52 protein-coding genes, 1 tRNA gene and 1 riboswitch (2 of these 54 running past the window's edge) are annotated in these 56,894 nt (G+C 60.8%); of the genes, 25 read left to right on the top strand and 28 right to left on the bottom strand.

Translation table 11 applies throughout. From position 1 onward, the window contains the following. Both K3J57_RS12725 and dld read left to right on the top strand, forming a co-directional pair. Nucleotides 1-1,946: the 3' portion of a TRAP transporter large permease subunit gene (locus K3J57_RS12725; protein WP_311196484.1), read on the top strand. Its footprint begins 145 nt before the window's first position; only the last 1,946 of its 2,091 coding nucleotides appear in the window; the start codon falls outside the window, past its left edge; the stop codon is at nt 1,944-1,946. A gap of 14 nt (nt 1,947-1,960) precedes the next feature. After that, nucleotides 1,961-3,643 (top strand): D-lactate dehydrogenase, encoded by a 1,683-nt coding sequence (gene dld / locus K3J57_RS12720; RefSeq protein ID WP_259796191.1) that lies wholly within the window; start codon nt 1,961-1,963, stop codon nt 3,641-3,643. An 89-nt stretch (nt 3,644-3,732) separates the two neighbouring features. Here the strand turns inward: dld and K3J57_RS12715 are convergent, their stop codons facing one another. The 4 genes from K3J57_RS12715 to K3J57_RS12700 all read right to left on the bottom strand — a co-directional run bounded on the left by K3J57_RS12715 (nt 3,733) and on the right by K3J57_RS12700 (nt 7,417). Next, nucleotides 3,733-5,019, bottom strand: coding sequence for a uracil-xanthine permease family protein (locus K3J57_RS12715; protein ID WP_055192789.1), 1,287 nt, complete (start codon nt 5,017-5,019; stop codon nt 3,733-3,735). A gap of 178 nt (nt 5,020-5,197) precedes the next feature. Then, nucleotides 5,198-5,683, bottom strand: coding sequence for a flavodoxin family protein (locus K3J57_RS12710; protein ID WP_259796189.1), 486 nt, complete (start codon nt 5,681-5,683; stop codon nt 5,198-5,200). A 43-nt stretch (nt 5,684-5,726) separates the two neighbouring features. Beyond that, entirely contained in the window at nt 5,727-6,080 is a 354-nt protein-coding gene (locus K3J57_RS12705) for an antibiotic biosynthesis monooxygenase family protein (RefSeq protein WP_259796187.1), read from the bottom strand. A 191-nt stretch (nt 6,081-6,271) separates the two neighbouring features. After that, nucleotides 6,272-7,417: an acyl-CoA dehydrogenase family protein gene (locus K3J57_RS12700; protein ID WP_259796184.1), complete on the bottom strand. Its 1,146-nt coding sequence runs from the start codon at nt 7,415-7,417 to the stop codon at nt 6,272-6,274. A 160-nt stretch (nt 7,418-7,577) separates the two neighbouring features. Between K3J57_RS12700 and K3J57_RS16055 the strand changes: the two genes are divergently transcribed. Beyond that, on the top strand, nt 7,578-8,585 hold the full coding sequence (locus tag K3J57_RS16055; RefSeq protein ID WP_311196483.1) for an AraC family transcriptional regulator: 1,008 nt from the start codon (nt 7,578-7,580) through the stop codon (nt 8,583-8,585). Nucleotides 8,586-8,651: 66 nt separating this feature from the next. Here K3J57_RS16055 and K3J57_RS12685 read toward each other — a convergent pair. The 6 genes from K3J57_RS12685 to leuC form a co-directional block, all read right to left on the bottom strand. After that, a tRNA-Pro gene (locus K3J57_RS12685) sits at nt 8,652-8,728 on the bottom strand. Between the two features lie 166 nt (nt 8,729-8,894). Beyond that, a complete protein-coding gene (gene leuB, locus K3J57_RS12680) occupies nt 8,895-9,998 on the bottom strand; it encodes a 3-isopropylmalate dehydrogenase (RefSeq protein WP_259796181.1) in 1,104 nt (367 codons plus the stop codon). A gap of 104 nt (nt 9,999-10,102) precedes the next feature. Continuing rightward, nucleotides 10,103-11,155 carry an endonuclease/exonuclease/phosphatase family protein gene (locus K3J57_RS12675; protein WP_259796179.1) on the bottom strand — a complete coding sequence of 351 codons (1,053 nt, stop codon included), beginning with the start codon at nt 11,153-11,155 and terminating at the stop codon, nt 10,103-10,105. Next, nucleotides 11,140-11,976, bottom strand: a complete 837-nt coding sequence (locus K3J57_RS12670) for a hypothetical protein (protein ID WP_173486778.1) — start codon at nt 11,974-11,976, stop codon at nt 11,140-11,142. The genes K3J57_RS12675 and K3J57_RS12670 overlap by 16 nt, the downstream gene beginning before the upstream one ends. A 267-nt stretch (nt 11,977-12,243) precedes the next feature. Further along, the gene (gene leuD / locus K3J57_RS12665) at nt 12,244-12,849 is read right to left on the bottom strand and encodes a 3-isopropylmalate dehydratase small subunit (protein WP_259796176.1); all 606 of its coding nucleotides are present in this window, start codon (nt 12,847-12,849) and stop codon (nt 12,244-12,246) included. 12 nt (nt 12,850-12,861) lie between these two features. Continuing rightward, nucleotides 12,862-14,271 (bottom strand): 3-isopropylmalate dehydratase large subunit, encoded by a 1,410-nt coding sequence (leuC, locus tag K3J57_RS12660; RefSeq protein WP_259775982.1) that lies wholly within the window; start codon nt 14,269-14,271, stop codon nt 12,862-12,864. A 311-nt stretch (nt 14,272-14,582) separates the two neighbouring features. Here leuC and K3J57_RS12655 point away from each other — a divergent pair, with 311 nt between their 5' ends. Continuing rightward, complete coding sequence (locus K3J57_RS12655) at nt 14,583-16,091, top strand: mechanosensitive ion channel family protein (protein ID WP_375542808.1); 1,509 nt, start codon at nt 14,583-14,585, stop codon at nt 16,089-16,091. On the opposite strand, the gene K3J57_RS12650 is transcribed toward K3J57_RS12655, so the two are convergent. Then, entirely contained in the window at nt 16,045-17,208 is a 1,164-nt protein-coding gene (locus K3J57_RS12650; protein ID WP_259796173.1) for a hypothetical protein, read from the bottom strand. The two genes, K3J57_RS12655 and K3J57_RS12650, sit on opposite strands and share 47 nt — an antisense overlap. Nucleotides 17,209-17,483: 275 nt before the next feature. Here K3J57_RS12650 and rsfS point away from each other — a divergent pair, with 275 nt between their 5' ends. The 10 genes from rsfS to K3J57_RS12600 all read left to right on the top strand — a co-directional run bounded on the left by rsfS (nt 17,484) and on the right by K3J57_RS12600 (nt 27,191). Continuing rightward, nucleotides 17,484-17,882 carry a ribosome silencing factor gene (rsfS, locus tag K3J57_RS12645; protein WP_074963626.1) on the top strand — a complete coding sequence of 133 codons (399 nt, stop codon included), beginning with the start codon at nt 17,484-17,486 and terminating at the stop codon, nt 17,880-17,882. A gap of 17 nt (nt 17,883-17,899) precedes the next feature. Then, nucleotides 17,900-18,370 (top strand): 23S rRNA (pseudouridine(1915)-N(3))-methyltransferase RlmH, encoded by a 471-nt coding sequence (rlmH, locus tag K3J57_RS12640; protein ID WP_055192779.1) that lies wholly within the window; start codon nt 17,900-17,902, stop codon nt 18,368-18,370. Between the two features lie 27 nt (nt 18,371-18,397). Then, nucleotides 18,398-19,660: a HEAT repeat domain-containing protein gene (locus tag K3J57_RS12635; protein WP_259796170.1), complete on the top strand. Its 1,263-nt coding sequence runs from the start codon at nt 18,398-18,400 to the stop codon at nt 19,658-19,660. A gap of 78 nt (nt 19,661-19,738) precedes the next feature. Beyond that, nucleotides 19,739-21,262 (top strand): 2,3-bisphosphoglycerate-independent phosphoglycerate mutase, encoded by a 1,524-nt coding sequence (gene gpmI, locus K3J57_RS12630; protein WP_259796167.1) that lies wholly within the window; start codon nt 19,739-19,741, stop codon nt 21,260-21,262. Nucleotides 21,263-21,275: 13 nt separating this feature from the next. After that, on the top strand, nt 21,276-22,451 hold the full coding sequence (locus K3J57_RS12625) for a murein hydrolase activator EnvC family protein (RefSeq protein ID WP_259797785.1): 1,176 nt from the start codon (nt 21,276-21,278) through the stop codon (nt 22,449-22,451). A gap of 6 nt (nt 22,452-22,457) precedes the next feature. After that, the gene (locus K3J57_RS12620) at nt 22,458-23,813 is read left to right on the top strand and encodes a S41 family peptidase (protein WP_259775977.1); all 1,356 of its coding nucleotides are present in this window, start codon (nt 22,458-22,460) and stop codon (nt 23,811-23,813) included. 121 nt (nt 23,814-23,934) lie between these two features. Continuing rightward, nucleotides 23,935-24,429 carry an RNA pyrophosphohydrolase gene (locus tag K3J57_RS12615; RefSeq protein ID WP_259792191.1) on the top strand — a complete coding sequence of 165 codons (495 nt, stop codon included), beginning with the start codon at nt 23,935-23,937 and terminating at the stop codon, nt 24,427-24,429. A 16-nt stretch (nt 24,430-24,445) separates the two neighbouring features. Continuing rightward, nucleotides 24,446-24,937 (top strand): hypothetical protein, encoded by a 492-nt coding sequence (locus K3J57_RS12610; RefSeq protein ID WP_259796165.1) that lies wholly within the window; start codon nt 24,446-24,448, stop codon nt 24,935-24,937. Between the two features lie 372 nt (nt 24,938-25,309). Next, on the top strand, nt 25,310-26,002 hold the full coding sequence (gene rpe, locus K3J57_RS12605; RefSeq protein ID WP_259787067.1) for a ribulose-phosphate 3-epimerase: 693 nt from the start codon (nt 25,310-25,312) through the stop codon (nt 26,000-26,002). Between the two features lie 244 nt (nt 26,003-26,246). Beyond that, nucleotides 26,247-27,191 (top strand): MBL fold metallo-hydrolase, encoded by a 945-nt coding sequence (locus tag K3J57_RS12600; RefSeq protein WP_259794943.1) that lies wholly within the window; start codon nt 26,247-26,249, stop codon nt 27,189-27,191. A gap of 145 nt (nt 27,192-27,336) precedes the next feature. On the opposite strand, the gene K3J57_RS12595 is transcribed toward K3J57_RS12600, so the two are convergent. From K3J57_RS12595 to dapE, 3 genes are all read right to left on the bottom strand, one after another. Further along, nucleotides 27,337-28,479: a lytic murein transglycosylase gene (locus K3J57_RS12595; protein ID WP_259792187.1), complete on the bottom strand. Its 1,143-nt coding sequence runs from the start codon at nt 28,477-28,479 to the stop codon at nt 27,337-27,339. 69 nt (nt 28,480-28,548) lie between these two features. Beyond that, nucleotides 28,549-30,798: a ribonuclease R gene (gene rnr / locus K3J57_RS12590; RefSeq protein WP_259796162.1), complete on the bottom strand. Its 2,250-nt coding sequence runs from the start codon at nt 30,796-30,798 to the stop codon at nt 28,549-28,551. 357 nt (nt 30,799-31,155) lie between these two features. After that, entirely contained in the window at nt 31,156-32,310 is a 1,155-nt protein-coding gene (dapE, locus tag K3J57_RS12585; RefSeq protein ID WP_259792184.1) for a succinyl-diaminopimelate desuccinylase, read from the bottom strand. A gap of 296 nt (nt 32,311-32,606) precedes the next feature. Here dapE and K3J57_RS12580 point away from each other — a divergent pair, with 296 nt between their 5' ends. From K3J57_RS12580 to K3J57_RS12570, 3 genes are all read left to right on the top strand, one after another. Beyond that, nucleotides 32,607-34,193 carry a choice-of-anchor L domain-containing protein gene (locus K3J57_RS12580; RefSeq protein ID WP_259796160.1) on the top strand — a complete coding sequence of 529 codons (1,587 nt, stop codon included), beginning with the start codon at nt 32,607-32,609 and terminating at the stop codon, nt 34,191-34,193. Nucleotides 34,194-34,204: 11 nt separating this feature from the next. Beyond that, the gene (locus tag K3J57_RS12575) at nt 34,205-35,431 is read left to right on the top strand and encodes a Hint domain-containing protein (RefSeq protein ID WP_259796157.1); all 1,227 of its coding nucleotides are present in this window, start codon (nt 34,205-34,207) and stop codon (nt 35,429-35,431) included. 78 nt (nt 35,432-35,509) lie between these two features. After that, entirely contained in the window at nt 35,510-36,106 is a 597-nt protein-coding gene (locus K3J57_RS12570; protein ID WP_259778265.1) for a hypothetical protein, read from the top strand. A gap of 440 nt (nt 36,107-36,546) precedes the next feature. Here K3J57_RS12570 and K3J57_RS12565 read toward each other — a convergent pair whose 3' ends face one another. Next, nucleotides 36,547-37,191, bottom strand: a complete 645-nt coding sequence (locus tag K3J57_RS12565) for an HAD hydrolase-like protein (RefSeq protein WP_259796155.1) — start codon at nt 37,189-37,191, stop codon at nt 36,547-36,549. Next, on the bottom strand, nt 37,188-37,565 hold the full coding sequence (locus tag K3J57_RS12560) for a DUF8846 family protein (protein WP_055192878.1): 378 nt from the start codon (nt 37,563-37,565) through the stop codon (nt 37,188-37,190). The genes K3J57_RS12565 and K3J57_RS12560 overlap by 4 nt, the downstream gene beginning before the upstream one ends. A 187-nt stretch (nt 37,566-37,752) precedes the next feature. On the opposite strand from K3J57_RS12560, the gene K3J57_RS12555 reads away from it, so the two are divergent. After that, a complete protein-coding gene (locus tag K3J57_RS12555; RefSeq protein WP_259796153.1) occupies nt 37,753-38,835 on the top strand; it encodes a transporter substrate-binding domain-containing protein in 1,083 nt (360 codons plus the stop codon). Nucleotides 38,836-39,038: 203 nt separating this feature from the next. Here the strand turns inward: K3J57_RS12555 and K3J57_RS12550 are convergent, their stop codons facing one another. The 4 genes from K3J57_RS12550 to K3J57_RS12535 all read right to left on the bottom strand — a co-directional run bounded on the left by K3J57_RS12550 (nt 39,039) and on the right by K3J57_RS12535 (nt 41,804). Continuing rightward, on the bottom strand, nt 39,039-39,290 hold the full coding sequence (locus K3J57_RS12550; protein WP_259773284.1) for a hypothetical protein: 252 nt from the start codon (nt 39,288-39,290) through the stop codon (nt 39,039-39,041). A 17-nt stretch (nt 39,291-39,307) separates the two neighbouring features. Beyond that, nucleotides 39,308-40,135: a 2,3,4,5-tetrahydropyridine-2,6-dicarboxylate N-succinyltransferase gene (gene dapD, locus K3J57_RS12545; RefSeq protein WP_259796152.1), complete on the bottom strand. Its 828-nt coding sequence runs from the start codon at nt 40,133-40,135 to the stop codon at nt 39,308-39,310. 140 nt (nt 40,136-40,275) lie between these two features. Beyond that, the gene (locus K3J57_RS12540) at nt 40,276-41,196 is read right to left on the bottom strand and encodes a threonine/serine dehydratase (protein WP_259796149.1); all 921 of its coding nucleotides are present in this window, start codon (nt 41,194-41,196) and stop codon (nt 40,276-40,278) included. Nucleotides 41,197-41,204: 8 nt separating this feature from the next. Further along, on the bottom strand, nt 41,205-41,804 hold the full coding sequence (locus tag K3J57_RS12535; RefSeq protein WP_259792171.1) for a GntR family transcriptional regulator: 600 nt from the start codon (nt 41,802-41,804) through the stop codon (nt 41,205-41,207). Between the two features lie 184 nt (nt 41,805-41,988). Here K3J57_RS12535 and K3J57_RS12530 point away from each other — a divergent pair, with 184 nt between their 5' ends. Continuing rightward, on the top strand, nt 41,989-42,843 hold the full coding sequence (locus K3J57_RS12530; protein WP_173486756.1) for an LOG family protein: 855 nt from the start codon (nt 41,989-41,991) through the stop codon (nt 42,841-42,843). 193 nt (nt 42,844-43,036) lie between these two features. Here the strand turns inward: K3J57_RS12530 and K3J57_RS12525 are convergent, their stop codons facing one another. From K3J57_RS12525 to K3J57_RS12515, 3 genes are all read right to left on the bottom strand, one after another. Then, nucleotides 43,037-43,246 (bottom strand): hypothetical protein, encoded by a 210-nt coding sequence (locus tag K3J57_RS12525; RefSeq protein WP_259796147.1) that lies wholly within the window; start codon nt 43,244-43,246, stop codon nt 43,037-43,039. A gap of 312 nt (nt 43,247-43,558) precedes the next feature. Further along, the gene (gene rlmN, locus K3J57_RS12520) at nt 43,559-44,815 is read right to left on the bottom strand and encodes a dual-specificity RNA methyltransferase RlmN (RefSeq protein ID WP_259792170.1); all 1,257 of its coding nucleotides are present in this window, start codon (nt 44,813-44,815) and stop codon (nt 43,559-43,561) included. A 272-nt stretch (nt 44,816-45,087) separates the two neighbouring features. Continuing rightward, nucleotides 45,088-45,633, bottom strand: a complete 546-nt coding sequence (locus K3J57_RS12515; RefSeq protein ID WP_259787065.1) for an invasion associated locus B family protein — start codon at nt 45,631-45,633, stop codon at nt 45,088-45,090. A gap of 235 nt (nt 45,634-45,868) precedes the next feature. On the opposite strand from K3J57_RS12515, the gene K3J57_RS12510 reads away from it, so the two are divergent. Then, nucleotides 45,869-46,885: an asparaginase gene (locus tag K3J57_RS12510; protein ID WP_259792167.1), complete on the top strand. Its 1,017-nt coding sequence runs from the start codon at nt 45,869-45,871 to the stop codon at nt 46,883-46,885. A gap of 274 nt (nt 46,886-47,159) precedes the next feature. On the opposite strand, the gene K3J57_RS12505 is transcribed toward K3J57_RS12510, so the two are convergent. Continuing rightward, entirely contained in the window at nt 47,160-47,918 is a 759-nt protein-coding gene (locus K3J57_RS12505; protein ID WP_259784977.1) for a TSUP family transporter, read from the bottom strand. A gap of 47 nt (nt 47,919-47,965) precedes the next feature. Continuing rightward, a riboswitch (FMN riboswitch) is annotated at nt 47,966-48,093 on the top strand. A 96-nt stretch (nt 48,094-48,189) separates the two neighbouring features. Between K3J57_RS12505 and K3J57_RS12500 the strand changes: the two genes are divergently transcribed. Further along, a complete protein-coding gene (locus K3J57_RS12500; RefSeq protein ID WP_259796144.1) occupies nt 48,190-48,621 on the top strand; it encodes a 6,7-dimethyl-8-ribityllumazine synthase in 432 nt (143 codons plus the stop codon). Nucleotides 48,622-48,638: 17 nt separating this feature from the next. On the opposite strand, the gene serB is transcribed toward K3J57_RS12500, so the two are convergent. Beyond that, nucleotides 48,639-49,517 (bottom strand): phosphoserine phosphatase SerB, encoded by an 879-nt coding sequence (serB, locus tag K3J57_RS12495; protein WP_259796143.1) that lies wholly within the window; start codon nt 49,515-49,517, stop codon nt 48,639-48,641. Between the two features lie 279 nt (nt 49,518-49,796). On the opposite strand from serB, the gene K3J57_RS12490 reads away from it, so the two are divergent. Then, on the top strand, nt 49,797-50,963 hold the full coding sequence (locus K3J57_RS12490; RefSeq protein ID WP_259796142.1) for a phosphoserine transaminase: 1,167 nt from the start codon (nt 49,797-49,799) through the stop codon (nt 50,961-50,963). 134 nt (nt 50,964-51,097) lie between these two features. Continuing rightward, the gene (gene serA / locus K3J57_RS12485; RefSeq protein ID WP_259784959.1) at nt 51,098-52,690 is read left to right on the top strand and encodes a phosphoglycerate dehydrogenase; all 1,593 of its coding nucleotides are present in this window, start codon (nt 51,098-51,100) and stop codon (nt 52,688-52,690) included. Between the two features lie 52 nt (nt 52,691-52,742). On the opposite strand, the gene K3J57_RS12480 is transcribed toward serA, so the two are convergent. After that, nucleotides 52,743-53,426 (bottom strand): aquaporin, encoded by a 684-nt coding sequence (locus tag K3J57_RS12480; protein ID WP_259784958.1) that lies wholly within the window; start codon nt 53,424-53,426, stop codon nt 52,743-52,745. 107 nt (nt 53,427-53,533) lie between these two features. On the opposite strand from K3J57_RS12480, the gene K3J57_RS12475 reads away from it, so the two are divergent. Beyond that, the gene (locus tag K3J57_RS12475) at nt 53,534-54,289 is read left to right on the top strand and encodes a metallophosphoesterase (RefSeq protein ID WP_259796138.1); all 756 of its coding nucleotides are present in this window, start codon (nt 53,534-53,536) and stop codon (nt 54,287-54,289) included. Here K3J57_RS12475 and K3J57_RS12470 read toward each other — a convergent pair. Then, a complete protein-coding gene (locus K3J57_RS12470; protein ID WP_173486747.1) occupies nt 54,274-54,642 on the bottom strand; it encodes a winged helix-turn-helix transcriptional regulator in 369 nt (122 codons plus the stop codon). The two genes, K3J57_RS12475 and K3J57_RS12470, sit on opposite strands and share 16 nt — an antisense overlap. A gap of 92 nt (nt 54,643-54,734) precedes the next feature. Between K3J57_RS12470 and K3J57_RS12465 the strand changes: the two genes are divergently transcribed. Continuing rightward, nucleotides 54,735-55,511, top strand: coding sequence for a nuclear transport factor 2 family protein (locus tag K3J57_RS12465; protein ID WP_259792159.1), 777 nt, complete (start codon nt 54,735-54,737; stop codon nt 55,509-55,511). Nucleotides 55,512-55,574: 63 nt separating this feature from the next. Here K3J57_RS12465 and pnp read toward each other — a convergent pair whose 3' ends face one another. Next, nucleotides 55,575-56,894: the 3' portion of a polyribonucleotide nucleotidyltransferase gene (gene pnp / locus K3J57_RS12460; RefSeq protein ID WP_173486745.1), read on the bottom strand. 831 nt of this gene lie beyond the right edge of the window; 1,320 of the gene's 2,151 nt are visible here — the last part of the coding sequence; its start codon lies off the right edge, out of view — the gene reads right to left on this strand; it ends in the stop codon at nt 55,575-55,577.

The raw sequence follows: 56,894 nt of genomic DNA, 5'->3' as shown, positions 1-56,894 counted from the left end.
GCAATCTGGTGATGTGGGCGAACCTTCTGCTGGTGGCCGCGATCGTGACCCAGGTGGCGCTGCGCTATCTGTTCAATGTGAACCTGCCCAAGCTCGACGAGGTGCAGTGGCATTTCTACGGGTTGGTGACGATGGTCGGTATTTCCTATGCGCTGGTCACCGACAGCCATGTGCGCGTCGATATCCTGCATATGCAGCTGAGCCGCCGGGCCCAGCGGGTGATTGAGGTGATCGGGATCCTCGCTTTGCTGGTGCCGTTCATCTACCTGATGGTCGATCAGGGCTATGATTACTTTTACGAAAGCTGGCGGGTGAATGAACGCTCCGACAGCCCGACCGGCCTGCCGGCACGCTGGGCGCTGAAAGCGGTGATCCCGGCGAGTTTCGTGCTGCTGGCGCTGGCCGCCGTGGCGCGCCTCATTCACGATGCCCACGCCATTTTCGTCGCCCATACCGAGGAACGCGAGGGCAAGGATCTGCGCCTGATCCTCTGGGCGCTGGTGGGTTTTGCCGTGGTCGCCACCGGTCTGACCTTCCTGGTGGAAAGCACCGAGGAGAAACTGGTCATTGCCATGTTCCTCACCTTTATCGCGCTCCTGTTCACCGGCTTTCCGGTGGCCTGGACGCTGGCCGGGGTTGGGGTGGCCTATTGCGGGCTGGCCTATCTTTTCGACAATGACCTGATGGCGTGGACCGGGCTTGAAAGCACCTTCACCGGGCTTGATTACCTGACCCTTGGCGCCGTGGTGAACCGGGTTTACGCCACCATGTCGAACGCGGTTCTGGTGGCCCTGCCGATGTTCATCTTCATGGGGCTGATGCTGGATGAAAGCGGCGTGGCGGAACGCCTTATGACCGCGATGCAGCGCCTGTTCGGCACCGTGCGCGGTGGTCTGGCGATCACCGTGACCATGATCGGTATCATCCTTGCAGCCTCGACCGGCATTATCGGCGCCTCCGTTGTGCTGTTGGGTGTTCTGTCGCTGCCCTCGATGATGGAGCAGAAATATTCGCCCAGCCTTGCGGCCGGTGTGGTGTCCGCCTCGGGCACGCTGGGCATCCTCATCCCGCCCTCGATCATGCTGGTGATCATGGCGGACCAGATGGCGCTGTCGGTTGGGGATCTGTTCATGGCAGCCGTCTTCCCCGGCGTGATCATCGGCGGGCTTTACCTGACCTATATCTTCGTGATCGCCCTGATCAAACGCGACGTGGCCCCGGTGCCCGAGGGGGCAACCCGCCCTGACTGGGCCGCTGTGAAAAATGTGTTGATTGCGGTCCTGCCAACGCTGGGCCTGATCCTCGCCGTGCTGGGCTCGATCTTTGCAGGGCTGACCACGCCGACCGAAGCCTCTGGCGTGGGCGCGCTTGGCGCGACCCTTCTGGCGCTGGGCTATCGCAAGCTCACGCTGCGCAAGCTGGTGAATGTGCTGAAGGCCACCTTCAACACCACCGCCTATATCTTCGCGATTTTCCTTGGCGCAACCGTGTTCAGCTATGTGCTGCGCGAACTGGGGGGGGATGCGCTGATCGAAGACATGATCCACGGTGCGGGGCTGGGTGCCAATGGCACGGTCTTCATGATCCTCTTCATCGTCTTCCTTCTGGGGTTTGTGCTGGACTGGATCGAGATCACCCTGATTGTGCTGCCTTTGATGCGCCCGATCGTGAACGCGCTGGGGCTGGATATCCCCGGATTTGGGGCGATTGATGAACCGGCCCTTGTGTGGTTCGTGATCCTTGTCGCGGTGACCTTGCAGACGAGCTTCCTCACGCCCCCGGTTGGGTTTGCGCTCTTTTACCTCAAGGGGGTCTGCCCGCCCGAGATCCGGCTGACCGACATCTATAAGGGCATCATTCCCTTCGTGCTCTTGCAGCTCTTGGGCCTGATGCTGGTCTTCCTCTGGCCCGCGCTTGCCACCTGGTTGCCATCGGTCGCCTATTAAGAAAGGGTGGGACCATGACCGATCAGGACCTCATCGCGCAATTGCAAAAAATCTGTGGGCGCCGGCATGTGCTCACAGGTGCGCGCCGCACCGCACGCTTTCGCAAGGGGTTTCGTTCAGGAGAGGGCGAGGCGCTGGCGGTGGTGCAGCCGGGCACGCTGCTTGAACAGTGGAACGTGCTAGAGGCCTGCGTGGCGGCGGACAAGATCGTGATCATGCAGGCGGCCAATACGGGTCTGACCGAAGGGTCGACCCCAAAGGGCCGCTATGACCGTGAGGTGGTGCTGATCAACACGCGCCGCATGGATCGGTTGCAGCTGATCAAGGATGGCACTCAGGTGATTTCCTTTCCGGGCTCCACCTTGTTTGCGCTCGAAAAACTGCTCGCCCCGCTCAAACGCCAGCCCCATTCGGTGATCGGCTCCTCCTGCATCGGGGCGTCCGTGGTGGGCGGCGTGTGCAACAATTCCGGTGGCTCGCTGGTGGAACGCGGCCCGTCCTATACTGAGCTCTCCCTTTTTGCCCGCATTACCGAAGAGGGGCGGCTGGAGCTGGTCAACCATCTGGGCATCAACCTAGGCGAAACCCCGGAAGAGATCCTGACCCGGTTGGAACAGGGGGATTATTCTTCTGCGGATCTGGAAAGCACCAACCGCAAAGCGTCGGACACGGATTATGCCCGCCGGGTGCGAAATGTGGAGGCGGACACACCGGCGCGGTTCAACGCCGACAAGTCCCGCCTTTACGAGGCCGCGGGCTGTGCCGGGAAACTTGCCGTGTTTGCCGTGCGGCTCGATACCTATCCGATGAATGCGGATGAGCGGACCTTCTATGTCGGCACCAAGGATACCGCCGCCCTGACAGAGCTGCGCCGCCGGATCCTGGCCGATTTCGAAACCCTGCCGGTCTCCGCCGAATATATGCATGAAGAGGTGTTTGACCTCTCGGATCGTTACGGCAAGGACACGATGGTGATGATCGACAAGCTGGGCACCGACCGCTTGCCGATGTTCTTTGCCATGAAGGGCGCGGTGGATGCGCGGCTGGCGAATGTGCCGGGGATGGCAAACTTCACCGATAAATTCATGCAGACCCTTGCCCGGATCTGGCCGGATATCCTGCCTGTGCGGATGCGTGATTTTCGTGGTCAATATCCCCACCACCTGATCCTGAAAATGCGCGATGGCGGCATTGGAGAGGCGCAGGCGCTGCTGGCGGAGATGTCCGGGCAAGGGCGGCTGGACTATTTCGAATGTGACCCGCGTGAGGCCAAGATGGCCGGGCTGCACCGCTTTGCCGCCGCCGGGGCCGCGGTGCGATATATGAATGTGCATCGGTCAGAGGTCGAAGACATCCTTGCGCTTGATATTGCTCTGCGCCGCAATGACCGGGACTGGTTTGAAGAACTGCCCACCGAGATTTCCGACCAGCTTGTGAGCAAGCTCTATTACGGCCATTTCATGTGCCATGTGCTGCATCAGGATTACATCGTGAAAAAGGGGGCTAATCCCAAGGCGCTGAAAGCGGCGATGCTGAAGATCCTGGATGCGCGCGGGGCGGAATACCCGGCGGAGCATAACGTGGGGCATCTTTACCCGGCCAAACCCGATCTTGCGGCGTTTTACAAATCCGTCGACCCCACCAATTCAATGAACCCGGGGATCGGGAAGATGTCACGCCGGAAGAATTACGGGTAAGTGCCGGGGGCTTCCTGTTTCGGACAAAAGAAGACAAAAGAAAACGCGCGCCGGATGGGCGCGCGTTCTTGCTTTGGATATTGCTGTGGTTATTCGGGTTTCTGACGGGGCAGGAACAGGTTCAGGACCAGCCCGGCCACACCGGACAGGCCAATGCCGGCCAGGGTGAAGCCATCTCCGAATTCCAGCGTCAGCCCACCGATGCCGATGATCAGCACGGTCGAGACAATCACCATGTTGCGCGCGTCCTGCAGATGGTCGCCCAGGCGGATCAGAACCGTCAGGCCCACGACGGTGACCATTCCAAAGAGCAGGATCATGATGCCGCCCATGACGGGCATCGGGATGGTGCCAAGTGCGCCGCCCAGCTTGCCCACAAATGACAGTGCGATGGCAAAGATGGCGGCCCAGGTCATGATCGCCGGGTTGAAGGCGCGGGTCAGGGTCACGGCGCCGGTCACTTCGGAATAGGTGGTGTTGGGGGGACCGCCCAGCAGGCCCGCCGCGGTGGTGGCAAGGCCATCCCCCAACATGGTGTTCTGGATGCCGGGGTTCTCGATATAATCCTTTTTGGTGACCGATCCGATTGCGAGGATATCGCCGAAATGCTCAATCGCAGGGGCGATGGCCACGGGCAGGATGAACAGGATGGCCGCAAGGTTGAACTCGGGCGCGACAAAACCCGGCACCGCGAACCAGGCTGCACCTGCCAGGGGCGCGGTGTTGATCAGGCTTTCGCCGGTGATCGCCCCGATGATGAGCGCGGTGACGTAACCCGCAATCACACCGACAATGATCGGCACCACACGCATGATGCCACGGCCGAGAATGGCGGTGATCATGGTCGCCCCAAGCGAGACCGCGGCGAGGATCAGGGCAATGCCCTTGGGCACGATCTGCGCATCCCCGGCCACACCGGTGGACATGTTGACCGCAACCGGTGCCAGCGACAGGCCGATCACCATGATCACCGGACCAACCACAACCGGCGGCAGCAGCTTGTGCAGGAAATCACTGCCAAAAATGCGGATCGCAAAGCTGAGTGCGACATAAAGCAGACCGGCGGCCGCTAGCCCCCCGGTGGTGGCAGCCATGCCCCAGGTCTGCACCCCATAAATGATCGGGGCGATAAAGGCGAAGGAGGAGGCCAGAAAGACCGGCACCTTGCCACGGGTGGTGATCTGGAAAATCAGCGTGCCAAGCCCCGCCGTGAACAGCGCCACGCTCGGGTCCAGCCCGGTCAGAAGCGGCACCAGCACAAGGGCCCCAAAGGCCACGAACAGCATTTGCGCGCCGATCAGCGCCTGTTTTGCGCCAAAGGAATATTCAGTGTTCGACAGGTCGTTTGCCCCGCGAACGTCGGTTGTATCAGTCATCTTCCCCTCACTTCTTCAATGGGTGATATGTGCGCGATACAGGGTCTGTGCCCCGCTTGGAGCCGCGACAAACTGCCCCCTTCTGAAGCATTGTTGGCGCTAAATCCAGCCTTTGTTGAGCGGAAATGGCATTTTCCTGACGGGGGCGGTTGGGCTGCTTCCAGCGCCGAAAAAATGGTTAGAATATTCCCATGGCCAGCCCCGCGCCCAGCCCCAGACCCAATGCACGACATGGTTCCAGATCTGTGTCGGAAATGGTTTTTGGCGCAAGGATCTGCTCAGGCGTCTGGGCATGGGTGCAGATGATCAGCCCCGGCTGAACCTCTTTGAGCCGCCACCCGGTTGCAATGCGTGCCATTTGCCGCAACGCGTTTTCGCCATCTGATCCGGCACAGACCATCAGCGCATATGGCCGCCCTTCGATCCGGCCCAGCACCGGGTAATAGCAGCGGTCAAAAAACTCTTTCATCTCGCCGGAAATGGCGGCGAGGTTTTCGGGCGCGCAGAAGAGATAGCCATCAGCCGCCATGAGGTCGTCCGGGCCGGCCTCATGGGCTGGTTTCAGCACCACCTCCACCTCGTCACGGGCGGCCTGACAGGCGGCCTGTGCCATCTGCTGGCTGCCGCCGGTGCGGGAATGATAGACAATCAAAAGCCGGGTCATGCGGCGATGCTACAGCCAATTTCACCAGCTTTGAAGCGTGGTTTCAGCTTTGGGGCAGGTTGCGCCCCTCCGGTCCTGCATAGGCCCGTTCGACCTTTGCCACGCGCAGTTCGAAATGGCTGTACCACCGCTCCAGCCCCAATGTCTGGGCCACGAGGTGTTTGGCATTGGCTTTCCAGGCGCGGATGCTGTCTTCGCTGTCCCAATAGGAGACGGTGATGCCGAAACTGGCTGTGTCGCGGGTGCTTTCCGCGCCCAGGCAACCGGGTTCTTCCAGCGCCAGCGCATACATGCGATCGCCCATTTCGGCGTAACCCGCATCCTCTTTGCTAAGCTGATTTGTGAAAATCACCGCGTAGTAGGGCGGTTCGGGGGTGCGGGCAAAACGCTCGGTCATCCGGGGGCTCCTTGCTGGGGTGCGTTATGCCTACAGCGTTTCGGGAAAAACCTGAAACACATGTTTGTTCCGCAACGCATTATGCGCAGACGATCTGGTGCCGGGCTTGTGCCGGGAAAATTCGGAACGAGGGGTCGATGAACCAAGGGAAAGGAGAGGGCAGGCGGGCCGCCCCCTCCTGTAGAAATGCTTTAGCGTGGGCCGGGATTGGCGATCAGATCGCGGGAAATCACCAGACGCTGAATGTCGCTGGTGCCTTCATAGATCTGCGATACGCGCACGTCGCGATAGATGCGCTCGACCGGATAATCGCGCAGATAGCCATAGCCGCCGAAGGTCTGGATCGCGGCCGAGCACACTTCCTCGGCCATTTCGGTGGCAAAGAGTTTCGCCATCGAGGCTTCGCGCAGGGCGGGCAGGCCCGCATCGCGGCGGGCTGCGGCCAGATGCACCAATTGGCGGGCTGCTTCGACCTTGGTGGCCATGTCAGCCAACCGGAACCCAACCGCCTGATGCTGGGCGATATCCTTGCCGAACGCTTTGCGTTCCTGCGCATATTCCAGTGCGCATTCCAGCGCCTTGCGGGCCATGCCCACCGCCTGTGAGGCGATGCCGATGCGTCCGCCTTCCAGATTGGCCAGGGCGATCTTGTAGCCTTCGCCTTCCTGACCCAACAGGTTTTCGGCCGGCACCCGCATGTTTTCAAACGACAACTGGCAGGTGTCCGAGGAATGCAGCCCCAGCTTTTCCTCGACCCGGACGACCTCATACCCCGGCATGTCGGTTTCCACGATAAAGGCGCTGATGCCTTTCGATCCGGCGTCTTTGTCGGTCACGGCGAAGACGATGATCACCTTGCCGTTCTTGCCTGAGGTGATGAATTGCTTGGCGCCGTTCAGCACGTAATGATCCCCGTCCCGCACCGCCGTGGTGCGCAGTTTCGAGGCGTCCGAGCCTGCTTGCGGTTCGGTCAGGGCAAAGCCGCCGATCCATTCGCCCGAGGCCAGTTTCGGTAGGTATTTCTGTTTCTGGGCCTCGGTGCCGTATTTCACGATCGGGCCGCAGCCGACCGAGCTGTGCACCGACAGGATGGTCGAACAGGCGCCGTCACCCGCGGCCACTTCCTCGACCACGCTGGCATAGGTCACCGCGTCCAGTTCGATCCCGCCATATTCTTCCGGCACCAGCATCCCGAGAAAGCCCAGCTCACCCATTTCGTCCAGTTCCGCGCGGGGAAAGGCCTTGGTGCGGTCGCGTTCCTCGGCGCCGGGCCACAGGCGTTCGCGGGCGAATTGCGCGGCCATGTCGCGGATGGCGGATTGGGTTTCGTCAAGCATGTTTGTCTCTCCTGATCTGTCCGGCCTGATCTTTCCGGGGCGTGTTGCGGTGCCGGTCAAAGTGATTCCCTGATCCTAAAGTTGAAATCACTCGCACACGATGCCACAATGTTTCAGAAATTTGACATGAAATGCCATAAGATTTGTGATGCCCACCCCCATGCTGTCACCACCGCCCGCGCAGATTTCCAGCGCCCCGATCCCCGCAGCTTTTGCAGCGGAAGCAATTGAATGTGGTCGTCTGGCGGGGGTGGATATGGGCGCGTTGATCCAGGATCTGGGTATCCCCGAACAGGACCTGCACCACCTGACCCCGGACCAGTTCGGTCAGATCTGGCTGGAGCTGTCCTTTCGCATGCAGGATGAATTCTTTGGCCTTGCCGTCCGCCCGATGCGGCCGGGCAGTTTTACCCTGCTTGGCCACGCAACCCGCCACGCGCCGACCCTTGAGGTGGCGGTGGCCCGGGCGTTGCGCTTTCTGACGGTGGTGCTGGAGGACCCGGCCGGGACGCTTTCTGTTGAGGGGCGACATGCCGAGGTGACGCTGCGCGAAGAAGGCGCGCCGAAATCGGCCTTTGCCTACCGGCTTTATTTTACCATCCTGCATGCGCTGAACTGCTGGCTGATCGGAGAGCGGATCCCGATCCAACGCATCCAATTCCCCTGTGCAGCCCCGGAAGGCACCAATGATTACGGGGATTTCTTTGGTGTGCCAGTGGCGTTTTCCGCCCCCGTGGCCCGCCTGGAGTTTGAGCGCAAATATCTGCGCAAACCGATCAACCGCTCGGACCGGGCGCTGAAGGTGTTTCTGAAATCCGCCCCCACCGCGTTCCTGTCCGGCTATCGCCATGGGGACGGGATCAAGGCGCGGGTGGTGGCAGAGCTGTCGCTGGGAGAGGTCGGGGGCTGGCCCGGTGTGGATGAGATCGCGCAGCGGCTGGGCCTGTCCACCTCGACCCTGCATCGGCGCCTGAAAGAGGCGGGGCAGAGCTTTGGTGAAATCAAGGAAGAGCGTCGCCGCAACCTGGCCCTGTCCCTTTTGAAGAAGACCGATCTGCCGGTGGCGGAGATTGCCGGACGGGTGGGCTATGCGGAACCCAGCGCATTTTTTCGCGCCTTTCAGCGTTGGTTCGGCACCACGCCGGGGGCGATCCGAAATCGGGGCTAAAGCCGAAACGTTTTAGTCAGGATGTCGGAAAAAACAAAAGGCCCCGAAGCGGGGCCTTTGCTGAATTGGTCGGGCTGAGAGGATTCGAACCTCCGACCCCCTGCTCCCGAAGCAGGTGCGCTACCAGGCTGCGCTACAGCCCGACCGTGGCGTGCGAAATAGCCTCAATACGCGGGCGCTGCAAGCCCCAAAATGCATGGGGGTCGTGGGAAGGGGCAGAAACCCCCTGTCCCGGTCGCAAAATGAAAACGACCCGCGGGAAGGCGGGCCGTTTCATCACTTTTCAGGACCAAAGCGAAACGCCTCAGATCAGAGGCTGGCGTTCAGGGCTGCGATTACCGCGTCGCCCATCTCCGAGGTCGAGACCGGCTTCACGCCCTCTTCGTTCAGAAGATCCCCGGTGCGCACCCCATCGGCGAGCACCTTTTCGACCGCGGCTTCCAGACGATCCGCCTCTTCGCCCATGTCAAAGCTGTAGCGCAGCGCCATGGCAAAGCTGAGGATACAGGCGCAGGGGTTGGCCTTTCCTTCGCCCGCGATGTCGGGGGCCGAGCCGTGCACCGGCTCATAAAGGGCTTTCGGACGGCCATTGGCCATCGGCGCGCCCAGCGAGGCGGACGGCAACATGCCCAGCGAACCGGTCAGCATGGCGGCACAATCCGAGAGGATGTCGCCAAACAGGTTGTCGGTATAGATCACGTCAAACTGCTTTGGCGCGCGCACCAGCTGCATCGCACCATTGTCGGCATACATGTGGCTCAGTTCCACCTCGGGGTATTCTTTGCTGACGCGGGTCACAACTTCGCGCCACAGGATGCCCGATTCCATCACATTGGCTTTTTCCATCGAGCACAGGCGCTTGTCGCGTTTCATCGCCAGTTCAAACGCCGAACGGGCGCCGCGTTCGATCTCGGCTTCGGTGTAACGCTGGGTGTTGATGCCCACACGCTCGCCGTTTTCTTCGAAAATGCCGCGCGGTTCACCGAAATACACACCCGAGGTCAGTTCGCGCACGATCATGATGTCGAGGCCGGACACGATGTCTTTTTTCAGCGAGGAGAAATCTGCCAGCGCGTCAAAGCACTGCGCCGGGCGCAGGTTGGAATAGAGGTCCATTTCCTTGCGCAGGCGCAGGAGGCCGCGTTCCGGTTTGACCGAGAAATCCAGATCGTCATATTTCGGGCCACCCACGGCGCCCAGCAGAACCGCGTCCACCTCTTGCGCTTTTGCCATGGTTTCGTCGGCCAGCGGGACGCCGTATTTGTCATAGGCCGCGCCCCCGACCAGATCCTCGGACACGTCGAAGCTCACGCCGCGCTTGTCACCGATCCAGTTGATGACCTTGCGCACTTCGGCCATGACTTCCTGGCCGATGCCATCGCCGGGGAGGATGAGGAGAGAGGGGTTCGACATGTCGGGTATCCTTGAGAGACTTGCAGAAATTCTGTTCCCGAACGGCCTAGCGAGTTGGGGCGGATGCGTCAAGAAATGCAGGGGGATTTGCGCGGAAATAGCCGCTAAAAGTTGAGGTCGACCCAGATCAGATGGTGGCGTGACGCGGTGGTAGCGGTCACGGCCATCCCATCGTCTGGTTCGGGCCAGAACACGCCTGAGTCCAGAACCTGCGCGTCTGCCCAGGGCAGAATATAGCTTGCACGGAGTTTCCCGACGCCGATGCCGCTCCAATCCGCGCTATCCGTGCCCTCTGCCCCGGTGGGCGCGGGGTCGGTCAGGCGGGGATGACTGATCAGGGCACGTATGGCGTCATGGTCTCCGTCGCCATCCTCGGGGTCGATATTGGCCTGGCCGATCACCACGAAAGGTGCCGTGGGCGCGGGAAAGGGCAGGGCGCCCTCAAGGAGCCGGATCCAGAACCGGGTTTCGTCACCACCACGTTTCCCGTTCTGATCTTCGGGGCCGTCAAAGGCCGGGGTGGAGCCGTGCCAGGTCAGCAGGTCAAGCGTCTGACCGTCGGGCAGGATCACCGGCACCTGCCAATGGGCCACGCTGGACAGGCGCTGAATGGCTTGCGCTTCGGCGGAGGGAAAAGGGCTGCCATCCGGGTGGGTGGGCAGGTTGGCCCCAGGCAGATCGCGCCAGAGAAACTGCGAAAAATCGCGGGCCGGGCCGAGCGGTAGGCGTGACAGCACGGCCATTCCCCCCGCCCCGGTAAAATTGCCATAGCCCTGGCTGTCGCGGGCGGTGCCCCGCTGGCCGTCCCCATCCAGATCCAGCCCCGTGGGCAGGCCCGCATTGGGGCGGATGGCGAATGAATAGGGCATGGGATGGCCGGCCTGCGCGAGGGCGGTCTGGAAGGCGGCAAGGGCGTGCCCCTGCAGATCGTGGTCGAAATCCTGCAACACCAGCACATCGGGCGCGCTTTGGCGGATCACGTCGATCACGGCCTTGATCTGCTTGTCTTTCCCGCGGGAGATGTCGCGCAGCAGCAGCCCCGGCCCATCCCGACCCAGTTCGGTGTTGTAACTGGCAAGGCGCAGGCGTTCTGCCATGGCTGAGGAGGCAAGGGCGCTGATTACAAGCGCCAGAACGGGGATCAGGCGGGTTGCCACGCCTCCTCCTGTTCGGCTTTGGCGTTCTTTTTGCGCTCGTCGCTGATCATCAGGGCCACACGCCCCATGGCGATGCCGCGCATGAACAGCGAGGCGGGCAGAAAGGCCCAGGCGGTGAGGGTCCAGATCAGGGTCTGGTCATTGGCCACCGAGACAGATCCGAACAGCGCGGAGGCAGCCTGAATGACGGCGGGCGTCACAAAAGGCAGCAGGAAACCCAGCGCAATATTGAAACGGGCGTCGCGTTCCAGCCGTTTCACCACGTCCCCGCCTGCGGTGGGGTCGAATGTGGGCAAATTGACCCAGACATTGAAACACCCATTGGCGGGCCAGCGGCTTGAACGCAGGGCAATCACGAAAACACCCAGAGACAGAAGGGAAATCAGGTAGGTCATGCCCGCAGCTGTGCGCATGGCCGAGATGTCGGCGGCGCTGGATCCCTCGGGCAGCATCAGCACCACAAGGCGCACCGGGGAATAGGGGAAGTCAATTGCCCGCCCGATCAGCGTGCCGATCTGGGTGACAAACTCGGTCATGATGGTCGGATCCGTTTTGCCGCGCACCACAATGGACAGGGTGAACACCATCGCGAACAGGCTGAAAAAGCGAATTCTGTTGAAGGGGGGGGCGTCACGAAATTCGACCAGGCCGGGATAGGTGGCGGCATATTCAAACAGGGTCAGCGCCCCGGCGCACAGGGCAACAAGTGCCACGATCTGCGCCGTGTCAGTATTGGTGCCGGGCACCATGATCGATGGGAGTGCTATCACCACCACGATAAGTATTGCGCGTAGCAATGCGCCAGCCAGTTTTGAAACCACAGCCTCTACCCTCAACTTTGGACGGGAGCGATACGATGCCGCGTCCCTTGTTCCGATGTTGATCCCCGCCTTATTGGCGGATGCCTCTTCAGGGCACGATGCCCCGATAGGCGGGAATCTGCAAGTTATGGGTTAATATAGCTTTACCATTTTGCCGTTTTTGTGGCGGAACTGGTGCGGCAATGCATCATTGCTGGGAAAAGAAAAGGGCGACCCGTTGCAGGCCGCCCTTCAATTCTTAACGAATTTGCCGGTATTTCCGAGGGGTTACACCCAGGGGCGAGCCGCGGCAGCCTGTGCTTCAAAAGCGTCGATCGAGGCTTTCTTCTCCATCGTCAGGCCGATGTCATCGAGACCTTCCAGCAGGCAGTGTTTCTTGAACGCATCCACTTCAAACGCGATGGTCACGCCGTCCGAGGTGGTGATTTCCTGCGCTTCCAGATCCACGGTCATGCGCGCGTTTGCGCCCTTCTCGGCATCTGCCATCAGGATGTCGACCTGCTCTTGCGGCAGGACAATCGGCAGGATGCCGTTCTTGAAGCAGTTGTTGAAGAAGATGTCCGCAAAGCTGGTCGACACGACGCATTTGATGCCGAAATCGGCAATCGCCCACGGGGCGTGCTCGCGCGAGGAACCACAGCCGAAATTGTCGCCTGCGATCAGGATCTCGGCGTTACGGTATTGCGGTTTGTTCAGCACGAAATCTTCGATCTCGGTGCCGTCGCGGTTATAGCGCATCTCGTCAAACAGGTTCTTGCCAAAGCCCGTGCGTTGGATCGACTTCAGGAACACCTTTGGGATGATCATATCCGTGTCGATATTCACCAGCGGCATGGGGGCCGCGATACCTTGGAGTTTTTCAAACTTTTCCATTTTGCGGTCCTCTTAGATCAAGTCACGAACATCGGTCAGCTTGCCGGTCAGCGCGGCAGCGGCGGCCATGGCGGGCGACACCAGGTGGGTGCGGCCTTTATAGCCCTGACGCCCTTCGAAGTTGCGGTTCGAGGTCGAGGCGCAGCGCTCGTTCTCGGACAGCTGGTCGGGGTTCATCGCCAGACACATCGAGCAGCCTGCCAGACGCCATTCGAAACCGGCCTCTTCAAAGATCTCAGCCAGACCTTCTTCTTCGGCTTGCGCACGAACCAGACCCGAACCGGGAACGATCATGGCGCGCAGACCGTCCTTGATCTTCTTGCCTTTCACGACCTCGGCCACGGCCCGCATGTCTTCGATGCGGCCATTGGTGCAGGATCCGATGAACACGGTGTCGATTTCGATTTCGGTGAGTTTCTGACCGGGGGTCAGGCCCATATATTCGATCGAGCGGCGGGCAGCTTCGACCTTGCCGCCTTCGAAATCTTCGGGGTGCGGAACAACACCCGAAATCGGCAGCACATCCTCGGGCGAGGTGCCCCAGGTCACAACCGGCTCAATCTCTTCGCCTTTCAGCGTGACAACCTTGTCGAAATGCGCGCCTTCGTCGGTGAACAGCGTTTTCCAATACGCAACCGCCTGGTCCCACTGCGCACCTTTCGGGGCGTGCGGGCGACCTTTGCAGTATTCAAAAGTGGTCTCGTCCGGGGCGATCAGGCCCGCGCGCGCGCCGCCTTCGATCGCCATGTTGCAGACGGTCATGCGGCCTTCCATCGACAGATCGCGGATCGCTTCACCGCAATATTCGATGACATAGCCGGTGCCGCCGCCGGTGCCGGTTTCACCGATCACGGCCAGCGTGATGTCCTTGGCGGTCACGCCCGGCTTCAGCTTGCCGGTGATTTCCACCTTCATGTTCTTGGATTTCTTCTGGATCAGCGTTTGCGTGGCCAGAACATGTTCCACTTCCGAGGTGCCGATGCCGTGGGCCAGCGCACCAAACGCACCGTGGGTTGCGGTGTGGCTGTCGCCGCACACAACGGTCATGCCGGGCAGGGTCCAGCCCTGTTCCGGGCCAACGATGTGCACGATGCCCTGGCGCACGTCGGTCACCGGGTAGTAATGCACGCCAAACTCCTTGGCGTTGGTGTCAAGGGCGGCCACCTGAATGCGGCTTTCCTCGGTCATCTGCGCCGGGTCTTCGCGGCCCGCGGTGGTCGGCACGTTGTGGTCCGGCACGGCAATGGTCTTGTCCGGCGCGTGCACCTTGCGGCCAGTCATGCGCAGGCCTTCGAACGCCTGCGGGCTGGTCACTTCGTGCACCAGATGGCGGTCGATATAGAGAAGGCAGGTGCCATCGTCCGCTTCGTGGGCCACATGTGCGTCCCAGATTTTATCATAGAGTGTCTTCGGGGCGGTCATTTTCGCTCTCCGTGGATGGTCATGTTGTGAAGGGTGACAGGGATCATACGCCCGATCAAAGGCGATGCATCGGCGCCCGCATTCGGGGCGCAGCAGCTTATAGTCGGGCGAGCACGGCCTTCATGGCGCCGTGAAAGCGCCACGGCAAAAAGGCGTGGTCATCCATGTCAAAAATCCGAGTCATGCCGCCCAGATACTCTTTTGCGGCGTTCAGAGCAAGCCTGTGCGCATGTGAAACCGGTGCGCGCCGGGCTTTTATTGCGTGAACACGCGGTCTGGACGCAAGAAAACTCCCGTGACACAGTGGGGTTATGGAGCAGGACGAAGTCAAACCCCCACAAAGAACACATCCCAACGAGGCTGCCGCAGAACCGCCTGCCGAGCCCCCTGTGGAGGCACCCGCAGGTGGGCCAGCGGACGGGCCGGCAGACGGATCAGCCACGCCCCAGCAACCTGACCTGACGGACAGTGAAACCGTGGCAAGCCTGCGCGATCAGGTGGTTGACCTTGCACGGGACGGCGGAGATTTCCTGTTCAGCCTCACCCAGACATGGCGGCTGTATCAGGTTGCGATCATCGTGGCCCTTGCGGCACTGTCCTGGGTGCTGGGGCGTTTCCTTGATCCCAAGCTGGAAAACTGGCTGCGAGAGCGTGAAGGCTGGTCCAAGCGGCGCCTGCGCTTTGCCCTGCAACTGCGCAGACGGGCGCGGATGATCATATTCGTGCTGCTCTCATGGGTGACCGTGGTGGTGATGCGCGAGGTGACCTGGCCGTCGCGATCCTACCTGATCGGGCTGGTCTGCACCATTGCTCTGGCCTGGGTCGCGGTGGGGATTGCCTCTTTCGTGGTGGAAAACCGCGCGCTGCGCCGGGTGATCAAATGGGGGCTGTGGATCTATGTCACGCTGTTTTATGTCGGCGCAATTGACGAAGTGTCCGCGGTTCTGAACAATCTTGCGCTGTCGGTGGGTGACATGCGCCTTTCCCTTCTGGATGTGATCCGGGCGGTGGTGATCACCGGGACGCTGTTTGCCGTGGCCCGCATGTTCAGCCGCACCTCGTCTGAACAAATCCAGAAGAACGAGGATATTTCGCCCTCGATGCAGGTGCTGATGGTGAAGTTCCTGCAGATGGTGCTTTACGGCGCGGCTTTCTTCATCGGGTTGAAGGCGGTGGGGGTGGACCTGACCGGCCTTGCGGTCCTGTCCGGTGCCATCGGTGTCGGGCTGGGCTTTGGCCTGCAGAAAGTGGTGTCGAACCTTGTCTCCGGGGTGATCATCCTTCTGGACAAATCCATCAAGCCGGGGGACGTGATTTCGCTGGGCGAGACCTTTGGCTGGATCCAGCAATTGGGCGCGCGCTATGTCTCGGTGGTGACGCGTGACGGGCGCGAATACCTCATTCCAAACGAAGACCTGATCACCGGGCAGGTGGTGAACTGGTCGCATACCAACGCCTTTGTGCGGCTCGATATCTTTTTTGGCACCGCCTATGCCAATGACCCGCACAAGGTGCGCAAAATTGCGATCGCGGCGGCCAGTGGCGTCGACCGGGTGCTGAGCTTCCGCCCGCCTGTCTGCCACATCGTCGGCTTCGGTGACAGTTCGGTGGATTACATCCTGCGCTTCTGGATTGATGACCCGACCGGCGGGCTGACCAATATTCGCGGCAATGTCTATCTGGCGCTCTGGGATGCGTTTCAGGAAAACGACATCGACATCCCCTTCCCGCAACGCGAGGTGCGCCTGCTTGATGAGGCGCCCGGTGGCGCGGTTACGGACGCAGCCGACGGGGTGGGCGACGGGGCTCGGAAGGGGTGAGGGGATCCATGACGCGCGCGCGGCGCCGGCGTGGCGGCTCCAGCGGGGGCAACAGGTCTGCGGCCCGGCCCGGCCCAGCTTTTGGCACGGCTTCCAGCCGCGCAAACGGGTCTTCGCGCATTTTTTCCGGCGGGGTCTGTTCGGGGTTCAGATCGGGCAGGTAAAGCCCCTGCGTCCACCGTTCCGGCAGGCGGTCTATCGCTTTGTTCAGCAGATCAATCCCCCGCACGGCGCGTGAATATAGCTGCTCGGCCTTTGCCGGGTCGCGCGCTTTCAGGTGCTGAAACCGCTGGATGATGAAGGCGTCCACCGCCTCTGGCCCGACCGAGAAATAGGTGATGGCCGCAACCATGCCCGCCACCAGCAGCAGTGCCAGGATGAACAGGGGGTGGGCCACTGTCACCGCGGCGATCAGCGCGATGGCCAGAACCCGTGGCGTGCGTGGGTGGCGCAGCACCTGCCAGAGGAAACGCGCCAGCAGCCCCAATGTTTTGCGGCATTCCGCAAAGATCTTGCGCCCGATGCCCGGCCCTTGGCGTTTTGTCCTGGGGGCCTTTTTGCGGGCGGGGGTGGCAGGGGGATCGGCAGGGGATGGGGCCGGCTCTGCAAATTGCGTGCGGTCGGTGTCGGCCTCGGCGGTTGCGATCATGGTTTTGATGGAAGAATTGAGACTGTCCTCCCGACGGTCGGCCATAGGCGCGGCGGGGGAGGGGGAAGCTGAGGAAGGGGCAGGCGTGGTCGGGGCTGTGGCAGGCTGAGCCCTGTCCTTCTGCCCCGGCGTCGCAATTTCCCCATCAACAGAGGCCTCGCGCATCATGGCGCGGATTGCAGCCAGATCCGGGTCGAGATCTGATCCGGGGCTGTGCGGTTTTTCACCTGTCTGACGTCCAGTGTCTGGGGGGGATGTTTCAACCGGGGCTGTCTTCGTGGGGGAGGGTGCCCTGCGCGTGACGGTCTCCGGTGCGCCAGTTGCATCCTGCCCGGCGCCCTTGCTGCCCGCCTTCATAGTGCCGGCACCCGTGTTGGCTCTCGCTGTCGTGTTGATGCGCACATTGGTTCCCGTATTGATGCCCACTGTGTTGTCCGCTGATTGCGACATCGCTGTCCGTCGCTCCATGCAGTCCTCCCCGTATCGCGATGGTATCGCGCATGCCCACGTGCCGGTCCCATAGGATAGGGGCAAATCTGGGCAGGAATGTGGCAAAGGTATACGTGGCCCTTTTGCATCCATCTGATTTGATGTATCACCGCCCGTCATTGAGATCGTTCCCATCTGGTGTTACGATTCGTTTATGCCCAGCGCCGGGGCGGATCGGCGTGCTTTGATCGGAGGACTATGTCCTGTCTCTTGAAAATCAGGTCGCAGCAGTTTCGACCGCAGGAGGACCGCAAATGACGGTTCAGGTCCTGAAATCCGCCAAGGACGGTGCCCTGTTGGCGCACATCCTCAAATCCCTAGAAGAAGACAAAGCCGAAGATGTGGTGGTGATCGATTTGCAGGGCAAATCGGAAATGGCCGATCACATGGTCGTCTGCTCTGGCCGCTCGTCGCGTCAGGTTGCTGCAATCTCGGAAAAGCTGACCGACAAGATCAAGTCGGAATTTGGCATCTATTCCAAGGTTGAAGGCAAGGCGCAGGGGGATTGGGTTCTGATTGACGCGGGGGACGTGATCGTTCACGTGTTCCGCCCCGAAGTGCGGGAATTCTATCAGGTCGAGAAGATGTGGATGGAACCGGGTGTTGCCCCCACCCCTCCCGGTCCGGTGGATGTCACCAACCAAGAGGGCTGAGCCCGGACGAGGCCCAGATGCGTGTGCAAATCTGTGCTGTGGGGCGGCTGCGTGGCGGCCCCGAGCGCGATCTGATCGACGACTACCTCACACGGTTTGACCGCACCGGGCGGCCCCTTGGGCTTGGCCCGGCCAAAATCGTTGAGGTTGAGGACAAGAAAGGCGGCGGCATGAAGCCCGAAGCCGCCCTTTTGGAAAAATCCATCCCCAAAGGGGCGCTGATCTGCACCCTGGATGAGCGCGGCAAGCTGATGTCCTCTCCGGATTTCGCCAAGATGATCGCGCGCTGGCGGGATGACGGGCGGCAGGACGTGGCGTTTGTGATCGGCGGGGCCGACGGGATCGACCCGTCCTTGCGGGCGCAGGCCGATGCCTCGCTGTCTTTTGGCAAAATGGTCTGGCCCCATATGCTTGCCCGCGTCATGCTCACCGAACAACTTTACCGCGCGGCTTCCATTCTGGCAGGCAGCCCGTATCATCGGGTGTAATAAGGGGTGCAGGTAAGGGGGGCGTGCGTGGTGTTTGCAGGTCTGGATGATGTTCCATGGGCAACTTTTGAACATGCCTATGGATCAGCGGAGGATGTGCCGGGGCTGATCCGGGATCTGGTCTCGGAGGACGCGGATCGCGCAAATGCAGCCCTGGATGCGCTGTTTGGAAATATCTGGCATCAGGGAACGGTCTATCCTGCCAGTGCCCCTGCCGTGCCCTATTTGATCGAGGCGCTCGATCATGTTTCCCCCGATATCCAGGCTGCCCTGCTCAATTTGCTTGGCGATATGTCAGAAGGGCACGGGTATTACGACGTGCACCGCCATTACAAATGGGCGGATGAGGCGATGAGAGCGTCTTTTGTCGAGGATCCGGACCACCAGCTTCGAGAGGAAAAGGCCGTCGTCCGCCGGACAACTCTTGCTGTCTTTGAGGTGGCGGACAAGGCCTATCACCTGCTGAGCTGCTCCAATCCCGCGGTCCAGATGGCGGCGGCTGAGGTGCTGACCCGCCTTGCCCGCTGTGATCAACGCGACGCCGCGCCGGATGACCGGCCCGAAGCCTATCTTGGTGTTCGCCCCGAGGGCACAGAACAGGGGGCTTTTGCGGATCGGTGGATTGGCTGGGTCGCGGACGCGTTGGATCAGGGCAGATCGGAAATTGCGCCTGCGGTCCTGTTGCAGATTCTCGCCCGTCTCAACTGCAAATCCCATCCTGCCCTCCAACTTGACCGGGCTGCCGATGCGGCTCCGCTTGAGCGTTACGTGATCGTCGTGTTTCAGGCGGAGCAGGTGCTTGCCAAACAGCCCAGACTTCCACTGGAATTTGGTGCGCTCATCAAGCAGATGATGGCCGAGCGTGACACGCTTCAGGCTGACATGAAGGCAGTCGACTGGCCCTGGCCCCTTGGTGCGACGGAAACCCTGATGTCGCTGGTGCTGAGCCTGCCTGATGACTGTATTGATGACATGGCCCCGCTTTGCATCCCCCTGTTAACGGATCCGACCCTGATGTTTCGGTATGACCTGATCCTGTCGCTGATCCTTGGGGACAGGCGGCCCAACATCCCAACGGATCCCTGCACGCTCGGGTCCGGGCGTCGTCAGCTTGCATTGGCTTTTGTGGAAAAACCCCGCAACCCCGGAAATTTCTGGTTTTGGGCGAGGACCAATGGGAATGCCGCCGCCGCGTGCAAGCGGTTTGGGGTTCCCCATAGTCGGGCAAAGTGGAGGCAATGGCTGGGCGAGCGCGGGATCCTTGTTCGCCTGTTCAGGCGCGATGTTTGATCTTGTCTGCGTTGCCTTATGCAGGAATGCGGCCTAGAACATCCCCGAGCAGTCAATCCCAAAGCAAGGAACATCCCGATGAGCGCCCCGAAACCCGTAGTCCTGTGTATTCTCGACGGATGGGGGCTGCGTGAAGACACTGCCCATAATGCGCCCGCGCTGGCAACCACGCCAAACTTCGACCGGCTGATGGCCACCTGCCCGCATAACACCCTGATCACCCATGGTCCCGATGTGGGTCTGCCCACCGGTCAGATGGGCAATTCTGAGGTGGGGCACACCAATATTGGCGCAGGCCGCGTGGTGGCGATGGATCTGGGGCAGATCGACCTTGCCATCGAGGATGGCAGCTTTTTCGCGAATGAGGCGCTGGCCGAATTTGCCGCCAAGGTCAAAGCCGCCGGGGGCACGGCCCATATCGCCGGGCTGACCAGCCCCGGGGGGGTGCATGCGCATCAGGACCACCTTGTTGCCGCCGCAAAGGCGCTGACCGATCAGGGATTGCAGGTGGCGATCCATGCGATCACCGATGGGCGCGACGTGGCACCCCAAAGCGCGCGTGCGCAGATTGCCGCGTTCCAGGCAGCCCTGCCCGAGGGCGCACAGATCGTCACCCTGTCCGGGCGTTACTTTGCCATGGACCGTGACAATCGCTGGGAACGGGTCTCGCTTGCCTATAAAGCCATGGTGCTGGGGCAGGGCACACGGTTCAGCAGCGCCGATGGCGCCATCGGATCGGCCTATAACAATGACACCACGGATGAGTTCATTCGTCCGGTTGTGTTGGAGGATTTCGACGGGATGAAGGATGGCGATGGCCTCTTCTTCATCAACTTCCGCGCCGACCGCGCCCGTGAAATCCTGCGCGCCATTGGCGAACCGGGCTTTGCCGAATTTGATCCCGGCCCGCGCCCCAACCTGTCGGCGCTGCTTGGCATGGTGGAATATTCCGATGCCCATAACGCCTATATGACCACCTGCTTCCCGAAACGTGACATCGTGAACACGCTGGCCGAATGGGTGGCCAAGCAGGGCAAGACCCAGTTCCACACGGCTGAGACCGAAAAATATCCCCATGTCACCTTCTTCCTGAATGGCGGCAAAGAGGATCCGGTCGAGGGCGAGGTGCGCTATATGGCCGCCAGCCCCAAAGTGGCCACCTATGACCTGCAACCGGAAATGTCCGCACCCGACGTGACCGAACATTTCGTGGAGGCCATCGAAGCGGGCTATGACCTGATCGTCACCAACTACGCCAACCCCGACATGGTTGGCCATACCGGGGATCTGAACGCCGCCATCGCCGCCTGCGAGGCCGTGGATGACGGGCTTGGCCGGGTCATGGCGGCGCTGGAAAAAGTGGGCGGCGCGATGATTGTCACCGCCGATCACGGCAATTGCGAAACCATGTGGGATGAGGACACGGGCGGTCCGCATACCGCACATACCACAAACCCGGTGCCGGTGATCCTGTTTGGCGGTCCGCAAGGGGCTACGCTGGGCCATGGCCGCCTTGCGGATCTTGCCCCGACGCTGCTGGAGCTGATGGGCTTGCCGCAACCTGCGGAAATGACCGGCACCAGCCTGTTGGGGAGCGCATGACCCCGTGAAGCTGATCGCGCGCCTTCTTGCTGTCTGCCTTGCCTGCCTGCCTGCCGGACAGGGTCTGGCACAGGCGGGTCCGGCCGCGGATGCGCGCGCGGCCATGATCTCGCTCGAAATGGCCGGGGCTGCGCTGGAAGAGGCAAAATCCGCCCGTGACCGGGTGGCGGCGCTGACCCAGACGGTGAAAGCCTATGAGGCGGGGCTGGCAGCTCTGCGCGAAGGGCTGCGGCGCGCGCGCCTGCGCGAGGCGACCATCCAGGGCGCGTTTGATGCCGAAAGCGAACGGCTGGCGCAGCTTCTGGGGGTGCTCCAGACCATCGAAAAGGCACCGGAACCGTCGCTGCTGATCCATCCTGACGGGCCGATTGGCACCGCCCGGTCGGGCATGATCCTGTCGGATGTGGCGCCCGCGTTGCAGCAGCAGGCCGAAACCCTGCGCGAAGGACTGGAAGAGCTGGCCACCATCCGCGCGCTGCAGGAAGGGGCGCTTGAGACCCTGCAGGACGGGTTGAAAGGGGCGCAGACGGCCCGCGCCGAACTGAGCCAGGCCATCGCCTCGCGCACCGAACTGCCCCGCCGTTTCGTGCAGGATGAACAGGCGATGCGCACCCTGATTGCCAGCTCCGACACATTGGCCAGTTTCGCCAGCGGCCTCCTGTCCGATCCGGCCAGCCATCAAAGCGGCGGCGCCCTGCAGGATTTCGCCTCGTCGAAAGGGCGGTTGAAACTGCCGGTGCTGGGACGGGTCCTGCGCCAGTTTGACGAGGCGGACGCCGCCGGGGTCGAACGCCCCGGCTGGATCGTGGCCACCCGGCCGCTTTCACTCGTGACCACGCCCTGGCCGGCCACGATCCGTTACCTTGGTCCGCTTCTGGATTACGGCAATGTGGTCATTCTTGAGCCGGGGGACGGGTATCTGCTGGTGCTGGCCGGGCTGGGCCAGCTTTATGGCGAGGTGGGTGAAGTGATCGCGCAGGGGGCTCCGGTTGGCCTGATGGGCGGGGCGGGGCAGGGTTCCCCGGACAATGCGCCAGATCCATCGGCAGAAACCGGCACAGATCAAGCGTTTTTGATCGAAGTTGCGCAAGGTGCTGGCGCAGAAGCGTCAGAAACGCTTTATATAGAGTTGAGAGATAACCAAAGGCCAGTGGACCCGGCAGAGTGGTTCGCGGCAGGTAAGGATTGAAATCAGATGAAGAAATTCGTGATGGCCGCGCTGGGCGGCACATTGGCGGGCGCGCTGCTGACCACACAGGTCGCCGCTCCGCTTTTGGCGCAGGACAGCGGGCGCGGCAACACGGTCTATGAACAGCTCGACCTGTTCGGTGATGTGTTTGAACGCATCCGTGCGCAATACGTGGAAGAGGTCGATTCGAAAGAGCTGATCGAGGCGGCGATTGACGGGATGCTGTCGTCGCTGGATCCCCATTCAAGCTACCTGTCCGCCGAAGATGCGGCGGATATGCGGGTGCAGACCCGCGGGTCCTTTGGCGGCCTTGGGATCGAAGTGACCCAGGAAGAAGGCTTTGTGCGCGTGGTCACGCCAATGGATGGCACCCCGGCTGACAAGGCGGGCATGGAAGCCGGTGATTTCATCACCCATGTGGATGGGGAGAGCCTGTTGGGGCTGACCCTTGACGATGCGGTGGAACTTCTGCGCGGCCCGATCGGGTCCGAGATCATCGTGACCGTGGTGCGAGAAGGGGTGGAAGAGCCGTTTGACGTGTCGATCATCCGTGACACGATCAAGCTGACCGCCGCCACCGCCCGCACCGTGGGCGACACGGTGGTGCTGCGCGTGACCACGTTTAATGACCAGACCACGCCGAACCTGACGGACGGCCTGAAGCGCGAGGTTGAGGCGCTGGGTGGTATCGACAAAGTGTCAGGCTTCGTGCTGGATCTGCGCAACAACCCCGGTGGCCTGCTCGATGAGGCGATCTCTGTCTCTGATGCGTTTCTTGAGAGCGGCGAGATTGTCTCGACCCGTGGCCGTGTCGCAGGTGAAAGCGAGCGCTGGAATGCAGCGGCGGGTGACCTGACCAATGGCAAACCGCTGGTGGTGCTGATCAATGGCGGATCTGCGTCTGCGTCTGAGATTGTGGCCGGTGCGCTGCAAGATCACCACCGCGGCATTGTGGTGGGCACCAAGAGCTTTGGCAAAGGGTCGGTGCAGACCGTGATGCCGCTGCCGTCCAATGGCGCTATGCGCCTGACCACCGCACGGTATTACACCCCGTCGGGTCGCTCGATCCAGGCGCTGGGCGTCAGCCCCGATATCGTCGTGGAACAGCCGCGCCGCAACCCCGATGCGACGGAAGAGGAAGAGGCCCGCAATCCGCGCACCGAGGCCGATCTGCGCGGCAGCCTGGGCAATGACAGCCTGACCGAGGATGAGCGTCGCCAGATCGAAGAGGAACGCGAAACCGCCGAGGAAACCGCAAAGCTGCGCGCCGAGGATTTCCAACTCTCCTACGCGGTCGACCTGATCCGTGGCCTTGCCACGATCGAACAGGCCGGGCTGACCAAACAGGCCAGCGCGCAATAAGGGCTCTGAAAACGGGTGGATATTGTGACACCAGCAAAAGGCCGCCCCTGATCGGGCGGTCTTTTTGCGTTTGAATTCAGAACGGTGTAACAGAAAGCAAGAGATTTGAGGAAAAGCGGAAATGACGCCAGAAGAGATTGCAAAACTTCCCTATCGCCCCTGTGTCGGCATCATGCTGGCCCATGCGGATGGCCGCGTGTTCGTGGGTCAGCGTCTGGATGCGCCGAAACTGGGCACCAAAGCGGCCTGGCAGATGCCGCAGGGTGGCGTGGATGAGGGCGAGGACCCTCGCGATGCTGCCTTGCGTGAGCTGTGGGAAGAGACCGGCGTGACCGCTGATCTGGTTGAGGTTGAGGCCGAACTGCCCGATTGGCTGCCCTATGACCTGCCGCATGACATCGTGCCGAAGATCTGGAAAGGTCGCTATCGCGGCCAGAAACAGCGCTGGTTCCTGCTGCGCTTCAAGGGGTCGGACAAGGATGTGAACATCGCCACCGAACACCCGGAATTTTCCCAATGGCAATGGATGCCCGCCAATCAGGTGGTGGACAATATCGTGCCGTTCAAACGCGAGATCTATGCCAAAGTGGTGGATGGTTTCGCGGCTTACCTTTGATCAACGGAGCACGCCGATGCGCTTTCTGATTGCAGCTGTTTTCACCGTCTTTGCCGCCCCCGCGCTGGCATTGTCCTGTATGCCCTATAACGCGGTGCAGGCCTTTCTGGATGCCCAGGACAGCCCGGACGACTATCTGGTGGTGCTGGGCACACTTCGTTTCGACAAGGCAGATTTGCCGCAGGGGGGGCTGGCAGGTCAGACGGAAACCCAGCCCGACAATGTTTTTCCAGCCCGGCTGGAAGGGCATAGCCTTGCACGGCGCGGGTTTGTGCTCCCGTTTCGTGAGGACATCACCGCCAATGTGCAATGCTACGGTCCGTGGTGTGGCGGATTGACGGATGGAGAGGTCTATCTGGCCTTTCTGAAACGAACGGATGCGGGATATCTTTTGGAAACCAACCCCTGCGGTGGGTTTGCCTTTGGCGATCCGGATCCGGATATGTTGTCACGGGTCAAGGCCTGCATGCGTGGATCGGGATGTGATCCGGAACTGCCGGTACGCTGACCTTAACTGACCTGAGCTGATCGGGCCGGGCTGGCGGGGCGCCCGCGTTGACACTCTGGGCGCGCGCTCGGTGGCCTCGCGATGCTCGGTCAGGGGCGTTGCCCCTCGCCTCTGCGAGGCTCACCTAAAGTGTTTCGACTTATTATTGAGACACAATAATGAGGCGAAACGCTCGAAACCTACTGATGTTGCGGGCGTTTCGAAATCAACTTGTGTCCCAAGTTAATCTCGAAACGCTTTAGGATATTTTTGACCAGAAAATAAAGTCTGGCGGTGGCGCGGTGGCGCTAGGTGTGGTTTTTTCTGTCGCTCGGCGGGAAACCGGCTATAAGGCGCGCAACAGAGAAACAGGAGCTGCCCGCCATGTCCACCATGCCTTTTGATCGTTCCATCAAGATTGCCCCATCGATCCTTTCTGCGGATTTTGCCAATTTCGGGCAGGAAATTCAGGCGATTGAAGCGCAGGGCGCCGATTGGGTGCATGTGGATGTGATGGACGGGCATTTCGTGCCGAACCTGACTTTTGGACCGCCCGCGGTGAAGGCGTTTCGGCCGCATGTGAAAACCTTCATGGATGTTCACCTGATGATTGCGCCGGTCGATCCTTACATCGAAGCTTATGCCGAGGCGGGTGCGGACATGATCACCGCCCATGTTGAGGCCGGACCGCATATCCATCGCACGCTTCAGGCCATCAAGGCGCAGGGAGTGCAGGCGGGGGTCTCGCTCAATCCCGGAACACCGCTGGAGAGTATCGAGCATGTGCTCGACCTCGTGGATATGGTGCTGATCATGACCGTGAACCCGGGATTTGGCGGGCAGAAATTCATCCATTCCGGGGTCGAGAAAACCCGCCGGCTGCGTCAGATGATCGGAGATCGTGACATTCACATCCAGATTGATGGCGGTGTGACCACGGAAACCGCGCCGTTGGTGGCTGAGGCCGGCGCTGACGTGCTGGTGGCCGGGTCCGCTGTCTTCAAGGGTGGTTCGGTCGCAAAGCCCGAGATCTATGGCGAGAATATTCGCGACCTGCGGGCCGCAGCCGAGGCCGCGCTGGGCTGAGCGCCACCGCGGTAATTTCCGATCCGTAAAGAGGGCTTCCGGCAGGCCCTCTTTTTTCTTGCCTAAAATACCTCGGGGTGAGCGGCAAAGCCGCGAGGGGCAGCGCCCCTTAATGCATCTCGGCTTTTTCCTGCCGCCGGGTCTGAGCCTATGCGGGGAACGGTGGTTGTTTTCTGTGGAATGATACATGCGAATGTGTCTATATTAAACCTTAACAGGAGAAGGACTAACTTGCATGACCCGAATGATCCCCGCCGCCGTCACCCTGGCGCTGCTTGCAACTCCGATATGGGCGGATGAGGAGATTGCGGACCAATATCCCGGCTCCGTGTTGTATGAAAAACCGGTTGAAGTGATCCCGGATGTCTGGACCGCCATCGGCGCCACAGCGCCGCCGACTTACGAAAATGCCGGCCATAACAATAACCTCAGCTTTATCGTGACCGGGGATGGGGTGATCGTGATCAATGCCGGTGCTAATGTGAAACTGGCCGCGGCTCTGCATGACGAGATCCGGAAAATCACCGACCAGCCTGTGAAGCTGGTGATCAATGAAAACGGGCAGGGCCACGCCATGCTGGGCAATAATTACTGGACCGAGCAGGGGGTTGAGGTGCTGGCCCATGTGGACGCGGCTGAGGTGTTCGAACATGACAATGGCATGTTGCTGCAGCAGATGCAGGGCTACGCCAGGGAAAACTCGGAAGGCACCGATCCCACCGGCCCAACCCGCACCTTTGATGATCGTGAGGTGATCACCATGGGGCGGTTCACCATCGAGGTGCTGCATCTTGGCCCCGCCCACAGCCCCGGCGATACCCAGGTCTGGATCCCGGACGAAGGGCTGATGATTGCCGGGGACATGGCGTTTCACAACCGGATCCCACCGATCTTTGAAGACACCTGCACAAGCTGCTGGATCGAAACCTGGGAAACGAGCTTCGCCCCGCTGAACGCCACCTATGTCATTCCGGGGCACGGCTACCCGACCAATATGGCGCAGGTCGAAGATCACACAATCGGGTATCTCAAACACCTGCGCAGCAGGATCGGCGCGCATCTGGAAAATGGCGGCACGCTGGAAGATGCCTATTACGTGGATCAGTCAGCCTATGCGCATCACGATACGTTTGGCGAACTGGCGACGAAGAATGCGGGCCAGGTCTTTTCTGAAATGGAGTTTGAGTAAGGTCCCGCCCCAAGCTTCAGAGCGCTTCGGGTTGAAGGGGACACAGTGGGCTAAGGTCAGACCCTGCGTGCGAGCGTGTCCGCCCCCCGGCTGACAGCTCTCGTAGTGGTGTGAATTGCCCCGTGGCAGCTTGAGGCCAAACGTATCAGGGCTGCGCGCGCAACTGATCCAGCACCTCGCCGCAGGGAAATCCATCTGCCGGATATCCCGCGGCAACCTGCCAGCTGCGCAGTGCACGATGCGTGTTCGGCCCCGCCAACCCATCGGCCCCCCGGGTGTCATGCCCAAGCGCGGTCAGCCGCTCCTGTAACTCGCGCATATCTGCACGAGACAGAACCCGCTGCCCCGCCGGCCAGGGGCGGGTGAATTTCTTGTTGCCGTCAATCCGATGGGCCAGGCAGCCGACGGACAGGGCGTAGTGAACCGAGTTGTTATAGGCCAGGAACACGTTGAAATTGTGATAGGCCAGATAGGCCGGGCCCTGTGCCCCCGCCGCCAGCAGCACCATTGCATCCCCGTAATCCACCGGTTGCAACCCGCGCGGGGACCGCACACCGTGCTCTGCCCATTCGGCCACGGGGCGCACCTGATCGCGCCCGGTCAGAGACAGGTCAAACCCGTCCGGCAGATACATTTCTTCGCCGCAGGGCTGCCCGCTGCGCCACCCATGTTCCCGCAGGTAATTGGCGATCGAGGCCAGCGCATCCGTCGGATCCTCCGCCCAGATGTCACGCCGCCCATCGCCGTCATGATCCACCGCATATTTCAGATAGCTTGAGGGCATGAACTGCCCGTGCCCCATGGCCCCGGCCCAGGACCCCAGCATCTTTTCAGGCGCAATGTCACCTGCCTGAACGATGTGCAAAGCCGCAACCAGCTCATCGGCGAAGAACGCTCTGCGTTCGCCGGCAAAGGCCAGAGTGGCCAGGGCCGAGATCACCGGATAGTCCCCGCGATTGGCACCGAAACCTGTCTCCAGGCCCCAGATCGCGAGAACCGCATCCGCCGAGACGCGATAGGTTTCTTCAAGCTCCCCCATCAGCGGGCGGTATTTGCGCAATGCCTTGCGCCCTTTGCGCACACGTTCGTCGGAAACAGTGATTTCAAGGTAGTCATGCACTGAGAGCAGAAGCTCTTTCTGGTTGGCCTGACGGTCCAGAACTTCGGGCAGGTATTGTGCGATTTCAAGGAACCGGTTGCGGGTCCGGGCGCGCAGCCGTTCATCCTGCAGGCGCAGGGCGAACTCCTCTTTCCATGAGGTAAAACTTCTGTCCCTTTCGTCGATCACGGCAAATCCCTCTCAGATCGATCCCTTAAACATGCGATCAGCATCATTGGTCTGTCAAAACGAGATACCTCACTTTCTTGTGAGTTTCCGCTTTAATTTTGCCTGTTTGTGCTTGCCGCGATTGGCTTTGCGCTTGACCACACGCCCCCGGCGCCCGCGCCCGCCCTTTGGCAGCGGGGCGCCATTCAGGGTCAGGAGGTCGAGCATCACGCCGCCTGTGGTGGGCACCGCTTCGGCCAGCCGCACGGTCACGCGCCCGCCAACCCCCAGCGTGAGGCCGGAATGCTCTCCGGTCAGGGTCTGTTCCTCGCCATCATAGCGGAAATATTCGGTCCCGATGCCCGCCACCGGAACCAGCCCGTCGGCGCCGGTATCATCCAGTCGCACAAAAACGCCAAACCGCTGCACCCCCGAGATTCGCCCGGTAAACTCATTGCCCAGCCGTTCCGAAAGATACGAGGCGAGGTAGCGATCATTGGTGTCGCGCTCGGCCAGCATCGACCGGCGTTCGGTTTCGGAAATATGTTCTGCGGTGGCTTCAAGCTGTTCAATATCGACCGGCGACAGCCCGTCTTTGCCCCAGCCATGACCGGTGACAAGGGCGCGGTGCACAATCAGGTCGGAATAACGCCGGATCGGGCTGGTGAAATGGGCGTAGCTCCTCAGGGCCAGACCAAAATGGCCAAAGTTTTCAGGGTGGTAATAGGCTTGTGTCATCGACCGCAGGGTCGACATGTTCACCAGCTCGTCAAATTCGGTGCCTTCGGCCTGCGCCAGCAGGTTGTTCAGGTGACGCGTCTTCAGAACCTGCCCCTTGGCCAAGGTGAACCCGGAGGCCTGTGCCACCTCGCGCAGGGCGTCGAGCTTCTGCGGGCTGGGCTCTTCATGCACCCGGAACAGAAGCGGGCGTTTGAGCCGGGTCAGCTCCTCTGCCGCCGCCACATTGGCAAGGATCATGAACTCTTCAATCAGCCGGTGCGCATCAAAACGCTCGGCAAAGCGCACGCTTTCCACCTTGCCCTCGTCACTCAGGATGATCTTGCGTTCTGGCAGATCCAGATCCAGCGGCTGGCGATCGGCACGGGCAAGTTTGGTTGCGGCATAGGCGGCGTAAAGCGGCGCAATCACCTCCTCCATCAAAGGCGCACATTTCTCGTTCGGATTGCCATCCTGCGCGGCCTGCACCTCGGCATAGTTCAGCGAGGCGGCGGATTTCATCAAACCGCGGATAAAGCTGTGGCGGATCTTGTGACCTTGCGCATCCAGCACCATGCGCACGGCAATACAGGCGCGCGGCACGCCTTCATGCAGCGAACACAGATCGCCCGACAGACGGTCAGGAAGCATCGGCACAACACGGTCCGGGAAATAGGTGGAGTTGCCACGCTTGCGGGCCTCGTGATCCAGCGCCGATCCCGGCGTCACGTAATGCGCCACATCGGCAATGGCGACCCAGACCACATGTCCGCCCGGGTTTTTCGGGTTGTCATCCGCATGGGCATAGACCGCGTCATCATGGTCGCGTGCATCATGCGGGTCGATGGTGATCAAGGGCAGGTGCCGCAGATCCTCGCGCCCCGAAAGGCCCGCAGGCTTCTGCCGGTCCGCATCCTCAATCACCGAATCCGGGAACCGGTCGGGAATGCCGTGCTGGTGGATGGCAATCAGGCTGACGGCCTTGGGGGCAGAAGGATCGCCAAGCCGGGCAATGATCCGCGCCTTGGGCAGCCCCATCCGTGCCTTTGGCCCAACCTGCTGCGCTTCGACAAGTTCGCCATCGCGCGCCCCTTCGTCCGACCCCGGGGGCACCATCCACTCCCGGTCTGCCCCCTTGTCGACAGGCACGATCCGCCCGCCCTCGGCACCTGCGCGGAAAAGACCCAGAATGGTGCGGGGATTGGTGCCGATCTTCCGGATAAGCCGCCCTTCATAGGCGTGCTCTTCTCCGTCGATCTCGGTCAGGCGCGCCAGAATGCGATCGCCTTTTCCAAGTGCGGGTTCGGAGGTCTTGGTGATCATCAGCACCCGCGGCATGGCCCCTTCGCCCTGCCACTCCAGGGGCGTGGCAAAGAGATCGCCATCCCGATCCACATCTTCCACCAACAAAACGGCAACCGGCGGCAGCTTGTCCTTTTCGCGATAGGTTTTCTTTCGCTTCTGTAGATGCCCCTCGGCTTCCAGCTCTTTCAGGATCCGCTTGAGGTCAATCCGCGCAGCTCCCTTGATCCCGAAAGCTTTGGATATGTCGCGCTTCGAGGTGAGGGTCGGGTTGTCGGTGATCCATTGCAGGATCTCGGCTTTGGTTGGCATCTGTTTCATGACCTGCCCCTATCACAGAGAGTTGTAATGAGAAAGCGCCCGCGTGGCGTCACAAGGGCAGAGTTGCTCCCGCGCCCTTACGCCCTTGCGGGCGACAGGCTTGGGCGTGGCCTCGCTGCGCTCGGTTCATTCCTGCCTGCGCCGCTGCGCGCCGTGCTGGGGCTTTGCCCCCGAGCCTGCGGCTCTCCCCCAGGATATTTCCAGCAAGAGGAAGATGGCAGGTGCTCTTTTCCTCTTGCCGAAAATATCCCGGGGTGAGCGAGCTCGCCTCGCGAGGGGCAGCGCCCCTGGCAGGCTCACAACGTGAGCCACCGGTTGCGGCGGCGGAGCGACGCGGAGGACGCCCGCTGACATAGATCAAGACGTGGCGAAATACTTGTGCATCAGCGCTTTGTAGATTGCTTTCAGCTGCTGGATCTGGACCACCTCTACCCGCTCATCCACCTGGTGCATCGTTTTGCCGACGAGGCCGAATTCTACCACCGGGCAATGGTTTTTGACAAACCGTGCGTCCGAGGTGCCGCCCGAGGTGGAGAATTCGGGGCGGCGGCCGGTCTCGGTTTCGACGGCATCTGCCACCAGGTCTGACAGGGTGCCGGGGGGGGTCACAAAACTTTCGCCCGACACTTTTATCTGCAGTTCGATCTCGATCCCGGTATCTGCAGCGATCCGGCTGGCTTCCTGGTGCAGCCATTGGCTCAGCATGTCAGAGCTGTGGGCGTCGTTGAACCGGATATTGACCGTGGCGCGGGCCTCGGCCGGGATCACATTGGTGGCCGGGTTGCCCACATCCATGGTGGTGACCGCCAGGGTGGAGGCATCAAAGTGATCGGTGCCGTGATCGAGCACATGGGCGTCCAGGTCTGCGATCAGCCGGGCCAGAGCGGGCACCGGATTTTTGGCGCGGTGAGGGTAGGCGGCGTGACCCTGCACACCTTTCGCGGTGAAATACGCGGTCATCGACCCTCTTCGGCCGATCTTCATCATCTCACCCATTTCATTCGGGCAGGTGGGTTCGCCGACGATGCAGTCGGTCATGACCTCGCCTTCGGCCTGCATCCAGTCCAGCAGAGCGACGGTTCCGTCGGTGGCATCCCCTTCTTCATCCCCGGTGATGGTAATCACCAGCGCAGCATTGTCGGGGGCGTCTGCGACAAAGTCGATGGCGGCGGCAACCCAGGCGGCGACGCCGGATTTCATATCGGTCGCCCCGCGCCCCCATAGCAGGCCATCGCGGATTTCCCCCCCGAACGGGTCCACTGTCCAGGCGGTTTCATCCCCCACCGGCACCACATCCGTATGTCCGTTGAAACCCAGTGTGCGAGCGTTTTTCGCCCCCCAGCGCGCAAACAGGTTCGGCGTGCCGGCCCGATCCACCCGGGTGCAGGCAAATCCCGCAGCCGACAGCATGTCTTCAAGCAATGCCAATGCGCCGCCTTCTTCGGGGGTGACCGATGGGCATTGGATCAGGCGTTGGGTCAAGAGGACGGGATCGGTGGGGGATGCGGTCATGGGGAACTCCTTTCCCCATCCCTTAGCGCGTTGTGGGGCAAAGGAAAACCGGGGGATCATCGCTGTGGGGAAAATGCGTCACTTGGCGCGAAGCTTTGGGAAAAGCACAACGTGAGGGTTAACAAAGCGTCAATTCTGCGCCATAGTTGGGGCAATAATATGACCCGAGGCAGGGTAAAGAGCTGAAAAACAAGCACAAAAGTGCAGCGGCTCAATATGCAGTGATCCATGAAAAGGCCGAAATAAGGCCTGTGATTCCTGTGCTTTTGCCTCATGAAAGGGGCAGGAGGCAGATCATGGTCGCGGCGTCGGAGCTTTCGATCAACACAAATGCAAGTGCCTTGGCCATGGCGGAAACCATCATGGGCGATGGTGTCACCGTGACCGGTGCGTCTTATTCGGGCGACAATCGCAGCTCGGGTATTTTCTCCGGCGGGGATGAAACCTCGCCCGGTGTGACTCCCTCTGACAGCGGTGTCATCCTTTCGACGGGGCGGGCGACGAATTTTACCAATTCCTCGGGGCAGGCGAACCAGGATAACAACCAATCGTCAAATATGCGGCGCGGTATTGACCGGGACGATGATTTTGACGCGTTGGCGGGTGCGCGCACCTATGACGCCTCTTTTATCGAGATTGATTTCATCCCCGACCCGGAGACGAATTTCATCTCGTTGCAGTTCGTATTCTCATCGGACGAATACCCGGAATACATCAACTCGATCTACAATGACGTGGTGGGGATCTGGGTGGATGGCCAGCCGGTCGACCTGTCGTTTGGCACCTCAAGCGTGACCAATGTGAACGAGGTCGATAACCAGAACCTCTATAACGACAATACCGGCGACCAGTTCAATACCGAGATGGACGGGTTCACGGTCACCATGTCGGTCAAGATCCCGGTTACCTCGGGCGAGGTGAACTCGCTGAAGATCGGCATCGCGGACGTGTCGGACAGCAGCTATGATTCCAACCTTCTGATTGCCGCCAAAAGCGGACAGTCGGCGCTTCTGGCCTTTGATGATACGGCCAGCCTGCTGGGGGACCAGACCAAGGTGATCGACGTCATGGCAAATGATGACGTGGCGCCCGGGCTGAGTGCCACGATCACCCATATCAACGGAATTGCCGTGTCCCCCGGCGATACGGTGACCCTGGCCACCGGGCAGACCGTGGGGCTGAACGCGGATGGCACGCTGACGCTTGTGGGCGATGGCACCGACGAAAGCTTCTCCTTCACATATACCCTTACCGGAGACCCGTCAGGGGTCAGCGATGTGGGGATGGTTACCGTGGATGCGGTGCCCTGTTTCGTGGCAGGCACATTGATCGAACTGGCAGACGGACGGGCGGTGCCGGTGGAAACCCTGACGCCGGGGGACATGGTGCTGACCCATGACAATGGCCCCCAGCCGCTGCGCTGGATCGGCTGTCGTCGTGTCCCCGCCCAGGGTAAGTTTGCCCCGATCCATATTGCTGCAGATACGTTTGGCGATCACGACCACCTGCTTGTGTCACCGCTGCACCGGATCCTGATCCGCGATGTCCTGGCCGAGCTTCTGTTCGGCGAGCGCGAGGTGCTGGTTGCGGCGCGCGATCTGGTCAATGACCTGACCGTGCGGCGGATCGAAGGGGAGGAGGTGGTGTATGTCCACATCCTGTTCGACCAGCATCAGGTGGTCTATTCACAGGGGCTTGCCACCGAGAGTTTCCTGCCCGGCCCGCAGGCGACAAACAGTCTTGAACATGACGCGGTGGAAGAAATCTGCGCGCTGTTCCCTGAGCTTGATCCCCTGACCGGCGCGGGATACTCCCCGGCCGCCCGCCGCACCCTGCGCCCGTTTGAGGCGCGGCTTCTGGCGGCGCAGGGCCACGCGGCGTAAGGAAAGATGGAATGACAGGGCATCGGCAAGCTGAGGACAGGCGGGGGGCAAAGACAGCGTTGCGCTCTGATCCGTCCGCAGCGCGGCTTGTTGCCAAATCGCGCACGCTTCTGGCGGGGCCGGTTTCCTGGATCGGTGTCCGGGGGGCGGGAAAGCTGTGGTTCAACCGCTGTGGCCTTACCAACGGCGGCGGGGATATTTCCCCGGCGGCTGCCTGTCCGACCTCATCTGATCCGGGCCCACAGGGGCTGATTGCCACCGGAACCATCGTGATCGAAGCCCGGCTGGAGCCCTGGCCCGGCCAGCCCGCCCCGGTGCTGCGCTATGGCGCGCGCGAGGGATGGCTGCGCGGGATGATGATCACCTATCACCCGGATGACCACCGGGTTGTGGTGGATATGGTGCAGGGGGATGAGCTGCGCCGTGCCTCGGTTCATGTGGCGCCGATCATCGGCGAATGTGACCTGCGCATCACCTATAGCTGGGATGCCCCGTGCCGGTCGGGGGTTTTGAGTGTTGAGCATCTTGAAGCCGAGACCCTGCACCAGACCCGTTTTCGCGATCCACTGCCGCTGCCCTATTCTGATGCGGAGCGGATGCTGCGGGGGCAGGCCGTGGCCGGGGAGCGGGGCAAGATCCTGATGCTTGGGATCGCGCGCGGTATCGCGCCCGTGGCGCTGGCGCCCGGCCTTGCCAGTGGCAGTCTGATCGACACACCGATGGGGCCACGTGCGGTGGAAACCCTGACGGCCGGAGATCTTGTGCTCAGCACCTCGGGTGAGGTGCACCGGGTCCGTCATCTGGCCAGTCGGCAGGTTCCGGCAGTGGGGTTGATGCGCCCAATGACATTGCGTGCGCCTTTCATGGGCCTGTCGCGGGATCTGGTGTTGTCACCCGATCAACGCCTTGTTCTGACAGGGAGTGACGCGGAATATCTTTACGGCGGGGATGCGGTGATGATCCAGGCGCGGCACCTGCATCATTTCCGCGCTGCAAGCCAGCATGAAACCGGCCCGCTGATCCGATATCATGCGGTCCTGCTGGACAGCCATGAATGCCTGTCAGTGCAGGGGCTGTGTGCCGAAAGCCTGTTTGTGGGGCCGATGGTGCCGGATATCCTGCGCACCACGGTTCTGTCCGGGTTGCCGCCCCTCTCCGTGCCAATTCACAAGCTGATGCCCACGCCCACCCTGTCCCAGTTCGAGGCCCGCAATCTGGTCAGCGCCATTTACGCGTGATCCCTCTGGACCCGTGCTGGTTGCGCGCGTAGCATCCCGTCAAATCATTTATGCCCCGTTCGGGGAAAGGAGATACGGATGAGAAAACTTCTGCTGGCGCTTGCCCTGATGCCGCTTGCCGCCTGTTTTGATGCGGACATGACCTTTACGGTTGAAGACAGTGACAACGCCAAGATGCATGCGGTGATGCGCATGGGGCCGGAGCTTTACGGCATGATTGCCGCTTCGGGGGAAGACCCCTGTGAAGAAGGTGTGGGGGAGGTGCTGGCGGATGGTGGCTATACCTGCACCATCGAAGAAAGCGATACGATCGACAATATCATTGCCGAGCTGAACGAAGGGGTGTCCGAGGACAGCGAAAACCCGATGGATATGGGCGAAGGCTTTGCGCTGGAGCGGCTGGAGAACGGGCATATCAAGGTGGCCTTCGATCTGGGCAGCATGAATGATGACATGGCAGAACAGGGGATGGACCCGCAGATGATGGAGGGCATGATGCAGGCGTTTACCGGGCGTCAGATCTCGATCACCGTGGTGGGACCGGAGGTGGTTGAGACCAATGGTGTGCTGGCTGAAGACGGGAAGTCGGCGTCGATGGTGATCCCGCTGACCAAGCTGTTTGCGCCGGAGAATGACCTGCCGGACAGTTTTGACGTGGTGATCAACCCGAACTGATCTGTGGTCAAAAGTTTTGCGAAGGGCAGGTTTTGGGACCTGCCCTTTTTGTTTGAGACAGGCTTGCCTGTCGGCGGGGGTCGGCAGGTTTTCTTTAGAAAACTAGAAAACTAGAAAACTAGAAAACTAGAAAACTAGTTTTGTTAAAGCGTCCGGCCTATTCCCTGAAACATCATGTGGCGCGAATGTCCCGAGAATGCGAAGCATGGCAGGGTATTCGTGCCTCAGGTTTAAGGTCGGGCGCTCTAAAGCGTTTCGGTTTTAACCTGACACAGGGCAAAACCGAAACGCGGCAAGAGATATCAATGTCGTGGGTGTTTCGGAAGAAACATGTGTGTCAAGTTTATCCCGAAACGCTTTAGGCATGAGGAGCGACAAGGCGCCCCTCCTCTTGAAGGGGTTTCCGGTATTGTTGTGAGCCAACACTACCGGGAAATGTTTTAGCCAATCAGATCCCGCACCGTCGTCGCCAATTCCCCCGGCGCCTCGACAAACGCATCTGCCGCTGACAGGTCATCCGCGCCGCCATAGCCCCAGCCCACGGCGATGAATTTCATGCCCACGTCGCGCGCCGCTTTCAGGTCGTAATGGCGATCGCCCACCATCACGGACTTTGCCGGATCATTGCCGGTGATTGTCAGCGCATGGGCCAGCAATTCACCCTTGTCATTGCGGGTGCCATCAAGCTCCGGGCCAAACTCCTGCGTCATATGCGGTGCAATGTCGTAATGGGCGGTGATTTTCTTTGCATAGGCATGGGGCTTTGCGGTGGCGAGGTGCATCTGGTGACGGGCGCCGATTTCGGTCAGGGCTTCCAGAATACCGCCGTAAACCGTGCAGTCGAACATGCCTTTGCCGGTATAGGCCGTGCGGTAATGTGCCAGCGCCGCTTCTGGGTCGGGCGCTCCCAGCCGTTCGAAGCTCCATAACAGGGCGGGACCGATGCACCATGTCAGATCATCGGCAGGTGGCACGGGCAGGCCCAGCTCACGCAGCGCATATTGGATGCTTTCAGTGATGCCTTTCTTGGGGTCGGTCAGGGTGCCGTCCAGATCCCAGTAAACCGCGCCCCCGGTCCGGGTCATGCTTCACCCGCTGCATCATCCAGACGCTCGCCATCAAAAAACGGGGTCATCTGCGCGATGACCACCGAGTTTTCAGCCAGGGCGCGTCCCATCAGCTTGCGCTCTTCCGCAGGAATATCGTGTCCTTCCGCCAGCCGGTCATCCAGCGCGCCGTAGCCCGACACATCCAGCGGGGCCAGATCGGCCTGTTTCAGGATCGCAACCGTTTCGCGCACCGCTTCCGCTTCGTCTACACCTGACGCATAGCAGACCAGCGCGCCCCCGGTGGCCTCATCCGGCAACCCGTCCCCCTCCTTGCGGCCCACTTCGACCAGCAGCGTATAGACCTGCTGTTTCTTCTTCGGCTTGGCCGCAGCTTTCGGATTCTGGGTCATCATGCTCTCCTGCAGCAGGATTGGGATCTGTCTTTCACATGCCGAAAAATCTGCGAAAGGTCCAGCCCTCTGATGTCGCCTGCGCTGTTGCAGGAAGGCAAGAGGCGCGGGGGTATCGTTTTCCTACCCTAGCCCCGCGTTCCCAAAGGGTATAGAGCGGGCGACACTGTAGGTGGGGACCTTCGTCATGATTCCATATATCCGTAATTTGCCGATGCTGATCGGCCTTGTGCTGCTGCTTGTTCCACAGGCGCTGGCGGCCCAGTCGAATACTGGATCGGCACTGGTCTTCGCCACCGTGGAACGCGCACCTTTTGCCTATCGGGACGGGGATCAGATTGCCGGGTTTTCGGTTGAGCTGATGCGAGATATCGGAAGAGAGATCGGGCGGCCCGTGGAGTTCAAACTGGCCCCGCGATTTGCCGATATGCTTGGGTTGGTTGAGCTTGGGCAGGTGGATGGCGCGGTTGCCAATATCTCGATCACGGCGGCCCGTGAGGAGGTTATGGACTTTTCCCAACCCATCTTCGAAGCGGGGCTCCAGATCATGTTGCCACCCGAAGATGGCGATGGCAGCAGCCTGTTTGCCGCATTGTTCAACCGCGATATCGCATTGGCCATCCTGGCGGCCGCGGCGCTTTTGTATGGCGGGGGCATGATGATGTGGCTGTTTGAACGCCGCCGTCAGCCCTATTTTGACCGGCCGCTGAAAGATGCAATGTTCACCTCTTTCTGGTGGGCCCTGAACCTGGTTGTAAACGGGGGGTTCGAAGAACGGGTGCCGCAGTCGCGCGGTGGGCGCGTCTTTGGTGTCCTTCTGGTGATCTCGTCCCTGTTCATCGTGTCGATTTTTGTCGCCCGGATCACCGCGGCCATGACCGTGGCGGCGATTTCCGGCAATATCGACAGCCTGGCGGACCTTGACGGCAAGCGTATTGGCACCACGGCAGGCTCAACGGCTGCACTGTTTCTGGACCAGCGCGAGATTGCCCATGGTGATTTCGATGATCTGAACGTGTTGCTGAAGGCGTTTGAAGCGCAGGAACTTGACGCGGTTGTCTTCGATGGGCCGCTTCTGGCGTGGTATCTTACCGAAAATGGCAGCCAGTCGGGCCGTCTTCTGCCGCGGGTGTTCAAACGTGAAAACTATGGCATCGCCCTGCCATCGGGCAGCGCCCTGACCGAACCGATCAATCGGGCGCTGCTGTCTTTGCGTGAAAGTGGGCGATATGATCAGCTCCGGCGCAAATATTTTGGTCCGTCAAGCTGACAGGAGTGAGGGCGCTGGGCAGGAGGGGCGCTGCCCAGCGCCTCTTCGAGGCTCACCCCGAGGTATTTGAAGCAAGAAAAAGGGGGCGGGTTAAAGCGTTTCGGGATGAACTTGACACACATGTTTCTTCCGAAACGCCCATGACATTGATATCTCTTGCGGCGCTTCGACTTTTCCCTGCCTCAGGTGAACGTCGAAACACTTTAGGGCGCTTTGCCCGGCTTGAGAAAGGCACGGAGGGCGAGCCAGGCCAGAAGGGTCAGCAAAGCCACAAAAAGCCCCACCAGCGCCGCCGCCCAGGGGGTGCTGAGGCCAAACAGGTAAATCAGTAAGATAAGCGGTTCAAAACAGATCAGCCCAAAACCGGCCACGCAGCCCAGGTCCAGAATGGCAAGGGCGCGCCGCGCATGTGGCCCGGCACGCCCCGTGTTTTCCGCGATGGTCGCAAAGATCATCGGTCCGTCCGGATCCTTCAGTCGCGCAACAGGTCGTTGATCGAGGTTTTCGAACGGGTTTTTGCGTCGACGCGTTTCACGATCACGGCGCAGTAGAGGTTCACACCGTTTTTCGAGGGCATCGAGCCTGCAACCACAACAGAGCCGGCGGGCACTTCGCCATACATCACTTCGCCGGTTTCACGATCGACGATCTTGGTCGATTGGCCGATGAACACGCCCATGCCCAGAACGGACCCTTCGCGCACGATGCAGCCTTCGACCACTTCGGAGCGCGCCCCGATGAAGCAGTTGTCTTCGATGATTGTCGGGCCCGCCTGCATCGGTTCCAGCACGCCGCCAATGCCGACGCCACCCGAGAGGTGCACGTTCTTGCCGATCTGTGCGCAGGATCCAACGGTCACCCAGGTGTCAACCATGGTGCCTTCGTCCACATAGGCGCCGAGGTTCACAAAGCTGGGCATCAGCACCGCGCCCGGTGCCACATAGGCTGACTTGCGCACAACGCAGTTCGGCACGGCGCGGAAGCCTGCTTCTTTCCATTCATGGTCGCCCCAGCCCTTGAATTTGCTGTCGACCTTGTCCCACCAGCCGCCGCCCTGCGGGCCGCCATCCTGGAATTCCATGTCCTTGATGCGGAACCCCAGCAGCACGGCCTTTTTGGCCCATTGGTTCACATGCCAGTTGCCATCATCCTGACGTTCCGCCACGCGCAGTTTGCCGCTGTCCAGCGCGGCCAGCGTGGCCTCAATCGCTTCGCGGGTTTCACCGCCGGTGGATGAGGTGATGGTGTCGCGGGCGTCCCACGCGGCTTCGATGGCTTGTTCCAGTTGGGCGTTCGACATGGGTCTCTCCGTTCACGTTCCTGTGGGCTGGCCGGGGCAGGTGCCGCCAGTTTCCCTTGCGTATAAAGGCGTGGGCGCGGGCGCTCAATTGCCAAAACGACTGTTTTGCCTATGGATTGCGGCGAATTGCAGCGGAAATGTCAGGAAAACGGGTCAGGTGCCGGGTTGGCCCCACAAATCAACACGGCAATGCGCTCTTGCGGGGCGGGTGTGTAGGCGCCGGACAGAAGGGCGGCAAGCGCCGTGGCCCCTGCCGGTTCCACATGTTGCCGCACCCCTTGCCACAGAAGTTTTTGCGCATCGGAAATGGCCTTGTCCGTGACCAGAACGCTTTGGTGCAGGTGGCGGGTGGCAAGGTCAAAACACAGGCTGCCGATCCGCTTCGCCCCCAATGCATTGGCAGCAATGCCGGAGACATCCACATCCACCGGCTTGCCCGCCACGAGGGCCGCGTTCAGGGCGCAGGATGTTTCCGGCTCGACCGCGACAATCTTGCGGCCCCCTTGTGTCCACGCCAGGGACCCGCCGATCAGCCCACCGCCGCCCACCGCTATCAGCACAGTATCGGCCGCCAGCCCCTGCTCTTCCCATTCCCGAAGCACAGTGCCCTGACCGGTCACCGTGCCGTTGCCGTCATAGGCGTGGACCTGCATCGCGCCGGTTTCGGCCTCATAGGCCAGGGCAGCCTCCAGCGCGTCCGCATAGGCGCCTTGCACCACCCGAAGATCCGCCCCCGCACGGCGGATCAGGTCGATCTTGGCCGGTCCCGCCATCTGGGGCACAAACACTGCTGCGTTATGGCCAAGCTGGCTGGCGGCATAGGCCACCGCCGCCCCGTGATTGCCCCCGGAGGCCGCCACGATCCCGGCTTTTGGCACCGTGCCGGACAGAAGAGAATTGAACGCCCCGCGCGCCTTGAACGTGCCGGTATGCTGCATCTGCTCGAACTTCATCTCGATCGGGTCATCCCAGCCGGGCAGGGTCAGCGTCGCCACCGGGGTGCGCCGCACATGGGGGGCGATCCGCGTATGGGCGGCGGTGATCTCGTCTTTCCAGTTCATGGGTTATCCTATCTAACGCGGCGCAGATGGCGGGTGAGGATATCGCAGGCCGCCACGCTATCCCGTTTCTTCATCGCCTGCAGAATCGCCGCGTGGTCCATATCCGCGCGCTGGGACCAGCGGTGACGCCAATGGGCAAACAGGTGGCGGGCGCTGGCGATGTGCAGATCGTCGATGGCCGATAACAGCCGCGGCATGGCGCAGGGGGTCAGGATTGCCCGGTGAAAGGCGCGGTTCTTCTCTTCCCAACTGGCCATGTCTTCTGCCGCATCACAGGCGATCCGCGCCGTATCAATCTCTTTCAGATCTGCCGCCAGCAGGCGCGGGATGGCGTGGGACAGGGCAAGGGTTTCCAGCGCCACCCGCATCTCGATCACTTCGCGCACCTCGCCGGGATCCAGTGCTGTCACCCGCATCCCCCGACGCGGCTGACTGATCGCCAGCCCATGCGCCTCCAGCCGCAAAAGGGCCTCACGCACGGGCACATGGCTGGTGTCAAACGCCTTGGCGATATGGTCCTGGCGCAGCTTCTCTCCGGCTTCAAGCTGGCCCGAGATGATCTGCTGGCTCAGCGCCAGGTAAATCGTGTCGGCAATGGTGGCGGTCATATCGGGCCCGTTCCTTTAATGGCAAGATAATAGATAAAATCACCGGTGCGGCCCGGCAAGGAAAATTCCCCGCCAATGCGCGTCTGTTTGCACCGAAAGGTGACGCGCTGTGACTGGTCACCTGCCAAGGCGCGCGTTAAAATCGGATCATAAGACCAGTACCCTCTGTCGAACAGGATATTTCATGGAAGATCAAAGCTCTGCCCCCCGGCACCCGTTGCGTCGTTCGCGTCAGGACCGCGAGGCATCCCATCATACACCGGATACGCCACAGACGCGTGCGCCCGCCTATCGTCTGGCCTATGACGATCAGGATTTCATGTGCCGCGAAGAGCTGCGCCCGGTGCGGTTGCAGCTGGAACTGCTGAAGCCCGAAATGATGATGACGGAATATGGTGTGGACAGCACCGTGGTTCTGTTTGGTGGCGCGCGTATCCCCGAACCCGCCCGCAAAGACAGCGCCCGCACCCAGACCCTGGCGGATCTGTCTGCCTTTTATGACGAAGCGCGCAGCTTTGCCCGGCTGATGACCGAGCGTTCGATCGCCTCTGGTGGGCGCGAACATGTGGTGGTCACGGGGGGTGGTCCCGGCGTGATGGAAGCGGGCAACCGCGGCGCCGAAGATGCAGGTGGCGTGTCGATCGGGCTGAATATCGTGCTGCCGCATGAACAGGCCCCCAATGAATATGTGACCCCCGACCTCTGCTTCAACTTTCACTATTTCGCCATCCGCAAGATGCATTTCCTGATGCGGGCTGAGGTGATTGCCGTTTTCCCGGGCGGGTTCGGCACGCTGGATGAGCTGTTTGAAACGCTCACTCTGGTGCAGACCGGCCGGATGAACCGGGTGCCGATCCTTCTGTTCGGCAGCGCGTTCTGGAAGAAAATCGTCAACTGGGATGCCCTGTCCGATGCGGGCACGATCAGCCCCGAAGACCTTGACCTGTTCCGTTTTGTCGACAGCGCAGAAGAGGCGATTGCCGCAATTGATTGCTGGGATTGTGCCGATACCCCGCGCGATGTGATCCCGGGTCGGTAAAGGCTTTCGGTTTCCCTAAAGCGTTTCGGGATACATCTGAAACACATGTTATTCCGAGACGCTTTATCACTGGTGGAACCGTAACTTTTCCCAGGCGACACCCTGCCACAGGCTCCTTGAAACAGCAAAACCCCCGGCATTCCGGGGGTTTCCGCTTTCGGGCAGGCTCTTTTGAGCAGCCGGGTGTTTTAGATCACCCGAACAGGTCTCGCGGCACCGGGCAGACCTTCTGAAGGGTGGGAAGGGCATGTACGAAATGCTCGCCTTCGTCGCAGCGAATGCAATAGCCGTAATTACGCAGCCTTGCGCGGAAATCGGCAAAGCTTGCCACCTGCGCCCGCTCCTGTTTCAGAAAGCGGATCAATGTCTGCATGTCCTTGAATTGTCGATGGGTCAGATCCACAGCCGCCTCCCGTGACCATATTAACCTTAACAACAGGGAACGCGCGGGAGATGGCGCAATTCGTTCGCAATTGTGGCAATTGTAAGGAATTCAGAACCAAACGGGGTGATATGGTGTAATTGGCGCCAATCGGGATACAGGCGGCGAACGCCTGACCTCAAACGCCCCGCCCCCAAATGCTCTGTTCTCAAATAGCTGGCCCAAGGCCTCTGCCCCGGCGCGCGCTCTTTTTCTTGCCAGAAATACCTCGGGAGCGCGAGGGCAGCGCCCTCGCATCTGACCCGCATTCGCCACAGAACCGGTCGAAATGCTTCAGGATATCCCCGCTTCTTTTTCGATCTGCTTGCGCGACTTGCGCGCGCGCTCCGTGGCTGATTTCAGCTGCCCGCAGGCGGCCATGATATCATCGCCGCGTGTCTTGCGAATGGGGCTTGCATAGCCAGCCTGATAGATGATGTTGGCAAAGGCCCGGATCCGGTTGTTCGAGGACCGTTTATAGGGGCTGCCCGGCCATTCGTTGAACGGAATCAGGTTGATCTTGGCGGGGATATTGTGGCGCTTGATATGGTCGATCAGGCGATGTGCGTCCTCGTCACTGTCATTCACCCCTGCCAGCATCACGTATTCAAAGGTGATCCGTTCCGAGTTCGAGGCCTTGGGATAGGCCGCCAGCGCCCCCAGAAGCTCTTCAATATTCCAGCGCTTGTTGATCGGCACCAGAACATCGCGGGTTTCATCGGTGGTGGCGTGGAAGGAAATCGCCAAAAGACAGCCGATCTCTTGTGCGGTGCGGGCGATTTCCGGCACGATCCCCGAGGTCGACAGCGTGATGCGGCGGCGCGACAGCTGGATCCCCTCCGGGTCCATGGCGATCTTCATCGCGTCGCGCACGTTTTCAAAGTTATACAAAGGCTCGCCCATGCCCATCAGCACGATATTGGACAGAAGACGGGTTTCGTCCTTGGGGGCGCCGGGCACTGGCCACTCTTCCAGATCATCGCGCGCCATCATCACCTGGCCGATAATCTCAGCCGCGGTCAGGTTGCGCACCAGTTTCTGGGTGCCGGTATGGCAGAAGGAGCAGGTCAGCGTGCAGCCGACCTGGCTGGAAATGCACAGCGTGCCGCGCCCTTCCTCGGGGATATAAACCACCTCAACCTCATGACCGCCGGCAATGCGCACCAGATATTTGCGGGTGCCATCCTCTGAGACGAGTTTCGACACCACCTCCGGGATTTCGATCACGAAATGCTCCGCCAGCTGGGCGCGGAACGCTTTGGCCAGATTGGTCATCTCGGCAAAATCGCGTTTGCCCCATTGATAGATCCATTGCCAGATCTGGTTCACCCGCATCTTGGCCTGCTTTTCCGGCGTGCCCATCTCGATCAGCGCCGCCCGCATCACGTCGCGGGTCATGCCCACGAGGTTTGGCTTGACCTCGGGCACCAGAATACGCGGCGCGACTTTCACGTCCTGAGTGATCGGGGCCGCGGCCCCGGCTGAGGCCTGGGTGCCCGTGGTTTGGGTATCCGTGGCCTGGGTATCAGTGGTCTGGTCTTTGCGATCCATCGCGCGTCATCCTGTAACAAGGCGGTTCGGAAAAATCCTGAGACACATGTTGATCCCGAACCACCCGCATCATTGATATCTCTTGTCGCGTTTCGGTCATTGTCCCGATCAGCTTAATACTGTGTCAGGCCAAAACTGAAATGCTTTAGAAGGCAGCAGTCTATAGCCTAGCATGAAAGGCTTGTCACCCCATGCACAACACAGGGTCAGAGAAATGAAAAGCCCCGTCCGGTCGGGCGGGGCTTTGGAAAACAGGGGGCTGACAACCGGGATCAGTTGCCGCAGCGTTTAGCAGCCTCATCCACCGCCGCCGTGAACCCCAACAGCGAAAACGTGTCTTCGGTCCGGGTGCCGCGACCGGAATAGGCCGTGACAACCGCCTTGGCTCCGCGTTTCATGGCGGCGACGATCTGCGCTTCCTCGCTGGGATTGGCCCAGGCTGTCTCGCGGTTCTGCGGGCTTCCTTCGGAATAAAGCTGATAGCTTTTCGAATCGATGGTCAGCGTGATCGCCTTATTGCGGTCAAACGGGTAACCGCCCGCAAAGGAAACCTGCCCCTTCACCTTCGAGCCGGGATGATAGCTGACAAACAGGCGGATATCACCGCGCTTTGCCGCCACAGCCCGCCCGTCACGGGTGTTGACCACTTTGGTGGGCGCGGACACGCTCCAGCAACCGGTGGGATTGTCTTCGACAAATACGCTCCAGTCGGTGTTGGCGGCAACCCGGTTGGTGCTTTCCTGCGCCACGGCGCCCGTTGCGGTGAAAGTGGTGAGCACGGCGCCAGCCACAAAGGCGCTCCGCGCTGCTGCGATCATTCGTTTCATATCCTTACAGCCTCCAAGCTGTCTCTGCCTCGCGCCCCTGCAACGTCCCGGCCGTCTTTGGCGGCGTTCCATTCCATGCCATCACATTCAGGCGCATCTATCCCTACGCCGCGCAGTCTAACGTGAAAAATGACTGTTGTGAAAGCCCCGGAGCGGTAATATGCGGCGGAAAATCGCGCGCGCCCGCCATCCCCGGACGGGCAAAGGATCAGAAAAGGAAAGACACATGCCCGCAATCACTCAAGATCCCGCCCGCCTTGTCGAGATATGGCGCGGGCCGTTCATGGAATCGCAACATCTGGGACATGCAGTGATCTGTAATACCGCAGGTGACGTGGTGGAGAGCTGGGGGAATGCCGATGAGGTGATCTTGCCGCGCTCCTCGGCCAAGATGCTTCAGGCCCTGCCTCTGGTGGAAAGCGGGGCTGCGGATGCGGCGGGGCTCAGCCCATCCCATCTGGCACTGGCCTGTGCCAGTCATGAAGGGGCGGCAATCCACACCGATCCGGTGGCCAAATGGCTGGCTGAAATGGGGCTCGGGGCCGGGGACCTCTGCTGTGGTCCGCAATTCCCCCGCGACAAGGCTGCAAAGAAAGACCTGATCTGCTCAGGGGATGCTGCCTGTAAAATCCACAATAACTGCTCTGGCAAACATGCGGGTTTCCTGACGCTTGCCCACCACATGGGGGCGGACCTCAAGGATTACGTGGCCCATGATCACCCGGTGCAGCAGGCTGCCAAACTGGCGTTTGAAGAGCTAACGGGCATGGACAGCCCCGGCTTTGGCATCGACGGCTGTTCGGCGCCCAACCATGCGACCACGCTGACCGGCATGGCCCGCGCCATGGCCGCGTTTGCCGGCGCGGTTGAGGGGCGTTCCGCGCGGGACACGGCCATGGTGCGTCTGCGTGAGGCAATGATGGCGCATCCGGATCTGGTTGCCGGAGAAGGGCGGGCCTGCACCGAATTGATGCGCGCCATGCCGGGGCAGGTTGCCGTGAAAACCGGGGCAGAAGCCTTTTTCATCGCCATCCTGCCGGGGCAGGGGCTCGGCGTTGCCCTCAAGATCAATGATGGCGCGACCCGTGCATCCGAATGCGCCATCGCCGCAATCCTTGCCCGTCTTGGCGTGGCTGATCCGGCTGACCCGCTGGTGAAAAAGCGCCTGAACCCGCGGGTGCTGAACTTTGCCGGGCAGGACACAGGTGAGATCCGGCCGGCGGCAGAGCTTTGGGCGGGGTAAGCCCCCCCTTCGGCTTGGGCGCTGCTGCGGCTTCGGAGGGTCACTTCGTGAAACATGTCTGATTTGCGCCGCTTCGCGTCGCGATGAGGGGCGCTGCCCCTCGCCCCCGCTCGCTGAGCGTTGGCTCACCCCGGGATATTTTGGGCAAGAGGAAAAGGCGGACCCATCGTCTTTTTTCTTGTTGGAAATATCCTGGGGTGAATTGGCGCAGCCAAGAGGGGCAAAGCCCCTGCCGAGCGATGCGAGGTTTGCGTTAAGTTCGGCGTGTGCACTGTCACATCCATTCGCTGATCAGTTTGATGGCCATTGCCGAGGCTGCGATCACCAGCACCGGTTTGATCAGCTTTGCGCCGATCCGGCTGGCCAGCTGAGAGCCGAGCCAGGCGCCGGCCATTTGCGCCGCTCCCATCGCCAGTCCGAGCAGCCAGAGCGGCTGCAGCACCAGCAGGAACCCAACCAGCCCGCCGACATTCGACGCAAAATTCAGCAATTTCGTATGGGCGGTGGCGCGCAGGATGCCATAGCCGGCGAGGCCCACGAAACCCAGCATGAAAAACGCCCCGGTGCCGGGGCCGAGCAGCCCGTCATAGAAGCCGATCAGGGGCACGAAGCTGATTGAAAACAGAAGCGGAGAGAGGCGTTCGTGTTTGTCCACATCGTCAAGCCCGGGCTTCAGCGCAAAAAACAGCGCCACGCCGATCAGCAGGACCGGCAGCCCCATGCGGATCACATCGGTGGGCAGCGAGGAGGCCATCAGCGCACCAAGAACAGCGCCAGCAAAGGATAACAGGGCCGGGCGGATCTGGCGGCGCAGGGTCACGTGGCCTGCGCGCGCATAGGTCACCGCAGCCATTCCGGCCCCGAACAGCCCCTGAACCTTGTTGGTCGCCAGTGCTGTCACTGGTGGCACCCCCGCCAAAAGCAATGCAGGCACGGTGATCAGCCCCCCGCCCCCTGCAATTGCGTCGACGAAACCTGCAACGAAGGCGGCCCCAAGCAGGAGGGCAAACAGCTCGGCTGACATCTCGATCATTTTCGTGTCCTGTCTCTTGCCACAACGGGGAACTCATGTCAGGTTCTGCCCGTTCTCAGGGCGGGGTGCAATTCCCCACCGGCGGTTAAAGCCCGCGAGCGGCCCGATTCGGGTGACAGCAGATCCGGTGAAATTCCGGGGCCGACGGTGATAGTCCGGATGGAAGAGAGCGGGTAAGGGCGCGCCGGATCAGGCGTGCAGAGGGGCCTCGTGTGCCCTCCTTTCTTCGTTTGCGCCTTGGGTGACGTGTCTGATGAAGAAAGGAAACGCCATGACACACACCCGTTACGCATTCATCAAGGCCGCATGGCATGCGGATATTGTCGATCAGGCCTTGCTGGGATTTCAGGAAAAGATCCGTCCGGATCAGGTGGATGTTTTCACCGTGCCGGGCGCGTTCGAGATGCCCTTGCTGGCCAAAAAACTCGCTGCATCAGGCCGGTATGGCGCCATTGCCGCCGCCGCCCTGGTGGTGGATGGGGGCATCTACCGCCATGATTTTGTCGCAGCCTCTGTGGTGGACGGGCTGATGCAGGCGGGGTTGGAGACCGGGGTGCCGGTTCTGTCAGTCTCGCTCACCCCGCATCATTTCCAGCCAACGGATCATCATATCGAGATCTACAAGGCGCATTTTGTGACCAAGGGGCGCGAGGCCGCAGAGGCAGCGCTTCAGATCACCGCGCTTCATGCAGAATTGTCGTGAAATAAGGGGGGCGGGGGTTATGCCCCCGCAAACTCCTCTCGCGAATAGCCTTGAATGTAAAGCAGCGCGGTCAGGTCGCCGTGGTTGATGCGGATGTCACATTCGGCGGCGACGGACGGTTTCGCGTGCAGCGCCACGCCCGCGCCCGCCAGCCCCAACATCCCCAGATCATTGGCGCCATCCCCCACTGCCATCACATCGGCATGCTCCAGCCCAAGACGGGTGGAGATTTCCTTCAGCGCCTGCACCTTGGCTTCGCGGCCCAGAATGGGCAGGCCCACGGTGCCGGTCAGCGCGCCGTTTTCCACATGCAGCGTGTTGGCGCGGTTTTCGTCAAATCCCAGCGCGTCCGCCACATGGCCGGTAAACGCCGTGAACCCGCCGGACACCAGCGCCGCATAAGCGCCCTGTGCTTTCATGGTCGCCAGCAGGGCTTTGCCCCCCGGCATGAAAGTGATCCGCTTTTCAATCACTTCGGTGATCACGCGTTCGGGCAGCCCTTTGAGCAGACCAACCCGTTCGGTCAGCGCCCCGTCGAAATCAAGCTCGCCATTCATCGCCCGCGCGGTGATGTCCTTGACCCGCTCACCTACACCCGCCTCATCTGCCAGTTCGTCGATGCATTCCTGCTGGATCATGGTGCTGTCCATATCCGCCAGCAGCATCTTCTTTTTCCGTCCCTGTGCGGGCAGCACAATCAGGTCCACACCCAGTTTTTGCAAATCCGCCCAGACGTCCCAGCGATTGCCGGGCATCTTGGCCAGCGTGAACTCGGCCGCCTCATCCGGGGCGAGCCAGCGGACATCGCCGCCGCCCCATGCGTTGCGCAGATTATCCACCAGCGCGGCGTCGAGGGTGCGGTTGGTCGGGGCGGTGAGGAGCGTGGCAATATACATGGAACGGCCTTTGATCAGCGGTGTCGGATGGCCACAGACATGCGGCGAATCTTAGTCCGACGACAAGAGGAAATTCGGCAAAAAGGCCTGCGGTTTTCCAGAAACTCCTGTTTCGTGCTGCTCCGAAAGTTTCCGATAGTGGTCATTTTGCGCCGGAATTCGACCGATCAAAATTCAAAACCGACATTTTTTCGCTTGTGCAGCATTCGAAAGCGCCTTACCTCATGTCGTGGGACACCCTTCCCCAACGAAGGGCATTTATCTGGAAGGATAGCATCTATGGCTACTGAGCAACCGGCAAACCGCCCGGACACCAAACCTGTCGCCGTTCCGGCGAACCCGCGGTTTTCTTCTGGCCCCTGCGCCAAACCCCCCACATGGAATTTGGATGCTCTGTCGGACGCCGCCCTGGGCCGTTCGCACCGCGCCGCCATCGGCAAGGACAAGCTGAAAGCCGCGATCGAAGGCACCCGTGAGGTGCTGGGCATTCCCGCAGATTACAAGATCGGCATCGTGCCGGCGTCGGACACTGGTGCTGTGGAAATGGCGCTGTGGTCTTTGCTGGGCGCACGTGGGGTCGAGATGCTGGCCTGGGAAAGCTTTGGCTCGGGCTGGGTCACCGATGTGACCAAGCAGCTGAAGCTGGATGCTGTGACCAAAGTGGCCGACTATGGCCAACTGCCGGATCTGGCCTCGGTCGATTTTGCCAATGATGTTGTCTTTACCTGGAACGGCACCACCTCGGGTGTGCGGGTTCCGAACGGTGACTGGATCCCGGCGGACCGCGAAGGGCTGACCATCTGTGATGCCACTTCGGCGGCCTTTGCTATGGACCTGCCCTGGGACAAGCTGGATGTGACCACGTTTAGCTGGCAGAAAGTGCTGGGCGGCGAAGCGGCCCACGGTGTGATCATCCTGTCGCCCCGCGCGGTCGAGCGTCTTGAGACATATACCCCGGCCTGGCCGCTGCCGAAAATCTTCCGCCTGACCAAAGGTGGCAAGCTGATCGAGGGTATCTTTACTGGTGCTACGATCAACACGCCGTCGATGCTGGCCGTGGAAGATTACCTGTTTGCGCTCAACTGGGCGCGGTCTGTGGGGGGGCTGAAAGGTCTGATCGCCCGTGCGGATGCCAACACTGCCGAAGTGACGAAATTTGTCGACGCCACCGACTGGATCGAGTTTCTGGCCGATGATCCGGCGACCCGGTCGAACACCTCGGTCTGCGTGAAGTTCAACGACGCGCGCATCACCGATGGGGCAACTTTCGCCAAGGCCGTTGCCAAACGTCTGGAAGCCGAAGGTGTGGCGCTGGATGTGGGCGCCTATCGTGACGCACCGGCCGGTCTGCGGATCTGGTGTGGTGGCACGGTTGAGACCTCCGACGTGGCGGCGCTGATGCCGTGGCTCGACTGGGCGTTCAACGCGGAAATCGCAGCCCTCTGATCCGGCACGGATCCTTCTCAAAGATGACCCGCAGGACCCTCGAAAAACTTTAAACTTTCGCCTTTGAGGCTGCAAAAAGTTTAAAGTTCTGGGTCCCGGCCCCTTACAAACTTTAAAGAATAGGAGCCCAGCACATGGCCCCCAAAGTTCTCGTATCCGACAAGCTGTCGGAAACCGCCGTCCAGATTTTCCGTGACCGTGGCATTGATGTGGATTTCATGCCCGAGCTTGGCAAGGACAAGGAAAAGCTGGCTGAAGTCATCGGTCAATATGATGGTCTGGCGATCCGCTCGGCCACCAAGGTGACCCCGACCATTCTGGAAGCTGCCACCAATCTGAAAGTGGTGGGCCGCGCCGGGATCGGTACGGATAATGTTGATAAAACAGCAGCTTCCAAGAAGGGCGTGATCGTGATGAACACGCCGTTCGGCAACATGATCACCACCGCTGAACACGCGATTGCGATGATGTTCGCGGTTGCGCGCCAGATCCCTGAGGCCTCTGCCTCGACCCATGCGGGCAAATGGGAAAAGTCGAAATTCATGGGGGTCGAGCTGACCAACAAGACGCTGGGCGTGATCGGTGCTGGCAATATCGGTGGCATTGTCTGCGACCGCGCGCTGGGTCTGAAGATGAAAGTCATCGCTTACGATCCCTTCCTGTCGGAAGAGAAAGCCGCGCAGATGGGTGTTGAAAAAGTTGAGCTGGAAGAGCTGCTACCGCGCGCGGATTTCATCACTCTGCACGTGCCGCTTCTGGACGCGACCCGCAACATCCTGTCGCGTGAAGCCCTTGAAAAGACAAAGAAAGGTGTGCGGATTATCAACTGTGCCCGCGGTGGTCTGGTGGATGAAGCGGCGCTGGCGGATCTGCTGAAATCGGGTCATGTGGCAGGCGCGGCCTTTGACGTGTTCGCCGAAGAACCCGCCAAGGAGAACCCGCTCTTCAACCTGCCTAACGTGGTCTGCACCCCGCATCTTGGCGCTGCCACCACCGAAGCACAGGAAAACGTGGCGCTGCAAGTGGCCGAACAGATGTCGGATTACCTGCTGACGGGTGCCGTGCAAAACGCGCTGAACATGCCGTCGGTGACGGCCGAAGAAGCCAAGGTCATGGGCCCGTGGATCAAGCTGGCCGAACATCTGGGCGCGTTTGTGGGGCAGATGACCGACGAGCCGATCAAGGCAGTGAACATCCTTTATGATGGTGTCGCCTCCGAGATGAACCTGAAGGCGCTGGACTGCGCGGTGATCGCAGGCCTGATGAAACCGCAAACCCCTGATGTGAATATGGTTTCTGCTCCCGTCGTGGCGGCGGACCGGGGGATCAAAACCTCGACCACCACCCAGGCCAAGGGCGGTGCATTTGATGGTTACATCAAGGTGACCGTGGTGACAGACAAGCGCGAACGTTCGATTGCGGGCACCGTGTTCTCGGATGGCAAGCCGCGTTTCATCCAGATCAAGGGCATCAATATCGACGCCGAGATCGGCAACCACATGCTCTACACCACCAATGACGATGTGCCTGGCATCATCGGGACGCTCGGGAAAACCATGGGCGAAAACGGCGTGAACATCGCGAACTTTACTCTGGGTCGGAAAGACGCGGGGGGGGATGCTATCGCCCTTTTGTATGTGGACGCGCCGGTGCCTGCCGAAGTGCGGGCGGCCTTGAAAGATACCGGGTTGTTCAACTCGATCACACCGCTGTCGTTTGACATTTAAGGTGTTGAAATAGAAAGAAAGCCCCGGATATTCTCCGGGGCTTTTTTGGTGCTTACTCCGTATCCAGCACACCTGATTTGAACAGGGCCCCGGCCGCAGCGGCGCCCAGAACCGGGGCAAGGATGAACAGCCACAGCTGGCTGAGGGCATGTCCGCCCGCAAACAATGCCGGACCAAATGACCGCGCCGGGTTCACCGACACGCCGGTCACGTTGATCCCCACCAGATGGATCACCACAAGGGTCAGGCCGATGGCGATACCTGCAACGGCGCCGGGGGCGCCTGATCCGGTGGCGCCAAGGATCACCACGACAAACAGGAAGGTGGCGACCAGTTCGAACACAAAGGCGGATACCATGTTATATTCGCCCAGATAACCGGCACCCCAGCCGTTCTGACCCAGCCCGGATGTGCCCACGTCAAACCCGCCACCTTTACCGCTGGCGATGACAAACAGGATCGCAGCCCCCGCCACGGCCCCGGCCAACTGCGCAAGGATATAGGTCAGCGCCTTGGAGCTGGGCAGGCGTCCAGCGATCACCGCCCCGATGGTCACGGCGGGGTTGATGTGACAGCCTGAGACATTACCAATTCCATAGGCCATGCCGATCAGGGCCAGACCAAAGGCAAAGCTGATGCCGGTCAGCCCGATATCTCCGCCCGCAATCACGGCGGCGCCGCAGCCGAACAATACCAAACTCATGGTGCCAATAAATTCTGCAACTGCTTGTTTCATATGGGGACTCCCTGTTACTAGAAACGCATTGGTGCCCATTTTGCGCAGCTCGCCCCGTCTGGTCGCGGGGAATTTGGAGGCGCAGACCACCCCTACAGGAGCTGCCCATGACACGCGTTTATGCCATTGGTGATGTTCACGGCCATCTGGATAAGCTGATCGCGGCCCATGCGTTGATTGCAGAAGATCGCGCGCGTTGCGGGGACGCCGACGCCCCTGTTGTTCATGTGGGGGATCTGGTGGATCGTGGCCCGGACAGTAAGGGCGTGATCCAATACCTGATCGACGGGCAGGCGCGGGGCGAGAGCTGGGTGGTGCTGAAGGGCAATCACGACCGGATGGCGGCCATGTTCCTGCGCGACTATCCGATGGTTGATCACATGCTGCTGTATGACCACAACTGGCTTCACCCTCGGATCGGTGGGGTAGAGACGCTGGCCAGTTACGGGGTTGAGGTGCCCGAGGGCATCCGCACCTATCAGTTGCACCCACAGGCTCTGGCCGCCGTGCCCCAAGCGCATCGCCGGTTTCTGGATACGCTGCCCTGCCTGCATCGCATAGGCGATTTGTGTTTTGTTCATGCGGGCATCCGCCCCGGCGTCGCGCTGGAGGATCAGGTGGAAGATGACCTGACCTGGATCCGGCAGGAGTTCCACAATTCAGATGCCGATCACGGTCCGCTGATCGTGCATGGCCACACGCCGGTTGACGTGGTCACGCACTATGGCAACCGCCTGAATATCGACACCGGCGCCGGACACGGCAAAGACATCGGCGTTGTCGTGATCGAGGGGCGCGAGGCGTGGGTGTTGACGGGTGAGGGGCGCCAGTCCGTCAAAGGCTGTTCCTACTCCGCCGCATAGGCCGCCCGCGCTTCCACCACCATTTCATGTCGTTCGGCTGCCCAGATCAGCAGGGGTTTGAGATGTGCACACAGCTCCTGCCCCAATTCTGTCAGCGCATAGGTGACAGAAACGGGCGGGCCTGCATCCACCGTCCGGGTTAAATAGCCATCGCGTTCCATCTTGCGCAGGTTTTCGGTGAGCACCCGTTGCGTGATGTCCCCGACAGACCGTTTCAACGCGCCAAATCGCAGATCGCCATCGTCCAGAGCAAATAGGATCAGCATCTGCCATTTGCCCGTGACCTGCGACAGAACCTGCCGGATCGGACAGTTCGCGGCCTCTTCTTTTGTCAGTGCGGTTACTTTGACCATACCTGGTTCCTAAATAGTGCGTAATTGATACCTAGTGCAAAAATAATACTTAATACGGCACAGAACAACAGTTGATTCGAAAGGATAGCGAAATGACCCCGACTGAAACCGTTCTTGCCGCCGTGACTGCCCTGTTTGTGGACTTCGACCCCGAGGCGGCGGGCAAGCTTTTGAAAGAGGATTACATCCAGCACAATCCGGCCGTGCCGACCGGTGCTGCGCCCATCCTGGGCTTTCTGCCCGCGCTCAAGGAAAGTGGTCTGACCGCAGAACCGCATCGCGTGATTGCCGAAGGGGATCTGGTGGTGCTGCACTCAACACTGCACAATGCCCAGGTTTTTGGGGGCGAAACGCTGGTGGCCTTTGATGTGTTCCGGGTTGAGGATGGTAAAGTTGCCGAACATTGGGACAACCTGCAAGCCGCCGTGCCCGCCGATCAAACCGCATCGGGCAATTCAATGACCGACGGGGCGACCGAGATCACGGATCGAGAGAAAACGGCCGCGAACAAGGCGCTGGTTGAAGCATTTGTAGCAGACGTTCTGCACGGGGCCGCTCCGGAAAAGATCACCGACTACATTTCGACCGAGACATATATCCAGCACAACCCGCTGGTGGGGAACGGGCTGGATGGTCTCGGGGCAGCCCTTGCGGCCCTTGCAGAGGCGGGTCAGGCCATGGCCTATACCGATACCCATATGGTGGTGGCCGAGGGTAATTTTGTCTTTGCGGCGTCCGAAGGCACGCTGGGGGATCAGCACACCGCTTTCTTTGATCTGTTCCGGGTGGAAGGCGGCAAGATCGTCGAACATTGGGACACGATGTCAGAGATCCCGACCGAAATGGCCCATGGGAACGGCAAGTTCTGATTTCTTGAAACAAAAAAGCCCCGGTGTTTCCACCGGGGCTTTCTGTTTCAGAGAAAATGCTGATTAAGCGTCTTCGTCTTTTTTCTTTTTCGGCTCCGGGGCAACCTCTTCGCCGGTTTCCTGATCGACAACTTTCATCGACAGGCGCACCTTGCCGCGGTCGTCAAAGCCAAGCAGTTTGACTTTCACTTCCTGACCTTCTTTCAGAACGTCCGACGGGTGGTTCAGGCGGCGGTTTTCGATTTGCGATACGTGCACCAGGCCGTCGCGCTTGCCGAAGAAGTTCACGAAGGCGCCGAAATCGACGATCTTCACGACCTTACCGTTATAGATCGCGCCTTCTTCCGGCTCTGCCACGATCGAGTGGATCATGTCATAGGCCTTCTGGATGGCGTCGCCGTTCGGCGATGCGATCTTGATGACGCCGTCGTCGTTGATGTCGACCTTGGCGCCCGACACTTCCACGATCTCGCGGATGACCTTGCCGCCCGAACCGATCACTTCACGGATCTTATCGGTCGGGATGTTCATGGTCTCGATGCGCGGAGCGTGCGCCGAAAACTCCTGACGGCCTTCGGTCAGGGCTTTGCCCATCTCGGCCAGGATGTGCATACGGCCATCCTTGGCTTGTGCCAGGGCTTTCTCCATGATCTCGGGCGTGATGCCTGCGACCTTGATGTCCATCTGCAGCGAGGTGATGCCGTTTTCGGTCCCAGCTACTTTGAAGTCCATGTCACCCAGGTGATCTTCGTCACCCAGAATGTCGGTCAGAACAGCGTAAGACCCGTCATCTTCCAGGATCAGACCCATGGCCACACCCGCAACCGGCGCCTTCAGCGGAACTGCGGCGTCCATCATGGACAGCGAGCCACCGCAAACCGACGCCATCGAGCTTGATCCGTTCGATTCGGTGATCTCGGAGACCAGACGGATGGTGTAGGGGAAGTCGGTGGCCGACGGCAGAACCGCCTGCAGCGCACGCCATGCCAGCTTGCCGTGACCGATTTCACGACGACCCGGAGGGCCAAAGCGGCCCACTTCACCAACCGAATACGGAGGGAAGTTATAGTGCAGCAGGAAGTTGGATTTGTAGGTGCCGGTCAGCGCGTCGATCATCTGTTCGTCGTCGCCGGTGCCCAGGGTGGTCACAACCAGACCTTGGGTCTCGCCGCGGGTGAACAGCGCCGAACCGTGGGTGCGCGGCAGAATGCCAACCGAGCTGTCGATGGCGCGGACAGTGTCCAGTGCACGACCGTCGATACGCTTGCCGGTTTTCACAACGTCGCCACGAACAACAGCCGATTCCAGCTTCTTCAGGGCGGTGCCGAGGTTGGCATCTTCTTGCTGCTCTTCGGTCAGCGAGGCGATGATCTCTTCCTTGGC

The organism is Aliiroseovarius crassostreae, from assembly GCF_025137635.1.
GTDB classification, from domain to species: domain Bacteria; phylum Pseudomonadota; class Alphaproteobacteria; order Rhodobacterales; family Rhodobacteraceae; genus Aliiroseovarius; species Aliiroseovarius crassostreae.
Note: the sequence above shows the minus strand (reverse complement) of the source record. Positions and strands in the feature narration are given on the sequence as shown.

Coding starts and splice junctions, on each gene's coding strand:
- dld (WP_259796191.1), top strand. CDS start 1,961: ATGACCGATCAGGACCTCATCGCGCAATTGCAAAAAATCTGTGGGCGC.
- K3J57_RS12715 (WP_055192789.1), bottom strand. CDS start 5,019: ATGACTGATACAACCGACGTTCGCGGGGCAAACGACCTGTCGAACACT.
- K3J57_RS12710 (WP_259796189.1), bottom strand. CDS start 5,683: ATGACCCGGCTTTTGATTGTCTATCATTCCCGCACCGGCGGCAGCCAG.
- K3J57_RS12705 (WP_259796187.1), bottom strand. CDS start 6,080: ATGACCGAGCGTTTTGCCCGCACCCCCGAACCGCCCTACTACGCGGTG.
- K3J57_RS12700 (WP_259796184.1), bottom strand. CDS start 7,417: ATGCTTGACGAAACCCAATCCGCCATCCGCGACATGGCCGCGCAATTC.
- K3J57_RS16055 (WP_311196483.1), top strand. CDS start 7,578: ATGCTGTCACCACCGCCCGCGCAGATTTCCAGCGCCCCGATCCCCGCA.
- leuB (WP_259796181.1), bottom strand. CDS start 9,998: ATGTCGAACCCCTCTCTCCTCATCCTCCCCGGCGATGGCATCGGCCAG.
- leuD (WP_259796176.1), bottom strand. CDS start 12,849: ATGGAAAAGTTTGAAAAACTCCAAGGTATCGCGGCCCCCATGCCGCTG.
- leuC (WP_259775982.1), bottom strand. CDS start 14,271: ATGACCGCCCCGAAGACACTCTATGATAAAATCTGGGACGCACATGTG.
- K3J57_RS12655 (WP_375542808.1), top strand. CDS start 14,583: ATGGAGCAGGACGAAGTCAAACCCCCACAAAGAACACATCCCAACGAG.
- K3J57_RS12650 (WP_259796173.1), bottom strand. CDS start 17,208: ATGGAGCGACGGACAGCGATGTCGCAATCAGCGGACAACACAGTGGGC.
- rsfS (WP_074963626.1), top strand. CDS start 17,484: ATGACGGTTCAGGTCCTGAAATCCGCCAAGGACGGTGCCCTGTTGGCG.
- rlmH (WP_055192779.1), top strand. CDS start 17,900: ATGCGTGTGCAAATCTGTGCTGTGGGGCGGCTGCGTGGCGGCCCCGAG.
- gpmI (WP_259796167.1), top strand. CDS start 19,739: ATGAGCGCCCCGAAACCCGTAGTCCTGTGTATTCTCGACGGATGGGGG.
- K3J57_RS12620 (WP_259775977.1), top strand. CDS start 22,458: ATGAAGAAATTCGTGATGGCCGCGCTGGGCGGCACATTGGCGGGCGCG.
- K3J57_RS12615 (WP_259792191.1), top strand. CDS start 23,935: ATGACGCCAGAAGAGATTGCAAAACTTCCCTATCGCCCCTGTGTCGGC.
- K3J57_RS12610 (WP_259796165.1), top strand. CDS start 24,446: ATGCGCTTTCTGATTGCAGCTGTTTTCACCGTCTTTGCCGCCCCCGCG.
- rpe (WP_259787067.1), top strand. CDS start 25,310: ATGCCTTTTGATCGTTCCATCAAGATTGCCCCATCGATCCTTTCTGCG.
- K3J57_RS12600 (WP_259794943.1), top strand. CDS start 26,247: ATGATCCCCGCCGCCGTCACCCTGGCGCTGCTTGCAACTCCGATATGG.
- rnr (WP_259796162.1), bottom strand. CDS start 30,798: ATGAAACAGATGCCAACCAAAGCCGAGATCCTGCAATGGATCACCGAC.
- dapE (WP_259792184.1), bottom strand. CDS start 32,310: ATGACCGCATCCCCCACCGATCCCGTCCTCTTGACCCAACGCCTGATC.
- K3J57_RS12580 (WP_259796160.1), top strand. CDS start 32,607: ATGGTCGCGGCGTCGGAGCTTTCGATCAACACAAATGCAAGTGCCTTG.
- K3J57_RS12575 (WP_259796157.1), top strand. CDS start 34,205: ATGACAGGGCATCGGCAAGCTGAGGACAGGCGGGGGGCAAAGACAGCG.
- K3J57_RS12570 (WP_259778265.1), top strand. CDS start 35,510: ATGAGAAAACTTCTGCTGGCGCTTGCCCTGATGCCGCTTGCCGCCTGT.
- K3J57_RS12565 (WP_259796155.1), bottom strand. CDS start 37,191: ATGACCCGGACCGGGGGCGCGGTTTACTGGGATCTGGACGGCACCCTG.
- K3J57_RS12560 (WP_055192878.1), bottom strand. CDS start 37,565: ATGACCCAGAATCCGAAAGCTGCGGCCAAGCCGAAGAAGAAACAGCAG.
- K3J57_RS12555 (WP_259796153.1), top strand. CDS start 37,753: ATGATTCCATATATCCGTAATTTGCCGATGCTGATCGGCCTTGTGCTG.
- K3J57_RS12550 (WP_259773284.1), bottom strand. CDS start 39,290: ATGATCTTTGCGACCATCGCGGAAAACACGGGGCGTGCCGGGCCACAT.
- dapD (WP_259796152.1), bottom strand. CDS start 40,135: ATGTCGAACGCCCAACTGGAACAAGCCATCGAAGCCGCGTGGGACGCC.
- K3J57_RS12540 (WP_259796149.1), bottom strand. CDS start 41,196: ATGAACTGGAAAGACGAGATCACCGCCGCCCATACGCGGATCGCCCCC.
- K3J57_RS12535 (WP_259792171.1), bottom strand. CDS start 41,804: ATGACCGCCACCATTGCCGACACGATTTACCTGGCGCTGAGCCAGCAG.
- K3J57_RS12530 (WP_173486756.1), top strand. CDS start 41,989: ATGGAAGATCAAAGCTCTGCCCCCCGGCACCCGTTGCGTCGTTCGCGT.
- rlmN (WP_259792170.1), bottom strand. CDS start 44,815: ATGGATCGCAAAGACCAGACCACTGATACCCAGGCCACGGATACCCAA.
- K3J57_RS12515 (WP_259787065.1), bottom strand. CDS start 45,633: ATGATCGCAGCAGCGCGGAGCGCCTTTGTGGCTGGCGCCGTGCTCACC.
- K3J57_RS12510 (WP_259792167.1), top strand. CDS start 45,869: ATGCCCGCAATCACTCAAGATCCCGCCCGCCTTGTCGAGATATGGCGC.
- K3J57_RS12505 (WP_259784977.1), bottom strand. CDS start 47,918: ATGATCGAGATGTCAGCCGAGCTGTTTGCCCTCCTGCTTGGGGCCGCC.
- K3J57_RS12500 (WP_259796144.1), top strand. CDS start 48,190: ATGACACACACCCGTTACGCATTCATCAAGGCCGCATGGCATGCGGAT.
- serB (WP_259796143.1), bottom strand. CDS start 49,517: ATGTATATTGCCACGCTCCTCACCGCCCCGACCAACCGCACCCTCGAC.
- K3J57_RS12490 (WP_259796142.1), top strand. CDS start 49,797: ATGGCTACTGAGCAACCGGCAAACCGCCCGGACACCAAACCTGTCGCC.
- serA (WP_259784959.1), top strand. CDS start 51,098: ATGGCCCCCAAAGTTCTCGTATCCGACAAGCTGTCGGAAACCGCCGTC.
- K3J57_RS12480 (WP_259784958.1), bottom strand. CDS start 53,426: ATGAAACAAGCAGTTGCAGAATTTATTGGCACCATGAGTTTGGTATTG.
- K3J57_RS12475 (WP_259796138.1), top strand. CDS start 53,534: ATGACACGCGTTTATGCCATTGGTGATGTTCACGGCCATCTGGATAAG.
- K3J57_RS12470 (WP_173486747.1), bottom strand. CDS start 54,642: ATGGTCAAAGTAACCGCACTGACAAAAGAAGAGGCCGCGAACTGTCCG.
- K3J57_RS12465 (WP_259792159.1), top strand. CDS start 54,735: ATGACCCCGACTGAAACCGTTCTTGCCGCCGTGACTGCCCTGTTTGTG.